The 56,673-nt window shown below is 54.3% G+C and carries 58 protein-coding genes and 2 pseudogenes; 52 read left to right on the top strand and 8 right to left on the bottom strand.

The annotated features are described in order from the left end of the window. The first annotated feature begins 444 nt into the window (after nt 1-444). The 34 genes from HMPREF1144_RS09610 (at nt 445) to HMPREF1144_RS09460 (ending at nt 25,139) form a co-directional block, all read left to right on the top strand. Nucleotides 445-744, top strand: coding sequence for a phage holin family protein (locus HMPREF1144_RS09610; RefSeq protein WP_031280382.1), 300 nt, complete (start codon nt 445-447; stop codon nt 742-744). After that, nucleotides 741-1,283: a glycoside hydrolase family 108 protein gene (locus HMPREF1144_RS09605; protein WP_009652635.1), complete on the top strand. Its 543-nt coding sequence runs from the start codon at nt 741-743 to the stop codon at nt 1,281-1,283. Before HMPREF1144_RS09610 ends, HMPREF1144_RS09605 begins: the two co-directional genes overlap by 4 nt. Then, nucleotides 1,280-1,456 carry a hypothetical protein gene (locus tag HMPREF1144_RS33245; protein ID WP_009652631.1) on the top strand — a complete coding sequence of 59 codons (177 nt, stop codon included), beginning with the start codon at nt 1,280-1,282 and terminating at the stop codon, nt 1,454-1,456. The genes HMPREF1144_RS09605 and HMPREF1144_RS33245 overlap by 4 nt, the downstream gene beginning before the upstream one ends. Before the next feature lie 343 nt (nt 1,457-1,799). Continuing rightward, nucleotides 1,800-2,288 carry a hypothetical protein gene (locus HMPREF1144_RS33240; protein ID WP_009652683.1) on the top strand — a complete coding sequence of 163 codons (489 nt, stop codon included), beginning with the start codon at nt 1,800-1,802 and terminating at the stop codon, nt 2,286-2,288. Continuing rightward, a complete protein-coding gene (locus HMPREF1144_RS09595; protein ID WP_021312714.1) occupies nt 2,239-3,639 on the top strand; it encodes a PBSX family phage terminase large subunit in 1,401 nt (466 codons plus the stop codon). Before HMPREF1144_RS33240 ends, HMPREF1144_RS09595 begins: the two co-directional genes overlap by 50 nt. A 237-nt stretch (nt 3,640-3,876) precedes the next feature. Next, a complete protein-coding gene (locus HMPREF1144_RS09590) occupies nt 3,877-5,328 on the top strand; it encodes a DUF1073 domain-containing protein (protein ID WP_009652679.1) in 1,452 nt (483 codons plus the stop codon). Between the two features lie 55 nt (nt 5,329-5,383). Further along, nucleotides 5,384-5,932, top strand: a complete 549-nt coding sequence (locus HMPREF1144_RS09585) for a phage minor head protein (RefSeq protein ID WP_042927399.1) — start codon at nt 5,384-5,386, stop codon at nt 5,930-5,932. Between the two features lie 255 nt (nt 5,933-6,187). Further along, complete coding sequence (locus HMPREF1144_RS32915; protein ID WP_009652616.1) at nt 6,188-6,403, top strand: hypothetical protein; 216 nt, start codon at nt 6,188-6,190, stop codon at nt 6,401-6,403. 463 nt (nt 6,404-6,866) lie between these two features. After that, nucleotides 6,867-8,072, top strand: coding sequence for a DUF2213 domain-containing protein (locus HMPREF1144_RS09580; RefSeq protein ID WP_042927428.1), 1,206 nt, complete (start codon nt 6,867-6,869; stop codon nt 8,070-8,072). Between the two features lie 11 nt (nt 8,073-8,083). Beyond that, entirely contained in the window at nt 8,084-8,578 is a 495-nt protein-coding gene (locus tag HMPREF1144_RS09575) for a hypothetical protein (protein WP_009652653.1), read from the top strand. Nucleotides 8,579-8,589: 11 nt separating this feature from the next. Continuing rightward, nucleotides 8,590-9,531, top strand: a complete 942-nt coding sequence (locus HMPREF1144_RS09570; RefSeq protein ID WP_009652603.1) for a DUF2184 domain-containing protein — start codon at nt 8,590-8,592, stop codon at nt 9,529-9,531. Between the two features lie 45 nt (nt 9,532-9,576). Then, nucleotides 9,577-9,858, top strand: a complete 282-nt coding sequence (locus HMPREF1144_RS09565) for an STY1053 family phage-associated protein (protein ID WP_009652602.1) — start codon at nt 9,577-9,579, stop codon at nt 9,856-9,858. Beyond that, nucleotides 9,827-10,246: a DUF4054 domain-containing protein gene (locus tag HMPREF1144_RS09560; protein ID WP_009652639.1), complete on the top strand. Its 420-nt coding sequence runs from the start codon at nt 9,827-9,829 to the stop codon at nt 10,244-10,246. The genes HMPREF1144_RS09565 and HMPREF1144_RS09560 overlap by 32 nt, the downstream gene beginning before the upstream one ends. Beyond that, on the top strand, nt 10,243-10,749 hold the full coding sequence (locus HMPREF1144_RS09555; protein WP_009652672.1) for a hypothetical protein: 507 nt from the start codon (nt 10,243-10,245) through the stop codon (nt 10,747-10,749). Before HMPREF1144_RS09560 ends, HMPREF1144_RS09555 begins: the two co-directional genes overlap by 4 nt. Continuing rightward, nucleotides 10,749-11,153, top strand: coding sequence for a hypothetical protein (locus HMPREF1144_RS09550; protein WP_009652660.1), 405 nt, complete (start codon nt 10,749-10,751; stop codon nt 11,151-11,153). Before HMPREF1144_RS09555 ends, HMPREF1144_RS09550 begins: the two co-directional genes overlap by 1 nt. Beyond that, nucleotides 11,146-11,697: an LIC_12616 family protein gene (locus tag HMPREF1144_RS09545; protein ID WP_042927395.1), complete on the top strand. Its 552-nt coding sequence runs from the start codon at nt 11,146-11,148 to the stop codon at nt 11,695-11,697. The genes HMPREF1144_RS09550 and HMPREF1144_RS09545 overlap by 8 nt, the downstream gene beginning before the upstream one ends. Nucleotide 11,698: 1 nt before the next feature. Next, nucleotides 11,699-12,850: a DUF3383 family protein gene (locus tag HMPREF1144_RS09540; RefSeq protein ID WP_009652678.1), complete on the top strand. Its 1,152-nt coding sequence runs from the start codon at nt 11,699-11,701 to the stop codon at nt 12,848-12,850. 10 nt (nt 12,851-12,860) lie between these two features. Then, nucleotides 12,861-13,301 (top strand): DUF3277 family protein, encoded by a 441-nt coding sequence (locus HMPREF1144_RS09535; RefSeq protein ID WP_025269949.1) that lies wholly within the window; start codon nt 12,861-12,863, stop codon nt 13,299-13,301. Between the two features lie 3 nt (nt 13,302-13,304). Then, nucleotides 13,305-13,754, top strand: a complete 450-nt coding sequence (locus HMPREF1144_RS09530; protein WP_000393949.1) for a phage tail assembly chaperone — start codon at nt 13,305-13,307, stop codon at nt 13,752-13,754. Between the two features lie 41 nt (nt 13,755-13,795). Continuing rightward, nucleotides 13,796-13,948 carry a DUF6889 family protein gene (locus tag HMPREF1144_RS09525; RefSeq protein WP_016244729.1) on the top strand — a complete coding sequence of 51 codons (153 nt, stop codon included), beginning with the start codon at nt 13,796-13,798 and terminating at the stop codon, nt 13,946-13,948. Then, the gene (locus HMPREF1144_RS09520) at nt 13,938-15,860 is read left to right on the top strand and encodes a hypothetical protein (protein ID WP_009652619.1); all 1,923 of its coding nucleotides are present in this window, start codon (nt 13,938-13,940) and stop codon (nt 15,858-15,860) included. Before HMPREF1144_RS09525 ends, HMPREF1144_RS09520 begins: the two co-directional genes overlap by 11 nt. Then, nucleotides 15,860-16,435 (top strand): phage baseplate protein, encoded by a 576-nt coding sequence (locus tag HMPREF1144_RS09515; protein ID WP_042927392.1) that lies wholly within the window; start codon nt 15,860-15,862, stop codon nt 16,433-16,435. Before HMPREF1144_RS09520 ends, HMPREF1144_RS09515 begins: the two co-directional genes overlap by 1 nt. Continuing rightward, nucleotides 16,436-16,738, top strand: coding sequence for a phage baseplate plug protein (locus HMPREF1144_RS09510; protein ID WP_042927390.1), 303 nt, complete (start codon nt 16,436-16,438; stop codon nt 16,736-16,738). 2 nt (nt 16,739-16,740) lie between these two features. Then, entirely contained in the window at nt 16,741-17,802 is a 1,062-nt protein-coding gene (locus tag HMPREF1144_RS09505) for a hypothetical protein (RefSeq protein WP_009652604.1), read from the top strand. Between the two features lie 3 nt (nt 17,803-17,805). Next, nucleotides 17,806-18,147, top strand: coding sequence for a hypothetical protein (locus HMPREF1144_RS09500; RefSeq protein WP_042927388.1), 342 nt, complete (start codon nt 17,806-17,808; stop codon nt 18,145-18,147). Between the two features lie 2 nt (nt 18,148-18,149). Continuing rightward, nucleotides 18,150-18,533 (top strand): hypothetical protein, encoded by a 384-nt coding sequence (locus HMPREF1144_RS32910; protein ID WP_009652658.1) that lies wholly within the window; start codon nt 18,150-18,152, stop codon nt 18,531-18,533. Nucleotides 18,534-18,572: 39 nt separating this feature from the next. Continuing rightward, on the top strand, nt 18,573-19,229 hold the full coding sequence (locus tag HMPREF1144_RS09490) for a Gp138 family membrane-puncturing spike protein (protein WP_009652681.1): 657 nt from the start codon (nt 18,573-18,575) through the stop codon (nt 19,227-19,229). Nucleotide 19,230: 1 nt separating this feature from the next. Then, nucleotides 19,231-19,584, top strand: coding sequence for a hypothetical protein (locus tag HMPREF1144_RS09485; RefSeq protein WP_009652669.1), 354 nt, complete (start codon nt 19,231-19,233; stop codon nt 19,582-19,584). Further along, entirely contained in the window at nt 19,584-20,783 is a 1,200-nt protein-coding gene (locus tag HMPREF1144_RS09480) for a baseplate J/gp47 family protein (protein ID WP_009652673.1), read from the top strand. The genes HMPREF1144_RS09485 and HMPREF1144_RS09480 overlap by 1 nt, the downstream gene beginning before the upstream one ends. Then, nucleotides 20,780-21,556 (top strand): DUF2612 domain-containing protein, encoded by a 777-nt coding sequence (locus tag HMPREF1144_RS09475; protein ID WP_042927386.1) that lies wholly within the window; start codon nt 20,780-20,782, stop codon nt 21,554-21,556. Before HMPREF1144_RS09480 ends, HMPREF1144_RS09475 begins: the two co-directional genes overlap by 4 nt. Next, entirely contained in the window at nt 21,556-22,461 is a 906-nt protein-coding gene (locus tag HMPREF1144_RS31220) for a hypothetical protein (RefSeq protein ID WP_009652648.1), read from the top strand. The genes HMPREF1144_RS09475 and HMPREF1144_RS31220 overlap by 1 nt, the downstream gene beginning before the upstream one ends. After that, nucleotides 22,461-22,643, top strand: coding sequence for a hypothetical protein (locus tag HMPREF1144_RS09470; RefSeq protein ID WP_009652666.1), 183 nt, complete (start codon nt 22,461-22,463; stop codon nt 22,641-22,643). Before HMPREF1144_RS31220 ends, HMPREF1144_RS09470 begins: the two co-directional genes overlap by 1 nt. A 29-nt stretch (nt 22,644-22,672) precedes the next feature. Continuing rightward, nucleotides 22,673-24,739 (top strand): hypothetical protein, encoded by a 2,067-nt coding sequence (locus HMPREF1144_RS09465; protein ID WP_157214907.1) that lies wholly within the window; start codon nt 22,673-22,675, stop codon nt 24,737-24,739. Nucleotide 24,740: 1 nt separating this feature from the next. After that, entirely contained in the window at nt 24,741-25,139 is a 399-nt protein-coding gene (locus tag HMPREF1144_RS09460) for a hypothetical protein (protein ID WP_009652659.1), read from the top strand. Nucleotides 25,140-25,509: 370 nt separating this feature from the next. Here the strand turns inward: HMPREF1144_RS09460 and HMPREF1144_RS33550 are convergent. Continuing rightward, a pseudogene (locus HMPREF1144_RS33550) lies at nt 25,510-25,650 on the bottom strand (integrase); the annotation flags it as partial. Between the two features lie 483 nt (nt 25,651-26,133). Here HMPREF1144_RS33550 and HMPREF1144_RS33885 point away from each other — a divergent pair. The 3 genes and pseudogenes from HMPREF1144_RS33885 to HMPREF1144_RS09455 form a co-directional block, all read left to right on the top strand. Continuing rightward, nucleotides 26,134-26,274 (top strand): annotated as a pseudogene (locus HMPREF1144_RS33885) (FMN-binding negative transcriptional regulator); the annotation flags it as partial. Then, nucleotides 26,275-26,454, top strand: coding sequence for a hypothetical protein (locus tag HMPREF1144_RS33880; RefSeq protein ID WP_233934683.1), 180 nt, complete (start codon nt 26,275-26,277; stop codon nt 26,452-26,454). A gap of 344 nt (nt 26,455-26,798) precedes the next feature. After that, nucleotides 26,799-28,004 (top strand): MFS transporter, encoded by a 1,206-nt coding sequence (locus HMPREF1144_RS09455; protein ID WP_042927383.1) that lies wholly within the window; start codon nt 26,799-26,801, stop codon nt 28,002-28,004. 90 nt (nt 28,005-28,094) lie between these two features. On the opposite strand, the gene HMPREF1144_RS09450 is transcribed toward HMPREF1144_RS09455, so the two are convergent. The 3 genes from HMPREF1144_RS09450 to HMPREF1144_RS09440 all read right to left on the bottom strand — a co-directional run bounded on the left by HMPREF1144_RS09450 (nt 28,095) and on the right by HMPREF1144_RS09440 (nt 31,635). Beyond that, the gene (locus tag HMPREF1144_RS09450; RefSeq protein WP_009652608.1) at nt 28,095-30,071 is read right to left on the bottom strand and encodes a glycosyl hydrolase family 28 protein; all 1,977 of its coding nucleotides are present in this window, start codon (nt 30,069-30,071) and stop codon (nt 28,095-28,097) included. A gap of 184 nt (nt 30,072-30,255) precedes the next feature. Beyond that, a complete protein-coding gene (locus tag HMPREF1144_RS09445) occupies nt 30,256-31,083 on the bottom strand; it encodes an MBL fold metallo-hydrolase (RefSeq protein WP_004848479.1) in 828 nt (275 codons plus the stop codon). A gap of 9 nt (nt 31,084-31,092) precedes the next feature. Continuing rightward, nucleotides 31,093-31,635 carry a hypothetical protein gene (locus HMPREF1144_RS09440; protein WP_004848483.1) on the bottom strand — a complete coding sequence of 181 codons (543 nt, stop codon included), beginning with the start codon at nt 31,633-31,635 and terminating at the stop codon, nt 31,093-31,095. Between the two features lie 137 nt (nt 31,636-31,772). Between HMPREF1144_RS09440 and HMPREF1144_RS09435 the strand changes: the two genes are divergently transcribed. Then, nucleotides 31,773-32,648 carry a LysR substrate-binding domain-containing protein gene (locus tag HMPREF1144_RS09435; protein WP_009652615.1) on the top strand — a complete coding sequence of 292 codons (876 nt, stop codon included), beginning with the start codon at nt 31,773-31,775 and terminating at the stop codon, nt 32,646-32,648. A gap of 37 nt (nt 32,649-32,685) precedes the next feature. On the opposite strand, the gene HMPREF1144_RS09430 is transcribed toward HMPREF1144_RS09435, so the two are convergent. Then, nucleotides 32,686-33,552, bottom strand: coding sequence for a GNAT family N-acetyltransferase (locus tag HMPREF1144_RS09430; protein WP_009652622.1), 867 nt, complete (start codon nt 33,550-33,552; stop codon nt 32,686-32,688). Between the two features lie 352 nt (nt 33,553-33,904). Between HMPREF1144_RS09430 and cadC the strand changes: the two genes are divergently transcribed. The 6 genes from cadC (at nt 33,905) to HMPREF1144_RS09400 (ending at nt 43,327) form a co-directional block, all read left to right on the top strand. Next, the gene (gene cadC, locus HMPREF1144_RS09425; RefSeq protein WP_009652628.1) at nt 33,905-35,437 is read left to right on the top strand and encodes a lysine decarboxylation/transport transcriptional activator CadC; all 1,533 of its coding nucleotides are present in this window, start codon (nt 33,905-33,907) and stop codon (nt 35,435-35,437) included. 364 nt (nt 35,438-35,801) lie between these two features. Continuing rightward, nucleotides 35,802-37,139 (top strand): cadaverine/lysine antiporter, encoded by a 1,338-nt coding sequence (cadB, locus tag HMPREF1144_RS09420; RefSeq protein WP_004848490.1) that lies wholly within the window; start codon nt 35,802-35,804, stop codon nt 37,137-37,139. Nucleotides 37,140-37,220: 81 nt separating this feature from the next. Then, entirely contained in the window at nt 37,221-39,368 is a 2,148-nt protein-coding gene (cadA, locus tag HMPREF1144_RS09415) for a lysine decarboxylase CadA (RefSeq protein ID WP_009652676.1), read from the top strand. Nucleotides 39,369-39,427: 59 nt separating this feature from the next. Beyond that, the gene (gene dtpD, locus HMPREF1144_RS09410) at nt 39,428-40,903 is read left to right on the top strand and encodes a dipeptide permease DtpD (RefSeq protein ID WP_009652662.1); all 1,476 of its coding nucleotides are present in this window, start codon (nt 39,428-39,430) and stop codon (nt 40,901-40,903) included. Nucleotides 40,904-41,244: 341 nt separating this feature from the next. Beyond that, nucleotides 41,245-42,762 (top strand): lysine--tRNA ligase, encoded by a 1,518-nt coding sequence (gene lysS, locus HMPREF1144_RS09405; protein ID WP_004848495.1) that lies wholly within the window; start codon nt 41,245-41,247, stop codon nt 42,760-42,762. Nucleotides 42,763-42,913: 151 nt separating this feature from the next. Beyond that, the gene (locus HMPREF1144_RS09400; RefSeq protein ID WP_009652640.1) at nt 42,914-43,327 is read left to right on the top strand and encodes a hypothetical protein; all 414 of its coding nucleotides are present in this window, start codon (nt 42,914-42,916) and stop codon (nt 43,325-43,327) included. 155 nt (nt 43,328-43,482) lie between these two features. Here the strand turns inward: HMPREF1144_RS09400 and HMPREF1144_RS09395 are convergent, their stop codons facing one another. After that, the gene (locus tag HMPREF1144_RS09395) at nt 43,483-44,355 is read right to left on the bottom strand and encodes an extended-spectrum class A beta-lactamase OXY-5-2 (RefSeq protein WP_009652647.1); all 873 of its coding nucleotides are present in this window, start codon (nt 44,353-44,355) and stop codon (nt 43,483-43,485) included. Nucleotides 44,356-44,517: 162 nt separating this feature from the next. Between HMPREF1144_RS09395 and HMPREF1144_RS09390 the strand changes: the two genes are divergently transcribed. Next, nucleotides 44,518-45,549 carry a Gfo/Idh/MocA family protein gene (locus tag HMPREF1144_RS09390; protein WP_009652614.1) on the top strand — a complete coding sequence of 344 codons (1,032 nt, stop codon included), beginning with the start codon at nt 44,518-44,520 and terminating at the stop codon, nt 45,547-45,549. A 39-nt stretch (nt 45,550-45,588) separates the two neighbouring features. On the opposite strand, the gene HMPREF1144_RS09385 is transcribed toward HMPREF1144_RS09390, so the two are convergent. Further along, nucleotides 45,589-46,596: a Gfo/Idh/MocA family oxidoreductase gene (locus HMPREF1144_RS09385; RefSeq protein ID WP_004848503.1), complete on the bottom strand. Its 1,008-nt coding sequence runs from the start codon at nt 46,594-46,596 to the stop codon at nt 45,589-45,591. A gap of 98 nt (nt 46,597-46,694) precedes the next feature. On the opposite strand from HMPREF1144_RS09385, the gene HMPREF1144_RS09380 reads away from it, so the two are divergent. From HMPREF1144_RS09380 to licT, 7 genes are all read left to right on the top strand, one after another. Next, a complete protein-coding gene (locus HMPREF1144_RS09380; protein ID WP_042927422.1) occupies nt 46,695-47,714 on the top strand; it encodes a LacI family DNA-binding transcriptional regulator in 1,020 nt (339 codons plus the stop codon). 448 nt (nt 47,715-48,162) lie between these two features. Continuing rightward, entirely contained in the window at nt 48,163-49,086 is a 924-nt protein-coding gene (locus HMPREF1144_RS09375) for a sugar ABC transporter substrate-binding protein (protein WP_004848507.1), read from the top strand. Between the two features lie 24 nt (nt 49,087-49,110). Continuing rightward, nucleotides 49,111-50,595, top strand: coding sequence for a sugar ABC transporter ATP-binding protein (locus HMPREF1144_RS09370; RefSeq protein ID WP_004848509.1), 1,485 nt, complete (start codon nt 49,111-49,113; stop codon nt 50,593-50,595). A gap of 19 nt (nt 50,596-50,614) precedes the next feature. Continuing rightward, complete coding sequence (locus HMPREF1144_RS09365) at nt 50,615-51,637, top strand: ABC transporter permease (RefSeq protein WP_170873311.1); 1,023 nt, start codon at nt 50,615-50,617, stop codon at nt 51,635-51,637. Between the two features lie 253 nt (nt 51,638-51,890). Next, nucleotides 51,891-53,771, top strand: a complete 1,881-nt coding sequence (locus tag HMPREF1144_RS09360; RefSeq protein WP_009652642.1) for a beta-glucoside-specific PTS transporter subunit IIABC — start codon at nt 51,891-51,893, stop codon at nt 53,769-53,771. Beyond that, the gene (locus tag HMPREF1144_RS09355; RefSeq protein WP_004848515.1) at nt 53,768-55,192 is read left to right on the top strand and encodes a glycoside hydrolase family 1 protein; all 1,425 of its coding nucleotides are present in this window, start codon (nt 53,768-53,770) and stop codon (nt 55,190-55,192) included. Before HMPREF1144_RS09360 ends, HMPREF1144_RS09355 begins: the two co-directional genes overlap by 4 nt. Next, nucleotides 55,189-56,028 (top strand): BglG family transcription antiterminator LicT, encoded by an 840-nt coding sequence (licT, locus tag HMPREF1144_RS09350; protein ID WP_009652630.1) that lies wholly within the window; start codon nt 55,189-55,191, stop codon nt 56,026-56,028. Before HMPREF1144_RS09355 ends, licT begins: the two co-directional genes overlap by 4 nt. 1 nt (nt 56,029) lies before the next feature. Here the strand turns inward: licT and HMPREF1144_RS09345 are convergent. Then, nucleotides 56,030-56,673 (bottom strand): substrate-binding domain-containing protein (locus HMPREF1144_RS09345; protein ID WP_009652663.1); only part of this gene is annotated, 644 nt, incomplete at its 5' end.

Below are 56,673 nucleotides of genomic sequence, written 5' to 3'. Positions count from 1 at the left end.
TTGATCACCTGGTCGTTGCTCCACGAAACGGAGCCCATAACAGATAAGAGCATTGTAAGTAGCATATCTGGGAAATGCGGCTTATGCAGATGCGGTTCGATTCCGCCGCAGTGCTCTTTACGTTGTGGTGAATGCGCAGGCTGATGCGCGACCGTTTACTCATGCGAGGTTGGCACCGTCGACACGGAATCTAGCATGAACGCCAAGCCGGAGATCAGCACCGGCCATCACAGCTATATCCCCTGCCTTGGGACCCTTACGGCTACCGCGCCGTCATTTTTACCCTTGGTATTCCTTCCCGCCTTGTGCGGGTTTTTTATTATCAGGCCCCGCAGGAATCATCATCGACATGCTTCGTTGTTAAATCCAGCCTGACGGGCCTGACCCTTTTCAAACACACAGCTTCCCGATCTTTAATCGGAGGCGGTAACTATGGCTAAACGTATGCAAGACAAAGAGAGCATTGCCGGGATGTCCTGGCTGGTTCTGCTGATCATTGCTTGCTGGGGTGGACTTGTCCGCTACCTGATAGATGTGAAGCAGAGCAAGGCAACATGGAGCTTGATCAATGCTCTTGCCCAAATGGTGGTTTCAGGGTTTACCGGCGTTATTGCTGGTCTGGTGAGCATTGAAAGCGGACTGAGCATTTACATGATACTGGCCACTTCCGGAATTAGCGGGGCAATGGGTTCTGTTGCTTTGACCTATTTCTGGGAGCGCATTACCGGAGTTAAGGCGCCATGACAGCAGATCAGATTATCGAGGGCATCCTCGGTAAAGAAGGGGGTTACGTAAATAACCCGAATGATAAAGGCGGCCCAACGCGCTGGGGTATCACGCAGACTACCGCCCGCGCATATGGTTACGCAGGTGATATGAAGGCGTTACCACGGGAAACCGCCAAAGCCATTTACCTGTCGCAATACTGGACAGAACCGAAGTTTGACCGCATCGCCGAGTTGTCTCCAGCCATTGCGCAGGAGTTATGTGATACCGGCGTGAACATGGGGCCGCGTGTCGCCAGTACATTCCTGCAGCGCTGGTTATCGGCGCTGAATATGCAGAGCAGGCTTTATCCGGACCTGAAGCCGGACGGTGCAATCGGCAACATCACCATCGCCGCCCTGAAAAGTTATCTCGCAGTTCGCGGCAAAGATGGCGAAACCACGCTGCTTAAGGGGCTGAATTGTAGCCAGGGTGCCCACTATCTTGAGCTTGCTGAAGCTCGGGCGGCAAATGAAGATTTTCTCTATGGTTGGGTAAAGGAAAGAGTGGAACTATGAACTATCTCATTAATCGGCTGAAAGAGCCTTCAACCTGGCGCGGCATCATCCTGGTCATTGCTGGCGTATTTGGTTATCAGCTGCCTCCGGGCATTCAGGAAACCGTCATCGCTGGCGGCGTAGCACTGGCTGGGGTTGTTGGCGCGGTGATGCCGGACAGCGTTAAGAAATGACCGCGCGATAGGCATTACAGAGCCACTTCAAGAGGTGGCTCGATAATGTCAAGGCGAGGACCAAATTATGGCAACACCGGACTGGGAGGCCATCGAATCGGCATACCGGGCCGGAGTCCTTAGTCTCCGTGATATAGGCGATAAATACGGCGTTACTGAAGGTGCTATCAGGAAGAGAGCGAAGAAGTTTGAGTGGGTACGCAAGGCCGGTACGCAGGTACGCAAAAGTGGTACGCAAAAGAATAAGGCGCGTACCAGCGAAAAGCCCGCCAGAGCTGGCCGTACGCAAAAAAGTACGCAACCAAAAGCAGAACCTCCACCAGATACGAAACCGATACGCGGGGTGCGTACCGATCCGCCGACTAACCCATTTCAACCCGGTAACCAGCAGGCGTTAAAGCATGGTGGTTACGCCCGTCGCCTTCTGCTCAAAGATGAGGTCATTGAAGACGCGAAAGCGTTGACACTCGAAGACGAATTATTTCGCCTTCGGGCTAACAACCTTGTCGCTGCAGAGAATATTGGCCGGTGGTTGACCAAGTTGGAAGATGCTGAAGGGGACCAGGAAAGAAAGGTGTTGATGGAAAATATCAGCGCCGCCGAGAAGGCGATGATGCGCAATACCGTTCGTATTGAGTCGATCGTCGGCACGCTGGCGACAGTAGGCAAAATATTTGCTGATACAGACTATCGCAAGGCTGCTACTGATAAGGTGTCGCTGGAGGCCGATCGTCTTCGCCGTGATGCAGGTATTGATGATGGCAACGGAGAGCGTGACCTCAATGACTTCTACTCTGACATCCAAACCGACACTGAATCCGGTTCTGCGTAGCTTCTGGACTACGCAGGCGCGTAACAAAGTGCTTTATGGTGGCCGGTCATCGTCAAAATCATGGGATGCCGCTGGCATTGCCATATTTCTGTCGAATAAATACAGCCTGCGCTTTTGCTGTGCGCGTCAGATTCAGAACAAAATTGAAGAGTCGGTGTACACCCTGCTCAAGATTCAGATAGACCGCTTTGGCCTGCGGCATCGTTTCCGCATTCTGAACAACAAAATCATTAACCGTGTGACCGGGTCTGAATTCGTGTTCTATGGGCTCTGGCGCAACATTGAAGAGATTAAGTCTCTGGAAGGTATCAGCGTTCTGTGGCTTGAAGAGGCCCACGCGCTGACGGAATACCAGTGGAAGATACTGGAGCCAACCATCCGTAAAGAGGGCTCAGAGTGCTGGTTTATCTTTAACCCCGGACTAGTGACTGATTTCGTGTGGCGTAACTTTGTGGTCGATCCGCCAGAGGATACGCTGATACGCAAAATCAACTACGATGAAAACCCGTTTTTATCCGACACCATGCTGAAGGTTATCGAAGCCGCCAAACGTCGGGATCCGGATGGGTTTAAGCACGTCTACGAAGGCGTGCCAGAGTCAGATGATGATGCGGCCATTATCAAGCTGTCATGGATTGAGGCAGCTGTGGACGCCCACAAAGTCCTTAATTTCGAACCGAGCGGGCGTAAGCGCATTGGTTTCGACGTTGCCGATAGCGGCGCCGATAAGTGCGCTAACGTCTATCGTCACGGCTCCGTTGTGTACTGGGCGGATGAGTGGAAAGCGAAAGAAGACGAATTACTGAAAAGCTGCCAGCGTACGTATCAGGCGGCGCTGGAGCGCGATGCTGATATCGTCTACGACTCAATCGGCGTTGGAGCATCTGCTGGCGCTAAATTCTCTGAAATTAATGAGGATCGTAAGCGCGAAAACATGAACGCATCCCGTATCAACTATCAGCGGTTCAATGCTGGCGCTGGTGTGAATGAGCCGGACTACGAATACATTGGCATCCCGAACAAGGATTTTTTCGCCAACCTCAAAGCGCAAGCCTGGTGGCTGGTAGCGGATCGCTTCCGTAATACCTTCAACGCGGTAAAGAACGGTGAGCAGTACCCGGTAGATGAGCTGATAAGCATCGACTCATCCTGTCCACTACTGGAAAAACTCAAGCTGGAGCTTACCACTCCGCACCGTGACTTTGACAAAAACGGGCGCGTGATGGTGGAAAGCAAGAAAGACCTCGCCAAGCGCGATGTGCCATCGCCGAACGTGGCCGATGCGTTCATCATGGCGTTTGCTCCAACCGATACGGCAATGGATATCTGGGAAGCGCTGGGAAACAGCTAAATACCCGGAAATAAGCGTTTCACGCAAAATTACCGCTATTCATTTTTTGACCCTGTTTATGCATGTTTTATTCACGCGCTTTTAGCCACTTATCCCGGATAAATAAGCCTTTGGCGGACATTTCATCATGGGAGGGATCCGGCTGGTGCGGGTAACAGTCATTATGTTAAATCGGGTCGTTTTTTAACAAATTATCCTATCCGCCACGAGTATCGAAATAGCCGGAGAATAGTCACCATGGCGAAGAAAACAGGACGAGTCGCCACGGCGGATTCGTACGATAACTTTGTTGCCCGTGTCGGTATGCAGCAGCCTAACCAGCATGCCGCATCGACCTACAGGGCGAACTATACCAGCCGCAACCGCCTGCTCATCGAGTGGGCTTATCGTTCCTCATGGATTATTGGTGCCGCTGTCGATTCGAAAGCGGACGATATGACCAAAAAGGGCGTACGGATCACCAGTGAAATTGACCCGAAACGTCGTGGCATTCTGGAATCGCGGTTCGATGAGCTTCAGCTTTGGGATTGCATCAACGAGACGCTGAAATGGTCCCGGCTGTATGGCGGGGCGGTGGCGCTGATTCTGATTGAAGGTCAGGCACCTCTGACGCCGCTGGTGCTGGATAAGGTTGGCAAGGGCAGCTTTAAAGGTCTAGCTGTACTTGACCGCTGGATGATTAACCCACAGCTCACCAGGCGCATAAAAGCGCTTGGGCCTAACCTCGGCAAGCCTGAATTCTACGACATAGTGACGACGGCGCAGGGGCTTCCTGCATGGACGGTTCACCACAGCCGCCTGATTCGTATGGATGGTGTGAAACTGCCTTACCAGCAGAAAGTCACCGAGAACGAGTGGGGTATGTCCATAGTCGAGCGTATTTTTGACCGACTGACCTCCTACGACAGTACCAGTGTTGGCGCTGCCCAGTTGGCATACAAAGCGCACCTGCGAACGGCAAAGATTAAAAAATTGCGGGAGATTATAGCCGTAGGCGGTAAGCCATATGAAGCGCTGATCAAAAACATGGAGATGGTCCGCCAGTTCCAGACGAACGAAGGCATGTCCCTGTTTGATTCGGAGGATGAATTTGAAACCCATTCTTATTCTTTCGCGGGCCTGTCTGACCTGCTTAGCGAGTTTAAAGAGGATATCGCGGGTGCTGTTGGCATTCCTCTTGTCCGCCTGTTCCGCCAGTCACCGAAGGGTTTTTCAACCGGTGACGCTGACCTCGCGAACTACTATGACGACGTGGGAACGCTTCAGGAGCGAGATTTACGGCCTCACATCCGCCTGTTATTCGATGTACTGCATCGCTCAGAGTTTGGCGAGCCGTTGCCGGAAGATTTCACCTTTGAGTTTAACCCCCTGTGGCAGATGAGCGACACCGATCGCTCCACGGTGGCGACCAACACAACTACCGCTCTGGCAACCGCGGTTCGTGATTTGGGCATGTCCCCGGCTGCTGCGCTGACCGATTTGCGCGAGCTGTCTGACGTTACCGGCATCGGTGCTTCAATTAGCGATGAGGATATCCAGAATGCGGCGAAACAGTGGCAGGAGACTGAATCTGAAACCAGCCCTCCGCCGCCGATCGGAGGTCCAGTATCAGAAAAGCCTACTGGCGATAGTCGACCAGATAAATCAAATCGTCACGGGTTCCTACGATGGTTCACAGGCAAGCGCTGAGAGCATTGCTAAATCGCTTGTTGACTACTCCGGGGTGATCGACGACTGGGCCGAAATGGTCGGTCGAAAGATGTTTGCCCAGGTGGAGCGAGAAGAGTGGAATCAGTGGCGCTCTGTTTCGGAAGAAATATCCGCTGGTCTGCGTGACGTGATTGGTAACACTCCTGTCGGCATGGTGGCGCAAGACATCGTTTACCGACAGATTCGCTACATGAAGTCTCTGCCATTAGAGGCGGCCGGACGTGTCAGGGAAATTCAGGAGCGTGCGATACAGGCTGTCATCCATGGTGAGCGCCCCGATCAGCTTTACGAGATGATCATGCAATCCGGTGACGTGGCGGCCAGCAGGGCGCGGATGATAGCCCGTACCGAGATAGGCCGCGCCACTACCGCATTAACTCAGGCTCGGGCGCTGTCAGTTGGCTCTGAGGGGTACTGGTGGCGCATCAAGGGGACTGGTACCAGGCCATCGCACCGAGGAATGAAAGATAAATTTGTGCGCTGGGATAACCCGCCGACGCTTGACGGTATGACCGGCCACGCCGGATGCCTGCCGAACTGCGATTGCTGGCCAGAAGTGCAAATACCTGAACCGAGAAAGTGAAAAACACGGCTTATCCCTGCCAATCTGGCTGAACTATCAGACCCGCAAAATGTTATCAAAATGTTGTGATGCAAAAGAGGCCGAAATCGCCCACTAAATCGGGACTTTTGCGGCCTTGTCAGGACATTTTAATTCAGTCCATTTTCGTTGGTGCGGGTAAGAACCATTATGTTAAATAGCCCGCTATTTTGAACAATTAACCCTTAACCGAAGGTCGCCTCTGAGCGGCCTTTTTTGTTGCCCGAAGAGGTGAGAATGAAAAAGGTCCATATCGAATCAAAACGAGCCGGTGACCGCCAGGTTATCGAAATATCGATGGGTGGCATCACCGCTCGTTATCGCGCTATTGGCGAGCTCTCAGAGTTAAAAGCCACAGGTCGCGGTAACGTACGTCAGGTTAAATCGCTGCTTCGTGAGTTCCTTCGTAATCAACTCTTGGGTGACAGCAATGGTGCGCATCAATTTCGTTGACGAGGACAGGTGGATCACCGTCCACCCCGGCGGCGGGACGGGGACGCCGGTTTTGATTGGCGAGGATGGGGTTATCAAGGCTGGTATGGGCGGGAAATTTAACGGACAAAGTATATCCGAGACAAAGAAGCCCGACGTTAAGTCAGAAAAATCAACGCCAGTACCTGAATTGACAAAGCAGAAACCAGAGTTTGAGGGTAAGTACAAGATTAGCCTCAACGAAAAACAGAGCGTTGCTTACCGAAGTTGGAAGGCTGAGCTGGAAAAAACACCTAAAAACGACAGTGACGCCAGATTCAACGCCGAGATCCGCCAGCTTTTCAGTGAAGCCCCACACGACAAGGAGGCAAGAGCTTTGTTGCTGAGATTTCTGAGCAACAACCCAAGAGCATTTTTGGAGATGTCTCGTAGATATCGACACAAAGCAGGGGGAACTGGCGATGCCGATATGGGACGACACACAATGAAATATTTCTTCAAAACCCGCCTGGGAAATACGCGATTCCAGCTCGCTGATGGGTCAGTCCTGTTTAAGGACGTCCCGATCGCAAGGACTGGTGAGCAGGTATATGGCGCTGAGGAGCTGCCTGACCTGCAGCCTGATAGCCACGGACTCATAACCGTACAGCGCACGCCTGAAGAAGTTTTCAGAGAGCGCACTATCGCATCGTTTGAGGGTATGGCCGTCACGATAGGCCACCCCAAAGACTTCAGCGGAAACATCATCTTCGTCACGCCAGAAAACTGGCGGCAACTCTCTAACGGGCACATCCAGAACGTTCGCCGAGGCGCGGGTGATAAATCAGACCTGCTGCTGGCGGACGTCATTGCCAAAACGCCTGAGGCCATTCAGGCAGTGGAGAACGGCGACGAAGAGGTGAGTTGCGGTTATGACGCTGACTACCGACAAATCTCGCCGGGCATCGCAGAGCAGTACGCGATAACCGGTAATCATCTGGCCTTTGTCCCTAACGGGCGGGCTGGTTCACGTTGTGCATTGGGAGACGCTATGCCGAGCACTACTAAAAACTGGTTTACCCGGCTGTTGAAGGCCCGTAAAACCAACGATGCCGCCGAAATGGCGAATCTTATCGACAACCCGCCTGATGATGTCACGGGCGATAACGATGTATCGACCTCTATGACACCCGGCGGAGTGATCATTAACCTTGCGCCGCAAAATCCGCTTCCCGGCCCGGCATTGCCTGGTACCGGCGATGGCGAGGAAGAAATTCCTGCATGGGGTAAGGCGCTGATTGAGGCGGTTGCCAAGCTTACGCCTGCGGCAACCGCTCCTGGCACCGGCGATGCCGAGGACGAAGAGGAGAAAAAGGAAGAAGAGGGTAAAGTTACCGGCGACGCCGCTTACCGTGCCGATCTGATTCAGCCAGGCATCCAGTTGCCAGAGAAGGCGAAGCCGACAGCATTCAAGCGCCAGGTGCTCGCCTCTGCCGATCAATCTCTGGTGCACTCTATTGTCGGTGATGCCGATATCAGCAAACTGAAAAAAGCGACCGTTGATATGGCATTCAATGCCGTGTCTGAAGTGGCGAAAAACCGCAATACCGCAGCCAAGACCGTTGACGGTTTCCGCAACATCAATTCCAACACAACCAAAACCATCGCGGAGATTAACGCTGCCGCGAAGGAACTCTGGACTAAACGCTAACGAGGCAACCAATGGACAACACATTTCTCTACCGGATGCCTGCAGGCATCGCCGGTGCAATCTCTCGTCCGCAGGATCTGACGGTTGAACCTCAGACACTGGACAGCGCGAAGGCATTCGCCGCATACGGCCTCGCCGGGAAGTTCTCCGCAGGTAAGTTTGTGCCGATTGAAGCGGCTGACACGGATGCTGTTGTTGTGGGCATCTATGTTCGCCCGTACCCGACAGCCTCCCAGCCTGACAAAGTGCGTCAGATTGGTACCGGGTTTAACTTTGCCGGTGACTGCATGAAGCGTGGCTATGTGACAGTGAATATCGGTGTTGATGCCAGCTCTGTGGCACTTGGCGGTGCTGTGTTTATGCGTGTAGCAACGCCGACCGCATCCAGCCCGTTAGGTGCCTTCCTGGCTGCCGAAGACGGCGCGAACACTGTGCAGATCACCAATGCTTACTTCAATGGCCCCGGCGACACGAACGGCAACATTGAACTGGCCTTTAACATTTAAGGAAATCGCAAATGCCAATGACATTTGACCAGGCAACAGTCGACAGTTCTGGTACCTTTCTCATTCACGAGCTGGAACGCCTCGATCAAACGCTGAACCTGCCGCTGACCTCCCAGACGTGGAGCCGTGATATTCAGCTGCGTGAAGACGTTTCTATCGCTGACGAAATCAGCTCCTTCACCAACACCACCTTTGCCGCTGCCGGTACACCTAACGCCAACGGTAAAAACTGGATCAGCCCGCTGGCAACAGCAATTGCCGGTATCAACGTTGATATCGAGAAGAAAGGCTTCCCGCTTGAGTTATGGGGCATGGAGCTTGGCTGGACCGTTATTGAGTTGAATGCTGCGGCACAGGTCGGGCGTCCTATCGATACCCAGAAGTACGATGGCATGCAGCTTAAGTGGAACATGGATACCGATGAGCAGGTTTATATCGGTGATGCGGCGAAAGGCGCTAAAGGGCTGCTTAACCTGTCTCAGGTGACGCCGACCAACGCGACCAAAACGTGGGCGACCTCCACCGCCGACGAAATCCGCGCCAGCATTAACCAGGTACTGAGCAATGCATGGGCTCGCTCCGCTTACTCCAAAGTGCCGGAAGATTTGCTGATCCCGCCTGAGCAGTATTCGTTCATTGCGAGCACCATCGTTTCCAGCGCCGGTAACCAGTCTCTGCTGACCTATCTGGAGACGAACACCATCGCCTACCACCAGAACGGCAAGCCGCTGAACATTCGTCCGGTTAAATGGATGAAAGGTCGCGGTGTGGGCGGTACTGATCGCATGGTGGCATATACCAACGATAAGAAGTTTGTGCGCTTCCCGATGGTCCCGCTGCAGAGCGTCCCGATCCAGTATCGCGGTCTGTATCAGTTGGTGACCTACTACGGCAAGCTGGGCGCGGTTGAGCCGGTTTACCCGGAAACCCTGAACTACATGGATGGCATTTAATCCAGATACAGCCCCTTCACAGGGGCTTCTTTCTAAGGAATTCCGATGAAGAAAATCTATGTACTGACCGCGTTCAATTTCAACGACGGTGCGAAAATCACCCCCTTCTCTGCAGGCTTCCATGAAGTAGATGACGCAGTGGCAGAGCACTGGTTTGTAAAAGCGCATTGCTCGCCAGATGGCGAAGCGCCAGCGGTGGTTGATGATCCGCGCATCGCTGAACTGGAAGCGCAGATTGTTGAGAAAGATGCGCGCATCGCTGAACTGGAAGCGCAGTTGCCGGAGACCGCAGCCAATGGCAAGAAATCAAAGTCTGCCGACGCCTGAGCAGTTCAGAGCAGCATTTCCGCAGTTCGCTGACGAAGCAAAGTACCCCACCCCCATGATTCAAGCGAGGCTTGCTCTCGCTGATGCCCTGTTGAGTGAATCGCGCTTTGGCGTGGATATCTTTCCCTACATCGTCGGGCTGTATGTTGCTCACTACATGTACCTTTACGCCGCTGATATGCGTGGCGTTGCTGTTGGTACTGCTGGTGGGGTAAATAGCGGCATACAGACTTCGAAATCAGTGGATAAGGTTTCTGCCAGTTATGACGCCAGCGCAACCCTGGACCCAAACGCCGGTTTCTGGAACAACTCCCGTTACGGATCAGAGTTCTGGGAATACCTGATGATGTTTGGTGCCGGAGCGGTTCAACTGGGGATGCCGGAATGAAAAGCGGGCTCACAATACGGGAAGACAATTACAGCAGCGTTCTGGATGCGCTGAAGCAGTTATCGGGCACTGATGTGCTGGTTGGTATCCCTGCTGGCCCTCCGCGCGACGATGCGCCGCTGAGCAATGCTGAGCTGGGGTATCTCCAGTCCACCGGGGCAACCGTAGAGATAGACGGGGAGACCGTTACTCTGCCGCCAAGGCCATTTCTGGACATGGGTATTGAGGATTCGCGGGATAAAACGACCGAGCGTTTAAAGCTGGCCGCTCAGTCTGCGCTTGAAGGTAAGGCAGATGTGGCGTCGATGCATCTTGAAGCCGCAGGCCAGATTGCGCGTGATGCCTCAAAGGCTGTCATTGAGGCAGGCGATCGTCTGACCCCGCTATCTGAAAAGACCATCAAGAAGCGCAGAGAAATGAAACCGCCTATCCCTGGCGATAAGCCGTTGCGTGCCCGCGGATTCCTTTTCAGAGCGATTCAGTATGTCGTGAGGAAAAAATAATGCCGTTTCTCGATGTGACTGATGTTCTGCTTGATCCGGACTTTGTCGACCTGTCGCTGGTGTGTTATCGACAGGTGCAGACAGTGGACGAAGATAATTTTCCGACCAATACCGCGCAGGCTATTCCGTTCTCTGGCGTCGTAACCGTCGACCGCTCGCTTGAAGCTAAGCGAATGGCCGCCGGACAAAACATCAATGGCGCCATCCTCATTGTTACCCAGTTCAGGCTAACTCAGGGGATGCCTGCCAGTGACTCAACGCCAGAACTCGACGCTGATATCGTTTTATACAGCGGCAGACGGTACCGCGTGACCTTTGTCGATCCTTACACCCGATACGGGGCCGGGTTCGTTCAGGCCCATTGCGAGCTGCTGGAGTTTAACGGAGGGATTCCCGTTGAGTAACGACAGCACAGAGCCTGGGTATCTAACCCCCGTCGGGGATGCTCCTGATTACGATAAGGAACTGGAAAAGCAACTGAGTCGCTGGGTAAGAGGCGTGACGGGAATATCAGTTAACCTGGTATTGCCCCGGTTTACCGATCCCCAGTCAAAAATACCGCCGAACGGAGAGACATGGTGCGGCTTTAACTTCTCCACGCTCTCACGTCCCGGCACACCTGCAAATGTCCAGTTAAGCGAAGAGCAGAGCGAACAATGGTCATGGGAGAGCATCCAGGTGCTTTTCTGTTTCTATGGCCCCGGCGGTTCCGGGATGGCCACGCGGTTTCGCGATGGAATATTTGTAGATCAAAATGCAGATACGTTGCGACGAATCGCAGGTTTGTCGCTGGTGGGCGCTGATGATATACGAAACCTCCCCGAATTGATCAACAACCAGTGGGTGCGCCGGTATGACCTTGCCGTGACCCTTTCCCGCAAAAACACCCGTACCTACAACGTTAAATCTGTCGTTGACCCTAACGTCACGATAGTTACCGGAGACTAAAATGGAAAAAGGGCTTCCCCTTAACCGTATCACTAACGTGACGGTGACGCTTTCCGCACGGGCCGCGCAGGGGCGCAATTTTGGCTCGATGCTCATCCTGGGCGACTCAACTGTTATTCCGATTTCTGAGCGGTTGCGCCTTTACTCCAGCGCTGATGATGTCGGCGATGACTTTGGTGTAGACAGCCAGGAATATGCAGCGGCTGTTATCTGGTTCTCCCAGCAACCGCAGCCGACTCTTGTGTATGTCGGTCGCTGGGCAAAAACGCTGGCCACTGGCGAAACAGGCAGCGCAGAAAGCCTCCTGCAGGCGGTTAACGCTTTGCTGGACTGGAATTCATGGTATGGCCTTCATCTTGCCGTGCCGGTAGCTGATTATCCTTCCGACACCGACATTATCAGTGTGGCTGCTGCTATCGAAGCTGCGAGCGTATCGCGCATCTTTGGCGTTACCTCTGCTGATTCAACGATTCTTGAATCGGCCACCACGACGGATCTGGCTTCTAAGCTGAAAGCAGCGAAATACAGCCGTACCTTTATCCAGTACTCGACCAGCAGCCGCTATGCTGCGCTGTCCTCGTTTGCGCGTGCGTTCACTGTTGACTTCACTGGAAGCAACACGACGATCACCCTCAAGTTTAAACAGTTGCCGGGCGTTACCTACGAAACCCTGGGTACCTCGCAGGCTAATAACCTGGAAGCGAAGAACTGCAACGTTTACGTGTACTACGAAAACGATACAGCGATTCTTGAACAAGGCGTTATGGCAAACGGCGATTTCTTCGACGAGCGCCATGGCCTCGACTGGTTGCAGAACGCCGTGCAGACAGCTGACTACAACACGCTCTATACGAGCACAACCAAAATCCCCCAGACCGACGCCGGTACCACAACCCGTATCGCCAACATTGAGCTGGTGCTTGATAAGGCTTTGCAAAACGGTCTCTTTGCGCCGGGTAAATGGACTGGTGGCCCGATTGGCCAGCTCAATACCGGCGATATGCTGACGAAAGGCTATTACACCTGGGCTGAAAACGTTGATGACCAGCTTCAGGTCGATCGCGAAGCGCGGAAAGGTGTGCCAATTCAGGTTGCCGGGAAACTGGCCGGAGCCGTTCATTACGGCACCGTCGCAATCACGGTCGTGCGCTAAGGAGCCATAGATGTCTACGTATTCGTTTCTTGATGTTTCGGCCTCTCTCGCAGGGCCTACAGGGTTAGTTGAGCTTGGCTACGGCTCAGCGAACGCAGAAGAGGGCATTACTGTCACAATGACAGAGGCCAAAAACACCATGACCATCGGCGCCGATGGCGAGGTGATGCACAGCCTGCACGCCGGAAAGAGCGGCACTATCACGGTAACTTTGCTGAAAACCTCCCCGGTAAACAAAAAGCTCTCGCTGATGTACAACGCACAGAGCCTGTCCTCGGCGACGTGGGGCAATAACGTCATAGTCATTCGCAACAAAGTATCAGGTGATACCACTACAGCGCGTTCTTGTGCTTTCCAGAAGCAACCCGATCACGCTAACGCCAAAGTCGGCAATACGGTTTCCTGGGTCTTTGACTGCGGCAAGATTGATCAGCTGCTTGGGGAGTTTTAACAGATGGAATTTGAAATCAAAGGCGTTAAATACCGCACCGCAAAGCTCGATGTTTTCCAGCAGTTGAAGGTTAGCCGCAAACTGCTCCCGGTGCTGGCCGGGTTGGTTTCTGACTTTGGCACGCTGAAATCCATGATGGTCAGAGACAGTGAGGGTAAGCTGGTTTTCGGTGAGAAAAGGGCGTTCGACGCTCTGGATATCGTTTTGCCGAAGATTGCCGATACGCTGGCGGCGCTGCCGGAAGAGGACGTTAACGCGGTTATTCATCCGTGCCTCGGCGTTGTTATGCGCCAGCATGAAAAAGGGTGGGTGAAAATTTTCGATCAGGGCGCGCTGATGTTCGACGATATCGACCTGTTCACGATGCTACAGCTGGTGGCGCGGGTGGTCGCCGACAGCTTGGGAAATTTTTTGAAAGAACTCCCCGGCAGCGGGACGCCTACCCAGCCATAGGTCCCGTCCTGGAATCCATGCCAGAAGGTGAGGATTTCCTGATGCGCCCGGTGGATGCCGGGCTCATCCCTTACACCGCCCTGAAAGATGGGTCAGTCGATCTGGCTGATATTGCCCGTATGAATGACTGGCTGGACCTGAAAGCCGATAACGAAAACCGTATAGCGAAATGGAGAGAGGCTAATGAACGCTGAAACGCTCAAGGACTTTCTGATCTCGCTTGGGTTCAAAGTTGATGAGGCTGGCGCCAGAAAATTCGATGCCGTCGTTGCCGGGACAACGCTTAAAGCGATTGAGCTGGGCGTCAAAGTTGAGGCGGCGGCGCTTTCCGTCGTTGCATTCACCGCGAAAATTGCCAGCGGTCTCGACGACCTGTACTGGGCCTCTCAGCGCACAGGCGCGACGGTGGAGGGCATTAAGCAGATTGGGTATGCGGTTAGTCAGGTTGGCGGCAGTGTCGACGGTGCCCGCGGCTCTCTCGAAAATCTTGCCCGGTTCATGCGTAACAATCCCGGCGCTGAGGGTTTCCTGAACCGGCTGGGGGTTCAAACGCGTGATGCCAGCGGCAACATGCGGGATATGGCGACGATCTTTACCGGCGTCGGCCAGCGTCTTAGCAGCATGCCGTATTACCGCGCGAACCAGTACGCTCAGATGCTGGGTCTGGATGAAAACATCCTGATGGCAATGCGTCGCGGTATCGGCCAGTTTAGCGGCGAATACACTGCGATGGCGAAGGCGATCGGCTATAACGCCGATTCGGCCGCCGTCAGCTCTAATAAATTCATGACCTCGCTGCGCTCCTTTGGGCTGATGGCAGGCATGGCGCGGGATAAAATCGGCTCCAGTCTCGCTGATGGACTTGCTGGCTCTCTGGACAGGCTGCGTCGACAAATTCTGGAAAACTTCCCGAAAATTGAAGGCGCGATAACCGGTACCGTGAAAGGCATTCTCTGGGCTGGCGAGATGGTAGGCAGGGTAATTTACCGCCTCATCCAATTGGGTCAGAGTATCAGCGACTGGTGGGACTCTCTTGATAAGCAGTCGCAGCAGCTGATCGAACTAATTGGAGCGCTAACCGCAGCGTGGTGGATGCTCAACCGCGCTATGCTCGCATCGCCGATTACGTGGGTTCTCGGTCTAGCCGCTGCCATCGCTTTGCTATGGGAGGATTACCAGACCTGGAAGGAGGGCGGTAAGAGCCTCATTGACTGGGGGAAATGGAAGCCTGAAGTAGACGCAGCACTGAAAATGGTCGGTGACCTGAAACAGACTGTCCTCGATCTCGGAAAAGCGCTGGCAAAGCTGCTCAATATCGACCCTAAATCCTGGTCTTTAAAATGGGATTTCAGCAACTTCATTACCCAGATGGGTGAGTTTAGCAAGATGCTGAGTATGATCGGCGACCTGCTTAACGCTATCAAAGACGGTCGCTGGTCGGATGCTGCAAGTATTGGCAAGGCTCTTCTCAAGCAAGGCAGCGATCAACCTGACGCCCTTCCTGGTGTAACCAGTAGCGCAGTCAATGCGCGAGGTAAAGTTCTGGGATTTTGGGAGGAGGTTAAATCCCGCTTCAGTGATGGCGGCTGGTATCAGCATGAGCAGAACACGCTTGCAGATCGCAACAATAACCCCGGCAATATTCGGCCCGTAGGCGGTGGTGGCTTTCGTGCGTTTGGTTCTGCGCTGGAAGGCTGGGAGGCCATGAAAAACCAGCTCATGCGGTACTTTACGGGTAAAACGACCGGGCGCCGTCTACAGACTATCATGGATATCGTCAGCACTTGGGCACCTGCGGCCGATAACAACGATCCTGCCAAATATGCCCGTGATGTTGCTGGCTGGATGGGTGTATCGCCGACGGCAGCATTAAACCTGTCCGACCCCAATACGATGGCTATGCTCATGCAGTCTATGGCCCGCAAAGAGGGATATTCGAACTGGAATAGCCCACTTGCCCATCAGGCTGCTGGAGCGCAGGTGAATCAGCAAAACACCTACAACATCTATGGCGGTAATGCTCAGGAAATTGGGCAGGAAGTCAGTCGCCGCCAGCTTGATGCTAATGCCAGGGTGCTGAGAAATAACCAAACTGGAGCAGGATGATGGATATTCTTTCTACTCTCTTTCAGCAGCAGAGCAGGCGGATCGGGCTGATAGTCCCCAGTGTTGTTATTTCAGAAAAGCACGATGACTCTCTTGAAATAACCGAGCATCCCGTAGAGGTCGGCGCAGCAATTTCCGACCATGCATTTCGGCGTCCTTCGGAAGTGGTAATGCAGGTTGGTTTTTCTGGTGGCGGTTCCTTACTTGACTTCGTAGATACATCTTCTCTCGGGGTGAGCGTAGGTATTGGCCCGAAGGAGACGTATCAGGAGCTGTTAAATCTGCAGAGCAGCAGGGTGCCTTTAGATGTGGTGACCGGTAAGCGGATTTACACCAATATGCTGATCCGTGCGCTTGAGGTCACTACCGACAGGACGTCGGAAAATATTCTCTCTGCTGTGCTGACGCTCCGGGAAGTGATTATCACAAGCATAACCACCACGCAGGTGGCTCCAAAGTCCAATATGAAGTTAGGGGCGAACACCTCAGCCGTACAAAACTCCGGGGTGAAAACGCCAGTGCAAAAAAATGAATCAATATTGAGCCGGTTAAGTGGCTTTGTAGCGGGAGGGTAAATGACGATCAGCGAAATCCCTCTTTCCCCGGAAAACCAGCGATTCTCCATATCCGTGGCAGGTCAAAATCTACAAATGGCTGTGACCTGGCGTGCTGCTTTCTGGTGTCTGGATATTATGGATAGCAGCGGTACGGACCTGATAAAGGGGATCCCGCTTATCACCGGCGCCGACCTGCTGGCGCAGTATCGCTATCTCGGGCTTGGCTTTTCCCTTTATGTGGGCTGTGACAACCAGTCCAGCGAAAATCCCACTGAGGCCGATTTGGGGATTTACAGCCATCTTTATGCGGTAACGGAGTAAAAATGTCTCAGAACTGGATGCGGCACTTCGAATTGCAGTTAGTTGATTCGAAGGGGAACGCTACTGATTTTGGTGGCTTCAAGGTCACTTTTACTATCGACTGGTTTAACCTCAGCAGCGAAACGCGAGTAGGTACTTTCAAAATCTACAATCTTTCAGCTGATACCGTAAATCGGATCGTCGGTGAGGAATTCTCCCGGATTAGGGTTATTGCTGGTTACGATGGTATTGCAACTGATGTTCCCGCCAGCCAGGTTGGTGTCGTCAGAACGGTAAACCCTGATGAAGTCGGGCAAATGGATGGTCGGAATTACGGGCTGATTTTCGACGGGGAAATCCGGTACACCATCACAGGGAAAGATAACCCCGTTGATAGCTTTGTCCTCATTCAGGCGGCTGATTCTGATCGGGCATTCGCTACCTCGATCACTGCGCAGACGCTGGCGGCTGGCTATACGGTCTCTGACGTCAATGCAGTGCTAATGAAGGACTTCAACGCTAACGGGGCCACAGAAGGGAATACCCCTTCCATGCCTGCAACGGTGTTTCCTCGCGGCAGGGTGCTTTTTGGTATGACCAGGCATCTGATGGATAACGTCGCCGAGCAATGCAAGGCTGACTGGATGTTTGTCGACGGTAAGCGGGAAATGGTGGCGAAAAATGAGGTTGTTCACGAAGCCATTAAGCTGAATAGCGCCACTGGCCTTGTGGGTATGCCTCAGCAGACCATTGGTAGCGGTGTTAACGTCCGTTGCCTGATTAACCCTAACATCCGCGTTAATGGCCTGATCGAGCTGAATCAGGCTTCTGTGTTCCGTACCGTGCTGGGGAATAACGATATCGCCATGACCCAAGGGCGTATCACTGATCAGAACAACAACGGAAACATCACCATTGAAGGCACGACTGCGCAGCCTGCCAGTATTGCGACTGACGGCGTTTATATTGTCCGTGGCATTATGTACACTGGCGACACAAGGGGCCAGCCGTGGTACATGGATATGATGTGTGAAGCGCGTGGGTCCACGGATCTTTACTCCCAAGGCGCACTTAATCGGGGATAAAAAGTGAAAATCTTCACCATCGTTTTTATCGCATTCGCATCCTTTGGGGCTACCGCCGGTGGCTTCACATCATATTGTGGACCTTACACTTTAGTAGCAAGGGAAGGTGATGTAAGCATTATCAATGGAGAGCGAGTCACCTCTCAGAAAATAAAATTATTGGGGGAGGACGGCATCAAGATAGACATGGGGCTGATGCCTGCCAAAGACGGCAACAACTACGGCTTTCAGTACATCCACCGTCCTGGTAGTGAATCTCGCTTTCTGAACGTCCAGCTTCTGCAAAACAGTATGGATGCCCCGAAAATCATCGGGTCGTTCCCCTGCAGAAAGGTGCCCAGCTAATTATGTATCACGTTAAATTGTTAACTACTTTGCTTTTATGCTCTCCCCTTTTTGCTTTTGCTTCTGGGGCGTCCGGCCCGCCAATAAATATAATTTGCGGTAAAGATAATTACATATTATATGAGAGTGTAAATTATCAGCACGCAGCAATTAAAAATGGCGTATTGATGAGCGATACCAAAGGGTTTTCAAATCCCTATGAAGATGACGAAAACGCCATTATTTTTGAGTTTGATGAATGGGGGCAGAATGGAGGCATTCACGTGCATCATTTTCTCGTATTCAATACCATTCATAAAACGATGACGCTGCAAAAGCGTACTCTTGATGCCGATAATCTACCAAGAGGTGACGGCACCACTGAAAAATGCAAGCTTAAAAAATAACCCGCTCCGGCGGGTTTTTTAATGCCCGGAGTAAAGCAAATGGCGGTATCCGATAAAACCCGCAGTGGGGCGCTTGCGGAGGTTCTGGCGTCAGAGAGAAGGACGCTCAACGAACAACTTCGCGTTGCAATGCCCGGCATCATCCAGTCTTTCGATCCTGACGCAGTGACCGCCGTAGTGCAGCCGGCGATCCGCTACATCGAGCGCGATAACGACGGCAACAAATTAACTAATGATTATCCACTGCTGGTGGACGTTCCTGTCGTTTTCCCTCGAGGTGGAGGCTGCACGCTGACTTTTCCTGTTAAGGCTGGTGATGAATGCCTTGTTATCTTTGCAGACCGCTGTATTGATTTCTGGTGGCAAAGCGGAGGTATTCAGGAGCCGGTAGACGAGCGAATGCATGATTTATCCGATGCCTTCTGCATTGTCGGTCCGCAGTCGCAGGCGAAGAAAATCGGCGGTATCAGCACCAGTGCGGTAGAGCTGCGCAGTGATGACGGGGAAACAAAGTTGAGCCTTAATCCTGCCAGTGGAGCTATCAACGGCACGGCGCCGGGAGGTTTTAACCTGAACGGGCTTAAAATTCTCTCGGACGGCCGCCTGCAACTGGTGGATGGCTCAATCGTCGATAAGCATACGCATAGTGGTGTTGAGCATGGTGGAAGTGATACCGATCCGCTTGGGGGAGTGTGATATGCGATACCGTCGAGAAGATGGTGATGGAGACTACACCTTCGGCCAGGGCGATGATAACTGGCTTGTTAACTCTCCCGAGGCCGTCGCGCAGGCCATTAAAACGCGCTTCCTGCTCTGGTACGGTCAGTGGTTCCTCGATACCACAGCGGGCACGCCGTGGATTCAGTCAGTACTTGGCAAGCAAAACCCAGACACCTACAACCTCGCTATCCGCAAGCGGATCCTCGAAACGCAGGGAGTTAGCTCTATCACTGCATTTAATACCACCGTTGATGGCACTACGCGCCGTGTAACGTTCACAGCAACGGTGGAAACCATCTACGGGACAACCACAGTAACATCGGAGGCGTAATGTCTTTGGACCTCGACACACTCGGCTTATCGGCAACGGTAACCGCTGAGGGGATAAGTGCGCCCGATTATCAAACGGTACTGGATACCATAACGGGATATTTTCAGCAGATTTACGGCAGTGATTCTTATCTCGACCCCGACAGCAAAGACGGACAGATGGTGGCGCTGGTGGCTCTGGCCATTCACGATGCCAATAACACCGCCATAACAGTTTACCGCTCATTTTCCCCGTCGACGGCACTGAATGACGCACTGACGAGCAACGTCAAAATTAACGGTATATCTCGCCGGGCTGCGACAAATTCTACAGTCGATGAATTGCTGGTGGGCGAGCCAGGAACGATCATCACAAACGGTTCCGTTAAAGATACTAACGGTATCATCTGGAACTTTCCTGCACAGGTGGTGATCGGTATTGATGGGACGGCGATTGCTACAGCTACTTGCGGCACTTCGGGAGCAGTTGCTGCGTTGGCGGGTTCAGTTAATAAAATTAATACCCCGACGCGAGGATGGGTGTCAGCGACTAACCCACTGGCGGCCACTGTAGGTGTCGCTGCTGAAACTAATGCTGAACTACGTGTACGACAATCTCAGAGCATTGCCTTGCCATCTGTCACGCCATTTGAAGCTGTTGACGGAGCGATAGCAAACATTAAGGGCGTAACGCGTCACAAGCTGTATGAGAACGATCAGGACACACCTGATGCTAATGGCCTCCCTCCACACTCGATAGCCGCTATTGTCGAAGGAGGTGACGCAACAGTCATTGCTAACACTCTTCGCGGCGTTAAAGGTCAGGGATCCACACCATTTGGTAGTACGGTAATTATCGTTCCAGATAAGTACGGGAGCCCTCACCCTGTCGGATTCTCACGACCAGTTGATGTTCCTGTTTTTGTGAAAATTACCATCAGTCCACTGACGGGATACACCTCGCAGGTAGGGGACGAGATAAAAGCAGCCGTGGCTGCGTATATCAACTCGCTGGCCATTGGCGCCAGTGTCCTGCTGAGCCGCATTTACTCTCCGGCAAACCTGGGCGTAGTTAGCGGCGGAAATTCCAGATACTACGACATTACCGAATTGCTGATTGGTACTTCTTCGGCAGGGGTGGCAGCGACCAATATCGTAATAGATTTCGATCACTCCGCATCCTGCAGGGTTGCGGACATTAATCTGGAAGTGTCTGTATGAGTAAATACACTGACAGGATAACGAACTATCACGCAGGGAAACCTAAGTTTTTTGCACACATTGACCTCTCAACGCGACCGTTAATCGACGTTTCAGCTGCAATGACAGGCATGATTCAGGATTTTGACATTGATACCGCCATCGGCCAGCAGCTGGATATTTTGGGTGAATGGATAGGCCGCAAGCGCAGGGTCAGGACGCCTATCTCTGGCGTGTATTTCTCGTGGGATACAGAAAAACTTGGCTGGGACCAGGGCGTATGGCAGGGACCTTTCGATCCTGATGATGGGTTTCTTGACCTGAGTGACGAAGTTTATCGACTGGTGCTAAAAGTCAAAATTGCTATTAATAACTGGAACGGGCAGAACGACACATTGCCTGAGATTCTCGACAATGCCCTGACAGGATCGGGTATTCGTATGGCAATTGTCGATAATCAGGATATGTCCATTTCTATATGGATACTTCCTGACCCTACGGTTGTTATCAGTGAAATTGACAGGATGATTCTCGATAGTGCAGTTAATAAGGGGCCATTCATCGCATTACCTCCCGGTTACATTCCATCTCGTTATGACCTGAATCCCATCGATCAGGTTAATGCTGAACTGTGGTGGGCTATCCAAAACGGATATATGACCGTTAAAGCTGCGGGTGTAAAAGTGAGAGAAATACAGATGCCGTCAAATGGTGGTTATTCTTTTTTTGGTTTTGATGTAGATAACGAATATATATCCGGATTTGACTCTGGAAACTGGGGAGAAGATTTATAATGCCTACCAATGATTTTAAAGCTTTTGCAAATGGAAACAGCGCAAACGTAATTTCTCAGGCTGATTATTTAGCCCTTGCTGCGTTAGTTAGCGGATTTTCATCTGGTAAGGCTTCTTCAGCACAGGTGAATAAAGCTCTCAGGCAGGCTACGGTAATGGCTAACGTCCTTGCTCAATTTATCGCAGACTCAGCAAATGTAGATGTGCTGGATAACGGTAATACAGCAGCAATTCTTTCTAACCTTAAAAATAGTATGCCAGGTCGCCTTCTGGGTGTGCAAGTTGTCACCAGTAGCGCGCTAATTACTAAATCAGCCGGTGCAAAAAGATGGCGCATCAGAGCTCTGGGAGCGGGGGCTGGAAGTTCTGCTGCTCCGGCTACCGCCGCTGGGCAGGTTTCGATAAGTAATGGCGGCGGGGCTGGCGCATATGCTGAGGGCATCTACGATGTATCCGCATTATCATCGGCCACGGTGACGATTGGCAGCGGTGGCGTGGGTGGCACAGCAATTTCACCAAACGGAGGGGATGGTGGGACAACATCCGTAGGCACTCTTATCTCAGTGCCTGGAGGCAAGGCTGGATTGCCAGCAGGACCGGCCAACCCTCCATTCCAGCCTGTGGCAAATACAAACTCAAATAGCCCGACAGGGTGGAATATTATAGGTACTTCTGGATCTGGTTCTGAGGCAGCTGTTGCTGTATCCACCAGTTACGCTGCCGGATCTCGAGGTGCAAATAGCCAATTAGGGGTTGGCGGTTCTGTTCCGGCGATTAATACGCCTGCAAATACTGGTGGCGGTTACGGTTCTGGTGCGTCTGGCTGTTCTAATGGCGTATCACAACCTTTGAATCCCGGAGCATCAGGACGTGATGGAGTTGTTATTATTGAGGAGTATGCATAATGGATAATAATGCATGGGCAGTTATTGATAGTGATGGAATTGTCGTAAATATTATTGTCTGGGATGGGGCGGAGGAATGGATGTCGCCAGAGGGGATGACCGTAATAAAATGTGGTGATAAGCCATTTAGCATCGGAGGTTCATATAAAAATGGTGGCTTTACGCCTCAAACAGCAAATTAAAATCACTTTATAATATCCCCGGTGAAACTATGACCAGATATAATACGGGTTACCCTGTCCCATCTCCCGCTATGCCGGATGTGTGGGATAATAATGAAACGATAGATAGTTTTGTAAATTCACCTGAGAGCAGCGTCACCACCAGAACTGGAATAGTTCGTGACACCATGTTCGGAATGCAAAAAAAAGCAGACGAACAACGAATCGCCGCTTCGGTAGCATTGGCTGAACAAATGGATTCGCAGGAGTCAGCATTTAATGCGGCTCAAACTGACAAAGAGGATCGTTTCCAGGGATTTCTTAACAGTTCTGGTTATGTCTTTCTTGGTAACTATGAAAACGGTCCGTTCCAGTTCAGCGCACGCAATCAGTACATCCGTTATAACAACCAGTATTACCGCCTGAATGCTGCTACTGACATCGGATTTACTACAACTGGAACCGATGCAAACAGCTTCGCGAACGACGTTACCCACTTTGTTTTGATGGATGGTGACACGCTTCGCCAAAACCTGGGTTCAGGCGAAGTGGGTGTGGTTTATGTTGATTACGTTCATCTCATTAACGGTCCTTCCGTTACGATGGAGTATTTCATCGCAACCAGTGAGACAATGAATGATGCGTTTATCGCTGCCTGTGCGTCGGGTAAGTCGGTGTTGCTGCGCTCGGATGTGACCTATCAGGTTTCACGGAATGATTTTCCCGTAGCCAGAGGAACCAACCTGATAGCCACTGGCGGGAGTTACGCGACCATTGAGGCGCTCAGCCCGTTCGGTGACTACGGTCTGTTTGATATGAGTACGGAGAATGGTCTGAATGGCGGGCGATACAATATTTTTTACGGCCTGAAATTCCGCTATCCAAATCAGGTTAAAGCTATTGATGGCACGGTGATAACCAATCCTGTGGAATATCCACCTGTATTTCACGGCGGTGCATTTGAATCCCGGTTTATCAATCTGGATATGGGGAATGCCTATATGGCATTTCGCCTCGGCGGTGCCATGAATGGCCGGGATTTAGGCTCTGCGTCTCGTGTAGTTATTGACAACATTATCGGTTCGCCGATTTATCGCGGACTCAGCCTTGAGCAGGTGCGTGATTTGCCGGTGATTCAAAATATCCGCTGGAACTATAATTATCTTGCGGGAACGCAGTACGAATATGATCAGACACTGAAACAGTGGATGCATGATAATACGTGGCCGTATATATTTGGTCGTATCGACTGGGCAATCATTAAAAATATCTTCTCCTATGGATGCTTACGAGGGATTACAACCCTGTCCTCTCGCTACACAGGGTCAGCAGACAGGCTTAAGTTTATCGGGTGTCACTTCGATCACACAGTGTTTCCCCTTTACCTGCAAAACTTCTCAAGCAGAATAGATTTCTCGCTGTGCCATTTTGTTGGTGACAAGGATTCTAAATTTTCGCGTATTGCCCCCAATGTCTGTTATATCAATAACGTCGGTGATAGCAGTGCAGTAGTTGGCTTCGACACATGCACGTTTTACAACTTTACCTCCACCGTGTTACGAACAGATGGAACCAGAATTGAATTACGTGGTGGCAGTATTTCCAAATTCGGTTTTGATTCACAGGCTGACAGGGTTCGAAATGGCATAGAGCTGCTTTCCCCGACGACGATTAAAATCGTTGGAACCCGTATTGATGCCTCTTCCGGGACGCATACCCGCTGCGTGTTTGATGGTGAACAGGGGAATTCAACGCTGTATATCGGTGATGGTTCAGAGCTTACTGGTGCAACCTATGAATCCTATCGCTGGAATGGTGGTGTCACAGGAGGCAATAAAGAATACATCTCACGTGAAGCCGTCATCGAAGGTGCAACAACGGCGGTTAACGCTCGCGGCGTTCATTCGTTTTATCAGCAGAAATACGTTTACCCCAGCACCTCCATGCCAACTACCGGCTCATTCAAGGCCGGTGATGAAGTTACCAATATGTTTAAGCAAATACAGGGCGTAGCCGGTTCCCGTTACGTGATTACGAGCTGGCTACGCGTAACCACGGGCAGTTCACACGTCCTGAACGTTGACTGGGTCGCGCAGAAAGTTCCGACAGGGGATTAAAATGAGCATCACCGTTAAGCAGACAATAGTGCAACAGGTCTCAGCACCGTCTCTGGGTATTATTATTTCTGAGTCAGAAATATCAGTCAATATTACCTATACAGCAAAATCAGTCATGTTTCTTTCCGGGAATATGGCGACAGTGGAGTTTGAAACCTCCGTCGAGGGAGGTTTACAGACGGGGAGTCGGGTTATTGACTGCGCCTATTCCGGCAACGGAAATCCACTGGATGAAGCTGAGGCCGGACTAAAGGCGAAGATTGAAGCGCAGGAAGCCGCCAGAGACGCTGCCGCTAAGGAGGGCGCTGAAAATGAAAAAATCATCAGCGAACAAATGGCGCTCGCTGAGGAAATGGCTAAAGCGACTGAAGAAGCGCTGAAAAACCAGGTGCCTGAGTAATATATCCCGCCAGGAATGGCGGGATAATCATCATTTCAAAATCACAACCGGTAGGTATCCCCGTAAACCATACAACCAAATCACCAGACAGGGATATATGTTGACCAGAGTGTTTCGTTATGGTTATGGGTGATGTACACAATTGTTTGAGTCGGGATGAGAGCTCTGTCTGATGTGTCGAATTTGTGGCGCAACAAGAATGCACGATAAATGCATGTAGGCATCAAAACGACACGAAAAGACACAAAACCGGATGCGAACGCGGAAAATATGTGTGTTTACAGTGTGTTATTTAACGCTCTACTTTCTTCTAAGCCGTAGGTCACAGGTTCGAACCCTGTAGGGCGTACCATTTAAACTCAAAGAGTTATCAACTTCCTCCTCTCGCTGATTTTTTCTCATGTGACACATTTGGGACATCTTCTGCAAAGACCGAGTCAATTTGCCTTGCGTGTTCCGTTAAATGGGGAGGCGCCAGCTGGGCATAACGACGTACCATTTCGATGCTTTCCCCGTACATCAAAAAACACAATAGTCTGGCAAGAGATCAATTATGTAGATAATACGAACACAGAATGTGTATATTTATGTAATATTCTTATATTCAATTAGTTAAAAAGGAGTTGGTAATTAATGTCATTAAAAACACATGATAACATTACACAACTCTAACCAGAACGATTAAAACAACAAAAAATATTATCAACCAGTGTAATAAGGGGAAACGAAGTGAATGGCACACCCTGGCGCTAACGCTTTGATATACTAAATCATTGCTTAATAAAAAGAGGAAGTTATCTTTTTCAAAGAAACTACAGGCGGATCAATATTATAAGGTAAAAATGTACACACCTGATGCAATGAAGCTATCAGATAAAAAACATATTTTTGATTTTATTGACGCTTATAGCTTTAGATTAGTCGTTTCGCCTTCCCTCAATGCCAGTCATCTTCCTTTTATCCTCGATCGTAGCTCTTCATCGCAGGGAAGAGGGTGCTCGCCATATTTCAAGGGCCCTATAGTTATGTTTCCCCTACCTGGTATCAAACCGCTCCCGCGGTTCCCACATGGAACTATACTTCCGTTCACTGCTATGGCAACGTAAGCCTTTTATCTGTCGATGAATTACGCATTGTGATGGAAGCGTTGGTCCATAAATTTGAACCGGCGCTTCAGGTCAAAGAAAAGCTTGGGCAGCATCGTTCTCAGGCCGATCAGCGAGGAACGCTACAGGGGTTAATCAACAGCCAATCCTCAGAGTCCGTTGCGCTGGCTGACTATATGCTTAAGGTGAAGAAAGGCATTGGCGCTTGAAATTTAGCTCTCCGATATCATATTTATGTCTGAAGACGTGCTGTACGCCTGAAGCAAAGGAAATGATATTGCTTCATCAATGAGCCCTAAAATAACATAAGCAACACCGTCAGCTTTAACAGTACCAAAATAATCAAATAAAATAATCCTTAGAGATTGATAAAGATCGCTTTTAAATTTATAAACAATGGTGTTGATGGAACGGTGCCCCTTTATCGGGGCGTTTTAACCAATTCCTTAACGGAGAGAAAATCGATAGCCCTGAGTGATGCCCTTTGCGGGGAAGATTTTGTTTTTACAGGCGACCGGATCAAGTGGGTTAAGGATGTATTAGGGTGAAAAGTATGTCTCTTCGTTCATTGCAGGCGCTATGCCTGACCAGCTTTTTTATTGCCGACGTTCGCGATGGGCTCGGGCCTTTTCTGGGGATTTTCCTGACGCAACATCACTGGCGACCGGATGACATCGGTCTGTTGATGACCGCGGGCGGCGTTGCCGGATTGCTGGCGACGCTTCCCGCAGGGTTCATCACCGATGCTTCGCGGAACAAGCGTCTTATGCTCGCGATACTGTGCATCATGATTACCGGGACGACGCTGCTGCTCTGGTTCAGCCAGGGCAGCAGCGTCGTCGCCATCTCGCAAATCGTCAGCGGCATATGTGCGGCATTTATTGGCCCGCTTATTACCGGGATCACTCTGGGGCTGACGGGGCAAGACGGCTTTAGTACCCAGATGGGTAAAAATGAGGCTTTCAACCATGCGGGTAATTTTACGACTGCATTGATTGCGGGCGGGATCGCCTGGCGCTGGGGTATTGGCGGTATTTTCATCCTGATGGCCTCGACCATGTTGCTCACGCTCTTTGCCCTGACGGCTATTCGTCGTGATGATATCGACAACGCGCGGGCGCGCGGGCTTGAAACGACGGACTCCCCCCAGATACCTGACTTCTCGGTGCTGACCAAAAACAGGGCGCTTTTAATTACTGGGTTGACGCTGCTGCTTTTTCATTTAGCCAATGCCGCGTTGCTGCCCATGCTCAGCATGCGGATCGCTGCGGCACCAGGCGCGATCAATCCCGGCCTGTATGCCGCGGCGACGGTGATTATTTCCCAGTTGGTGATGATCCCGGTGGCCATCTGGACCGTAGGTCGAATCGATAAATATGGGTACTGGCGACTGATTATGCTGGCTCTGCTGATCATGCCAGTCAGGGCTGCGCTGGCGGCAAGCACGGCGGCACCGTGGATGATGGTGCCGGTGCAAATACAGGACGGCTGCGCCGCAGGGGTACTGGGCGTAGTGGTGCCGAGCTTTATTGTGGCGCTGCTGCGCGGCAGCGGGCACGTCAATGCTGGCCAAAGCGTGGTAATGCTGATGCAGGGTGCCGGCGCGGCGATGAGTCCGGCATTGACGGGAATGATTGCCGGTTATTACTCGTTCGCGACGGCGTTCAGCGTGCTGAGCGTTATCGCTCTGGCGGCGCTGCTTATCTGGTGGCGCAGCGCGCCGACGCTCTCTGCGCCGGCTTTTATGGCGACGAAATAATCGACTAAAGTAAGGCTTAAAGAGGGCTTTAATCTTAATAGATATCAGCCGATTTTAAGCCTGTGATAAACCCCGCCGCCGGAAACGGCATTACTTCGTTGCGCCCTCAAGAATAATCTTGTCATTCTCCTCACGGGTAATGCTCTGCTGATGAAGGCTGTCAGCGAGCGTCACGTCATTGACGGCGAAAAACGCCCAGGCCTGCGGCGTATTGGCGAACGTCACCTCGTCGAACTGACTGTCGTGCAGGAAAGAGATATTGGTCGCTTTGGTGTTGCGGAAGCTGACGTTGGAGAAACGCAGATTCTGGTGATAGGCATCGCGAGAATAGGTAACACCAAACGACTCCGCCATTTCGGCTACCGTCATGCCGTCAATCAGGATGCTGTGCTTAGCCGAAGTACCATCGACAGTCACGTCCTGCACCTGAACGTCGCGGAACTGCGCGGGTTCGTCGGCAGGGGTTGTATCATTCACGTCGGCGCTGTATTTGATAGTAAAAACAAACGGCTCTTTGGCGATATCTTTCATCGCGTTATGACGGAACAGTACATCCCGCACGCCGCCGCCGTAGTAGGGGCGGCTCTTCATACGCAGACCAACGTCGGTCATATACATGACGTTATCTTCGGCGCGAACGTTTTCGATCCACGCGCCGGTATGGCTACCCGTCACCACGGCGCCGTGGCCTTTACGGAAATAGTTATTAAAAATCCACGCCCCGCTTTGCGGCTGCTGATGAAAAGTTTCCGCGCCTTTACCAAACCCGGCGGCAAAATTAACGCAATCATCTCCAGTATCGAAGAAGTTATTGAAGACCAGCGCGTTTTTACTATTGCCGAACTCGACGCCGTCGGCGTTATTGCCGTCAAAGGTCTGATGCACAAGCCCATTCAGGGTAATATTTTCTGACTCCAGCACCATCACCCCGTGAAATGCGGGGTTGCGGATCGTCAGCCCGGCAAGGTAGAGGTTTTGCACGCCGCGCAGGGTCATCAGGCTGGAGCGGCGGTTCTTATAGGCGCTATTGCTTTCAATCCCTTCAGCAATGGCCGCTTCGGTCTGGTGCTTTGCCAGAATACCGTCCGCGCCGACTTTTTTGGCATTGCTGGCCCGGTACTGCGGCAGCGCGTTCCCCATTTCGTCGATGATGGTGGCCTCGCCGCCGCTTTTGACGCGCCGGGTCCAGCCGTTGCCGTCAATCGTGCCTTGACCGACGATGCGAATATTGCGAAACGTTCCGGCCGGAGACTCGCCCTTATCGGCCGCTTCCAGCACGTTAATTAATGACGGCGGGCGGCGGGGCTGCGGATGATCGCTGTAGGGATAGAGGTAATAGCCTTTATCAAGCGGATAGTGGGCCGGATCGTCCGAACCCAGCAGGGTGGCGCCAGCGGCAATCTCCAGGGTCATATCGCTATGCAGGAAGAGCGCGCCGGTTTTGAATTCGCCTCCGGAAATCAGTACCTTGCAGCCCTGAGGATAGTGCGCGACGGTACAGCTATCGATGGCCTGCTGCAGCGCCTGAGTATTCAGCGTGGTGCCGTCACCCTTCGCGCCGAATGTGCTGGCTTCGATGATGTGCGGCGTTTTGCTGGTCCGCGCTTTAATCACCGCGCTATCCGGGGACTCTTTGCCATCGGCATAGACTGCGCGGACCGTAAAGGCATACTCCGTATCCGGCTGCAGGTTGGTGGCCGTAAAGCTGCGCAGATCGATTTTCTGCTGCCAGCCGTCGCTGGCGACCCGCTGATAGAAGTTATCAATATAGGGCTTTGCCGGGGAGAAATGGTTTTGATTTTCACGCGCCTGACCCAGCCGCTGGCCTTGACGATAGACGGCGTAGTCCACCACCTGCTCGGTTTCCGACTCCGGTTTTTCCCAGACCAGCACCAGGCTGTTTTCATCGGCAGAAAGCGCGGGAACGAAGACATTCTGCGGCGCGGAGGCGGGCGCATCCTGCTGATTGTCGCGGGGGCCACCGCTGTCATTACAGCCGCCCGCGAGGCCAGCCAGCGCGATAGCCAGCGCCAGCATACTGCGTGAAGGTCCAAAGGTATTGCGCATAAATTTCCCTTAATGTCATATCGCCTGTAAAAAACGAAATACAAATTCATTTAAAATAAAATGACATTTTATATCTATGGCAAAAAATAAACGCGAGTCAGTTCAATCTTTCAGCAGGTGAAAAATAAAGCGTTGTTGGATAAGAAAAGGCGGCCAGGGCGTTAACCTCCGGCCTGCTTTCTCTTTACGGCGCGGAATATTGAATACGATAGCCGTGCGAGGTCGGTACGATATGGGCAAACCCCGACCCGCCAAGATGCATACCGGCAATCAGCAGGTTTTCGCTGGCGGCCTGGGCAAGAATGGCTTCCCGCGTCGCTCTGGCCTGTACGGGATCGCAATCAAAAGCGATAGCGGCGGCGGGCCGCGCGGCCTGAATATGCGGAAAGTGGACGATATCGCCCCAAATCAGCAGGCTTTGCCCGGCGGCGTCAATGCGAAACCCGCTATGGCCCGGCGTATGTCCGGGTAACCAGACCGGATGGATACCCGTGACGACTTCACGATCCTCCAGAAAACCGAGGCTGCGGGAATAGGCGTCCAGGGTGCGGCGGGCGAGAGCGAAGTTGCGCTGCCCCCGCGCATTGGCCCGGTTTAGCATGGCGTCGTCCTGCCAGTATTCGGCTTCCAGAGTGTGCAGATAAAGACGGGCATTGCGATAGCGCGGCGCGCCGTTGGCATCCAGCAGGCCGCCAATATGATCCGGATGAGCATGGGTCAGCAGGACGGTATCAACGTCGTCTGGCGCACTCCCCGCCGCCCGCAGACTGGTTTCCAGCACTCCGCCTCCCGTACCCGCGTCGACCAGAATCGTTCTTCCCCGACCGCGAATAAGATAGCCACTAATGTCGATATTGCCGGGGTCGATGACGCCCGCGTTGCGCTGAATGTCTGCAGCATCGTCAATATTAATACCGGACAGCAGCGCCAGGCCAGCGGCCATGCTGCCGTCGCTGAGGGGCGCCACCTGAAAATCGCCAATCTGGCGGGAGAGAAAAGCGGGTTTGTGCATATCAACCTCTTAGCGTGATGGGGGCTGTATTTCAGTCGGGCTTTGTAGCTGACCGGCCATGGGCTCATAAATCGAGACGTTCTCCCGTCCCGCAAGCAGCATGGCTTCCCGGCGCGGCAGAACGTACGCCACGCGCTGCGGCGGGTTGTTATCCAGCCCGGCGGCCGAAAGTTTTGTCGGCGGATATCCCAGTTCCGACTCAACGACGTCCAGCGGCTCCGGGCTCAGCAGCAAAACATACCCCTCAGCGACGGCAGGAAAGACGCCGCCGTAGCGATACAGGTTTCGCCGCCAGTCGCGAATATGCGCCTGCCAGCGGGAAAAGCTGCCGCCGCCTTTCTGGCGATACGCTTCACTGGCGAGCGTATCGCCATGCTCTATGGTATGAATAGCAAGATAGACCGGGCAGCCGGAGGAGAGCGCCCTGAAGCGCTGCGAGGCGCGGAATCCGCTGACGGACACCAGCGCAGGCAGCTTGTCCTCGCTGTAAAACCGGTTCCAGCCGGCTTCGCTTTCTGGGTCGGCGTAGCTGCACTCAACGATATATAACATGGGCTGATCTCTGCATGATGGAATGAAGTTATTGACGTTTGCTCATGCTACGTTGGGCATTAAGCGCTATAAAACGATATTATTTCACCACTCAATGACATTTCGTCATTGATAAACCTTCAGCAGAGGCGGCGTTCGTGCGAAAAAAACTCCCCAGCAGTACCTCGCTGCAGGCCTTTGAGGCTGCCGCCAGGCACGGTAACTTTGCCCGCGCGGCGGAAGAGCTGTCGCTTACCGAAGGCGCGATCAGCCGGCAAATCGCCCGCCTGGAATCGCTGTTAAACTGCAAGCTGTTTGAGCGGACGGGGAGTCGGGTGCGGCTGAACCCCAACGGCGCGCGCTATGCGCACCATGTCCGCGAGACGCTGGAGCGTCTTGAGCGAGATACGCAGTATCTGATGGGGGCTGCGGACGGCAGCCGAAGCCTGGAAATCGCCGCGCCGCCGACCTTTGCCAGCCGCTGGCTCATTCCCCGACTGGGGGATTTTCAGCGCCGGAATCCGGATATCACGCTGAATATCGCGGTCAGAACCGACCCGTTTATCCTCGCCGGCAGCGGTTTTGACGCGGCGGTTCATTTCGAGCATCCCGCATGGGCAGGAATGCGCTTGCGGTTTCTGTTTGAAGAGAGACTGGTGCCGGTATGCCACGCCGGGCTACTTACGGGAGAAGATCTCGCCAGCCAGCTGAACGCGCTGCCGCGTATTCATCGACGGCAGAATCCTGACGCCTGGCCGCGCTATGCTGAAGAGTGCGGGATTGCGCTGGATAATCCGGTGCAGGGGGTGCGCTACGATCTGCATGAGATGGCGATAGCCGCCGCGCTGGCCGGGCAGGGCGTTGCGCTGGTACCGCACGTGTACGTTGAAAAAGCGCTCGAAGACGGGTCTCTGGCTGCGCCCTGGCCGCCGGCCCGCAGCCTGAGCAAGCGCTTTTGCCTGGTGAAGCCGCTGGAAAACGGCGTCAACGAATCGGCGCTACAGGCGTTTGAACAGTGGTTACTGGCGCAATAAGGCCCGGTCGCGGGCCGCAGACGCGTTAAGCGTAGCCTCAGGCGTGGGATAAAAGCGGGAACATCAGCTTATTCTCTTTGAAGATATTTTCTTTTTGTCCGTAGATAAACAGAATATCTTCGCCTTCGATTTTTTCATACTCGCCGGTCCGATTCTCTTTGGGGGTGAAGCCGAGGATAGCCTGGTACGTATTTTCATCGGCGAGCTCGTTAATAATGGCCGACAGGGAGCGTCCGCTGTCGCAGAAAATATCAAAACAGATCAGCGCCGGACCGTTTTGCATCGCAATCGCGATGGCCTGGTTTTTGTCGGAATAATAGACGAAGTGCTTCATAAAGGCGGAGCAGTAGAACATCAATAAACCGAAGTTATCCTGTACCCGCAGCTGTGAAAACGGATTCGATTTTTGATAGTACCGCTGTAATCGCGCAACCTCTTCCGGCTGGTCCATATCGAGCTTGCGGAAGTCGCCCGCTGCCGGTACCACCGGCATAATATATTGATGCTCGGCGGTGCGCTCGAAGCCAAATTTCGGATAAAAATCAACGGTCGTCGGGTTAGCAAACAGGAAAAAGGCGTCTGCCTTATCCTGCCAGTCCTTCAGAATCTCCCTGACGAGCTGCCCGGCCAGGCCCTTATCACGATGATCGATATCGGTCATCACGGTGCCGATTTGAATATAGCGGCGGGGTTCGCCCTGCCAGATCAGATCGATAATATTGGCGGAGGCGTTAGCAATCACTTTATTGTTGCTCACCAGGGCGTAGGGAATATAGGCGTCGGTCCAGTACCCTTTGCGGTACCACTCTTTAAAGGAGAGATCGAAGGTTTTAATCGCCAGGTCAATGAAGCTATTTCTTAACACGTCATTGTGCACAATTTGCTTATCTAATTTGTAGTTCATCGTCGACATTCCTTACGCTGCGGGTGAGGCACTGTTTTCGGCCATCTGTTCGGCGGTCCGATCTCTGTCGGGCGAGCTAAAAATAGCATATCCCCACGGATGGGCGATGATTGTCGCGCCTAAGCTTTGCTCAGGTCACACATTCGGGGAAAATAGGGCTAAAAATGGCGCGCTTTTGTCGCCTCAGGGAACATCGCCCTCAGGCAAAAGACGCCTTTAGCAAATGAAAGTTTGCCAGTTATCAAAAACGAAGAGGAATATATTGCGTTCATGGTCATGACCCCTATCATTAATAGGTAGGGTAAATGTGGTATCATCGCGCCTTTCCCTTTTCGTCCTGGGGCTCTTTTTTATGCAACAACCTGTTGTTCGCGTTGGAGAATGGCTGGTTACTCCCTCAGTTAACCAAATTAGCCGCAAGGGGCGTCAGCTAACTCTCGAACCGCGCTTAATCGATCTTCTGGTTTTCTTTGCCCGTCATCCCGGCGAAGTACTCAGTCGGGATGAGCTCATCGATAATGTCTGGACCCGCAACGTTGTCACCAGCCACGTCGTCACGCAAAGTGTTTCCGAGCTACGTAAGTCGCTGAAAGATGGCGACGATGGCAGCCTTGAATATATCGCTACCGTACCCAAACGCGGCTATAAGCTGACGGTGCCGGTGATCTGGTGTACCGAAGAGGGGGAGGAGCCGACGCCGGTTATTCCCGCAGAAACGCAGACGGTCGGGTTTGACGCGCCGTTGACCTCCCCGCAGCCCGATGCGGCTGCGCCAGACGGCACAGCGGTGGCGAAGCCGGAAAAACGCAAGCGGCTGAGCACGTTTATCGTCTGGGGTCTGTTCCTGCTGGCCCTCGCGAGCTGCGTGGCGCTGGTGGCCCTGTCAACCCTGCAGTCGCGCCCGCCGGTCACGAAAACCCGGCTGCTGCTTAACCCGCGTGATGTCGATATTCACCTGCTCAGCGGCAACACCTGCAACAACTGGTCATCGCAGCACTCCTATGCCATCGGTCTGGGGAGCCTGATTACCACCTCGCTGAACACCTTCTCCACCTTTATGGTGCACGACAAAACCAACTACAACATCAATGAGCCGAGCAGTTCCGGTAAAACCCTGACCATTGAGTTCGTCAACCAGCGGCACTATCGCGCACAGCAGTGCTTCATGTCGGTGAAGGTGGTGGATAACGCCGACGGCTCGACCATGATGGATAAGCGTTACTTTGTCACCAGCGACAACCAACTGTCGATTCAAAACGACCTGCTGAGCAGCCTCTCTGAGGCGCTGAAGCAGCCGTGGCCGGCGCGGATGCAGGAGATGTTAAAGCAGTATCAGCCGTCGCAAAGTATCGCGCTTACCCATTTCTATCAGGCGCATCAGCTATTAATGAACGGAGACGTGGATTCGCTCGGCAAAGCCAGTAGCCTGCTTGCCGACGTGAATAAGCAGTCGCCTGACTTCACCTATGCGTGGGCGGAAAAGGCGCTGGTTGACGTATTGCGCCATTCTCAGCAGCCGCTGGATGATAAACAGCTTGCCGATCTTTACAGCGAAATAACCCGGGTGGGTAATATGCCGGGGATTAAAGACATGGCAATATTTTATCAGATTAAAACGGTGGATATGCTGGGTAAAGGGAACGTCGATGAAGCCTACAGCGCGATTAATAGCGGCATTGATCTGGAAATGTCGTGGATGAATTATGTGCTGCTGGGGAAGGTCTACGAAATGAAAGGGCAGAACCGGGAAGCTGCCGATGCTTACCTGACGGCGTTTAATTTACGCCCGGGTGAGAATACATTTTACTGGATTGAAAATGCGGTATTCCAGACCTCCGTGACCCGCGTGGTTCCGTATCTCGATAACTTCCTCGCTTCAGAATAAGTAAACCCTCATCATGGTCATGGTTTTGGCCGTGATGAGGTTAAAATTATGTTTCTCATGAGCGTCTCTGTTGTTATATTTTATATCCTTTCCCTGCTTGTTTTTAACACATCTTCAACACGAAATTGTGTTGTTAACTTCATGTAATTTATTAATATTTATCTTTTCCTGACCTCAATATGTCATCCTGATATGTTGCGTGAAAAAGGTCAAAATATCATTTGTCTGATGTTTGCAGTTATTTCACTTTATCTTTAGGACTTATCTCGTACTAATCCGTAATCTTGTTGGCAGTTGGTCGGGTCAATAAAAGGTTCATCATCATGATCTGTACCTCCCAAATAAACTTAGGAGAAAAGCAAACATGAGTTCTGCCAAGAAGATCGGGCTATTTGCCTGTACCGGCGTAGTCGCCGGTAATATGATGGGGAGCGGTATTGCATTATTACCTGCAAACCTCGCTAGCATCGGTGGTATTGCCATCTGGGGTTGGGTGATTTCTATTATTGGCGCGATGTCTCTGGCTTATGTTTATGCCCGGCTGGCGACCAAGAATCCGCAGCAGGGTGGCCCAATTGCCTACGCCGGTGAAATATCCCCTGCGTTCGGTTTCCAGACCGGCGTGCTTTATTATCATGCCAACTGGATCGGTAACCTGGCAATCGGTATTACCGCCGTCTCTTATTTATCAACATTCTTCCCAATTTTAAATAACCCGGTGCCTGCAGGTATTGCCTGTATCGCCATCGTATGGATATTCACCTTCGTGAATATGCTCGGCGGGACCTGGGTGAGCCGCCTGACAACAATTGGCCTGGTACTGGTACTTATTCCGGTGGTCATGACCGCGGTGGTCGGCTGGCACTGGTTTGATGCCGCAACCTATCAGGCAAACTGGAACACCTCCAGCACCACTGACAGCCACGCGGTAATCAAAAGTATCCTGCTCTGCCTGTGGGCCTTTGTTGGGGTAGAATCTGCCGCCGTAAGTACCGGAATGGTGAAAAACCCGAAACGCACCGTGCCGCTGGCCACCATGCTGGGCACCGCGATGGCCGGTATCGTCTACATCGCCGCGACCCAGGTGATTGCGGGTATGTATCCTGCCTCTCAGATGGCCGCATCCGGTGCGCCGTTTGCAGTGAGCGCCTCCACCATTCTCGGCGGCTGGGCTGCGCCGATGGTTTCCGCCTTCACCGCCTTTGCCTGCCTGACTTCGCTGGGTTCGTGGATGATGCTGGTGGGTCAGGCTGGCGTACGTGCCGCCAATGACGGTAACTTCCCGAAAGTGTATGGCGAACTCGACAGCAACGGTATTCCGAAAAAAGGCCTGCTGCTGGCCGCGGTGAAAATGACCGCGCTGATGGTGCTGATTACCCTGATGAACTCTACCGGCGGCAAAGCGTCTGACCTGTTCGGTGAGCTGACCGGTATCGCGGTACTGCTGACCATGCTGCCTTACTTCTACTCTTGCGTTGACCTGATTCGCTTCGAAGGCATCAATGTACGCAACTTCGTCAGCCTGATTTGCTCCGTACTCGGCTGCGCGTTCTGCTTCATCGCCCTGATGGGGGCAAGCTCCTTCGAACTGGCCGGTACCTTTATCGTCAGCCTGATTATCCTGATGTTCTACGGTCGCAAAATGCACCAGCGCCAGAACAACGACAACTCCGCTGATAGCAGTACCGCCAGCGCGCATTAATCAGCAACCCTATTCCTGAGGCTCCTTCCATCACCTGTCACGACGTGGCGGGAGGGGCTTTCTTTATCTGGAGATTTGACTATGAACGTTATCGCAATCATGAATCACATGGGTGTCTACTTCAAAGAAGAACCCATCCGTGAACTGCATCGCGCCCTCGAACGCCTGGACTTCCGTATTGTCTACCCGAACGACCGTGAAGACTTATTAAAACTTATCGAAAACAATGCGCGTCTGTGCGGCGTGATCTTCGACTGGGATAAATACAATCTCGAACTGTGCGAAGACATCAGCAAAATGAACGAATACATGCCGCTGTACGCCTTTGCGAACACTTACTCAACGCTGGACGTGAGCCTCAACGATCTGCGCATGCAGGTTCGCTTCTTCGAATATGCGCTGGGCGCAGCGGAAGATATTGCCAACAAAATCAAACAGAATACCGACGAGTATATCGACACCATTCTGCCGCCGCTGACCAAAGCGCTGTTTAAATACGTGCGCGAAGGCAAATACACCTTCTGTACCCCAGGCCACATGGGTGGTACCGCGTTCCAGAAAAGCCCGGTCGGCAGCATCTTCTACGATTTCTTTGGTTCCAATACCATGAAATCCGATATCTCGATTTCGGTTTCTGAGCTCGGTTCTCTGCTGGACCACAGCGGCCCGCACAAAGAAGCAGAAGAGTACATCGCCCGCGTCTTCAACGCGGAACGCAGCTACATGGTGACCAACGGGACCTCTACCGCCAACAAAATTGTCGGCATGTATTCCGCCCCGGCGGGTAGCACCGTGCTGATTGACCGTAACTGCCATAAATCGCTGACCCATCTGATGATGATGAGCGACATTACGCCAATCTACTTCCGCCCGACCCGCAACGCCTACGGTATCCTCGGCGGTATCCCGCAGAGTGAATTCCAGCATGCGACCATCGCGAAGCGCGTGAAAGAAACCCCGAACGCGACCTGGCCGGTGCACGCGGTTATCACCAACTCCACCTATGACGGTCTGCTGTACAACACGGACTACATCAAGAAAACCCTGGATGTGAAATCCATCCACTTTGACTCCGCGTGGGTGCCTTACACCAACTTCTCGCCGATTTATGAAGGCAAATGCGGGATGAGCGGCGGCCGCGTCGAAGGGAAAGTGATTTACGAAACCCAGTCCACCCACAAACTGCTGGCGGCGTTCTCTCAGGCCTCGATGATTCACGTTAAAGGCGACGTGAACGAAGAAACCTTTAACGAAGCCTACATGATGCACACCACCACTTCTCCGCACTACGGCGTGGTGGCCTCGACGGAAACCGCGGCGGCGATGATGAAAGGCAACGCCGGTAAGCGCCTGATTGACGGCTCTATCGAACGTTCAATCAAGTTCCGTAAAGAGATTAAACGCCTGAAAGGCGAGTCCGACGGCTGGTTCTTCGACGTCTGGCAGCCGGAACATATCGATGGTCCTGAATGCTGGCCGCTGCGCTCCGACAGCGCGTGGCACGGTTTCAAAAACATCGATAACGAGCACATGTACCTCGACCCGATTAAAGTCACGCTGCTGACTCCGGGGATGAAGAAAGACGGCACCATGGATGAGTTCGGTATTCCGGCGAGCATTGTGGCGAAGTATCTTGACGAGCACGGTATCGTGGTCGAAAAAACCGGTCCGTACAACCTGCTGTTCCTGTTCAGTATCGGTATCGACAAAACCAAAGCGCTGAGCCTGCTGCGTGCGCTGACCGATTTCAAACGCGCGTTCGACCTGAACCTGCGGGTGAAAAACATGCTGCCGTCGCTGTATCGTGAAGATCCGGAATTCTACGAAAACATGCGCGTTCAGGAACTGGCGCAGAACATTCATAAACTGATTGAGCACCACAACCTGCCGGACCTGATGTTCCGCGCGTTCGAAGTGCTGCCGACCATGATGATCACGCCGTACGCCGCGTTCCAGAAAGAGCTGCACGGTCAGACCGAAGAGGTGTATCTCGAAGAGATGGTGGGCCGCGTCAACGCCAATATGATCCTGCCGTATCCTCCGGGAGTGCCTCTGGTCATGCCGGGTGAAATGATCACCGAAGAGAGCCGTCCGGTGCTGGAATTCCTGCAGATGCTGTGCGAAATCGGCGCCCACTATCCGGGCTTCGAAACCGATATCCACGGCGCCTATCGTCAGGCGGATGGTCGTTACACCGTTAAAGTGCTGAAAGAAGAAAATAACAAATAATCGATGCACAACAGGGAAGTGGCTTGCCACTTCCCTTTTTCACGCTGCAAGGAGAACACATGAAAACACCCTCACAGCCGCGCGCGATTTATTACATCGTTGCGATCCAAATCTGGGAATATTTCAGCTTTTACGGCATGCGTGCCTTACTCATCCTCTATCTCACCCATCAGCTCGGCTTTGATGACAGCCACGCTATCAGCCTGTTCAGCGCCTACGCCTCCCTGGTGTACGTCACTCCTATTCTCGGCGGCTGGCTTGCCGACCGCCTGCTCGGCAACCGTACGGCGGTGATTGCCGGCGCGCTGTTAATGACGCTTGGCCACGTGGTGCTGGGCGTCGAATCCGATTCCACCTGGAGCCTGTACCTCGCGCTGGCGATCATTATCTGCGGCTACGGCCTGTTCAAATCCAACATCAGCTGCCTGCTGGGCGAGCTCTACGCCGTTGACGACCCTCGCCGCGACGGCGGTTTTTCGCTGCTGTACGCCGCCGGTAACGTTGGCTCCATCGCCGCGCCTATCGCCTGCGGGCTGGCGGCGCAGTGGTACGGCTGGCATATCGGCTTTGCGCTGGCGGGAATCGGCATGTTTGTCGGCCTGATGATTTTCCTCAGCGGTAGCCGCTACTTCCGCCACGCGCGCGGCGTCGATAAACAGGCGCTGCGGGCGGTAAAGTTTGCGCTGCCGACCTGGGGCTGGCTGGTGGTGATGCTCTGCGTTGCGCCGGTGTTTTTCACGCTGCTGCTGGAGAATAACTGGTCCGGCTACCTGCTGGCGATCGTGTGCGTGTTCGCCGCCCAGATGGTGGCGCGCATTATGGTCAAATCGCCGGAACATCGCCGCGCGCTGTGGCAAATCGTTCTGCTGATGCTGACCGGGACTCTGTTCTGGGTTCTGGCGCAGCAGGGCGGGAGTTCGATCAGCCTGTTCATCGACCACTTTGTTAACCGTCGCCTGCTGAATATTGAGGTGCCAACCGCGCTGTTCCAGTCGGTTAACGCCGTGGCGGTGATGGCGGCGGGCGTCGTGCTGGCGTGGCTGATGCGGCCGGAAGGCGCGACCCGCTCGGCGCTGCGCGTGTGGCTGAAGTTCGCCTTTGGCCTGGTGCTGATGGGCTGCGGCTTTATGCTGCTGGCGCTTAATGCGCGCCACGGCGCGGCGGAAGGGCAGGCATCAATGGGCATGATGGTGGCCGGCCTGGCGCTGATGGGTTTTGCCGAACTGTTTATCGACCCGGTAGCGATGGCGCAGATCACCCGCCTCAATATGCCCGGCGTCACCGGGGTACTGACCGGGATTTATATGCTGGCGACCGGCGCGGTAGCCAACTGGCTGGCGGGCGTGGTGGCGCAGCAGACCACCGAGTCGCAGATCAGCGATACGGCGATTGCCGCGTATCAGCACTTCTTTGCCCAGATGGGCGAATGGACGCTGGGCTGCGTGGCGGTGATTGTCGTCGTCGCCTTCGCCGCCGCGTTTAGCGTCGGCAAACGCCGCGCGGCCGCCGGTGAACTTCCCGGCGGCGGCGCCTAGCCCCGTCTGGCGTCAGGTCCGGCTTACCGGGGCTACAAAATCGTGCTGGCTGGTAGTCCGGCTAAGGCGTTGACGCCGCGAGCCGGGGATCGGTAACCCCAACAGTGGAGCGACAAGCCGCTCCTTGCACCGTTTACTGAACAGGAGGAGGATATTCTGGCAGGCGCGGAAGCCGAAGATAAAAAACTGTTACTGAAGCGATGGCTGAGCGAAATCAGCCGGAATTGAAGCCAGGCTCCTTAAGATTGTTCTTTGGCGTCGACGCCGGAACAGGCCGCGCTGGAGAGTGACCTGGTTCAATTATCGAAGCAAGTTTGCAAGCAGGGTTATGAGGAACCAACATGTCTGAACAACAAGCACAAGGTGCCGATGAGGCAATTGACCTTAATAATGAACTGAAAACCCGTCGTGAAAAACTGGCCGCGCTGCGCGAGCAGGGCGTGGCGTTCCCGAACGATTTTCGCCGTGACCACACTTCTGACCAGCTCCATGCGGAATTTGATGGTAAGGAAAACGACGAGCTCACCTCTCTGAACGTCGAGGTCGCCGTGGCTGGCCGCATGATGACCCGCCGGATTATGGGGAAAGCCTCTTTCGTCACCTTACAGGACGTCGGCGGCCGCATTCAGCTGTACGTCGCGCGCGACGATCTGGCGGAAGGCGTCTACAACGAACAGTTTAAGAAATGGGATCTTGGCGACATCATCGCCGCCCGCGGTAAGCTGTTTAAAACCCAGACCGGCGAACTCTCCATTCACTGCACCGAGCTGCGCCTGCTGACCAAGGCATTGCGCCCGCTGCCGGACAAGTTTCACGGCCTGCAGGATCAGGAGGCGCGCTATCGTCAGCGCTATCTGGATCTGATCTCCAACGAAGAGTCGCGCCACACCTTCAAGGTGCGTTCGCAGATCCTCGCCACCATGCGTCAGTTCATGGTCGCGCGCGGCTTTATGGAAGTCGAAACTCCGATGATGCAGGTGATCCCCGGCGGCGCCTCCGCGCGTCCGTTTATCACCCATCACAACGCGCTCGATCTGGATATGTATCTGCGCATCGCGCCGGAGCTGTATCTGAAACGGCTGGTGGTCGGCGGCTTTGAACGGGTGTTCGAAATCAACCGTAACTTCCGTAACGAAGGCATCTCCGTGCGCCACAACCCTGAGTTCACCATGATGGAACTCTATATGGCGTATGCGGATTACAAAGATCTGATCGAACTGACCGAATCTCTGTTCCGCACGCTGGCGCAGACCGTGCTGGGGAAAACCGAAGTCCCGTACGGCGACCAGGTGTTCGACTTCGGCAAGCCGTTTGAAAAACTGACCATGCGCGAAGCGATCAAAAAATACCGTCCGGAAACCGAGATGGCGGATCTGGATAACTTTGAGGCGGCAAAAGCGCTGGCGGAATCCATCGGTATTCACGTTGAGAAGAGCTGGGGGCTGGGGCGTATCGTCACCGAGATTTTCGACGAAGTAGCGGAAGCCCATCTGATCCAGCCAACCTTTATCACCGAGTATCCGGCGGAGGTTTCGCCGCTGGCGCGCCGTAACGACGTGAACCCGGAAATCACCGATCGCTTCGAGTTCTTTATCGGCGGGCGTGAAATCGGCAACGGCTTTAGCGAGCTGAACGACGCGGAAGACCAGGCCCAGCGTTTCCAGGATCAGGTCAACGCCAAAGCGGCGGGGGATGATGAAGCGATGTTCTACGACGAAGACTACGTCACCGCGCTGGAATATGGCCTGCCGCCGACGGCCGGCCTGGGCATCGGTATCGACCGCATGGTGATGCTGTTTACCAACAGCCATACCATTCGCGACGTGATTCTGTTCCCGGCAATGCGTCCGCAGAAGTAAATCCCGCTAAAACCAGGTCCCTCGTTTCTCTGAACCGGGGGGCCTTTATTTCGACGTGTTTAATTCCGACGAGTAATAATTGCGAATCAGCTTACTCCGGACACCTTATGTGCTATAACAGCGCGCATAAAAAACATAAGGTGTTAATTAAATGAAAAAAATAAAATTAATTGTTGGTGGCGTGATCTGTGCAAGTTATTTATTTACGTCAGTGTTATCAATGGCAAGTGATAATATCAACAACCATAGCGTTCATTTTGATAAAGGCAGCAACGGCACGATAATAAAAAGCACCGTGACCGGTGACGGTGTTAACGACTATACGCTGGAGGCGAAAGCGGGCCAGATGATGCATATCAATATGAACAGCCAGCGGCCGCATCCTTATTTCAATGTTATCGCTCCTGATAATAATTCGATTTTTAACGGTTCTCTGAGCGGTGATACCTTTGAGCAACGTCTGATGAGCAGCGGTAAATATACGGTGCGGGTTTATCAGATGGGCGGCGCGCGCGATGAAAGGAAAACCAGCGCTTACGCGCTGAAGTTTAAAATTACCGACTAATATTTGGCGGCTGTCTATTCAGGCTGTCCCGGAGGCGGCGCGCTGAGCCTGTCCGGGCTACCGGCCCGCAGACGGCGGGGAACCCGTAGCCCGGTCAGCGCAGCGCCACCGGGGAAACAAAGCGCAGAGTGTTGCAGAACGGGCCTGTTCCCGGGTTAAAGCCCTTCGGTGACGATTTTTGCCGCCGCGGCTAACACCTCTTTGCGGCTTTTCGCATCCTGCTGCGGCTGGGTAAAATAGGTCACCAGCACCAGCGGGGCATGATTTTCCGGCCAGATCACCGCGATATCGTTGGTGGTGCCGTAATCTCCGGCGCCGGTTTTATCCCCGACCGCCCAGCTTGCGGGCAGGCCTGCGCGAATGCTTTGCCCGCCGGTGGTATTGCCTTTTAGCCACGTCACTAACTGGGCGCGCTGCTGTTCGCCCAGCGCATTGCCCAGCGTCAGCTTGCGCAGGCTTTCGGCCATCGCCAACGGGGTGGTGGTATCGCGCTTATCGCCGGGAATCGCGCTGTTCAGCGCCGGCTCCATGCGATCGAGACGAAAAGTAACGTCACCGATACTCAGGGCGAATGCGGTGACTTTTTCCGGCCCGCCAAGGTAACCGATAATCTTATTCATCGCGGTATTGTCGCTGTACTGCAGCGCCGCCGCGCTGAGTTCCGCCAGGGTCATTCCGCTTTGCAGATGTTTTTCGGTAATCGGGCTCCAGACTACTAAATCCGCTTTTTTAATCTCCAGCCTTTTATTCACTACCTCTGGATTGCTTTCGCTCTGTTTTAACACCGCGGCGGCGGCCATCACTTTACCGGTGCTGCACATGGCAAACCGTTCATCGCCGCGATAGAGGGTTTGCGAATCATCTGCCGTGTTAATCAGCGCTACGCCCAGCCGACCGCCGGAACGTTTTTCTAAATCAGCCAGCTTTTGCTGGATAGCATCGGCACTGGCCCATAATGAACCGCTCGCCAGCAGCAGCGGAACGGCGGCGGCCATCAGGGCGGTTTTACGCCACGAACTTTTCAACATTTCAGACTCCTTGATAGTGATGAGCTGCCCGGACTATCCGCGACTCCCGCGCTTTTGACAAGCACTATGTCGATGATGGAATTCCATCATAAATTCGTTATTCGTCCTCCTCTGCGCCTGCTTATAGTGTCCCTCCCCGGCAAAATAAAATCAGGAGCCGCTATGTTCCCGTCACAGTTACCAAAACCGCGCCATCCCGCCGCCTCGGCGATCCCCTCGCTGCGTTGGGCCATTATTGGCCCCGGCTGGATTGCCGAGCGCTTTGTGAAATCGTTAAAAGAGTTCAGCCGCCAGCAGGTGGTTGCCGTCTCCTCGCGCACGCAGCAAAAAGCCGACGATTTCGCCGCCCGCTGGGGGATCCCGCAGGCTTATGATCAGGTGGATGAGATGCTGGCGCGAGCGGATATTGATGCGGTTTACGTTGCCACGCCGCATAACCACCACTTTCCCGACGGGCTGCGGGTGCTGCAGGCGGGCAAACATGCGCTGATTGAAAAGCCGTTTGCGCTGAACCGGCGGGAAGGCGCGGCGCTGAAAGCGGAGGCCATGAAGCAGGGGACGCTGGCGATGGAAGCGATGTGGTGCGACTACGCACCGAAGTATGACGTGATTCGCCAGCTGCTGGAGGACGGCGTGCTGGGCGATCTGCACACGCTGCTCGCCGATCACGGCGAGTTCTTTACTCCGGATCATCGCATTTTTAATGCCGATCTCGCCGGCGGGCCGATGATGGATCTCGGCAGCTATCTGACCTCATTCTGCGTGATGGTCGGCGGCGTGCCGCAGGACATTATCGCCCGCGGGCGTCCCGCCCAAAGAGGCGTCAACGGGCAGATTTCGATGCTGTTTAACTGGGAAAACGGCTTACAGGGATTGCTCAATACCACCCTGTTCAGCAACACGCCGGGCGGCGCGGTGGTGGCGGGGCGCGATGCGACCCTTACCCTCGACGGGCAGTTCTACGCGCCGGGGAATTTTACCCTCGCCGCCAGCCAGGGCGGGCAGATGCTGCGCTGGGAGGAGCCGCGAAACCGCTACGACCAGCTGTTTTATCAGGCCGAGCATTTTGCCTGGTGCGTCGGTCAGGGGCTGACGGACTCGCCGATCCGCCCGCTGGCCAGGGTACTGGAAAACCTGAGCGTGATGGATGAAGTGCGGCGGCAGATTGGCGTGGTATTTAACGAAGAGCGCTAAGTGAAGTGGCCCCGTATGCCGACCGCATACGGGGCTTTTTTACGCCAGCGTTTCGACGCTGACAAATTGTCCCTGCTGCAGCGAGAGCACAGCGGCTTCGGCGATGGCCTGCGCCCGCAGGCCGTCCAGCAGCCCCGGCAGGTCCGCCACCTCTTCTCCGCCTAGCGAGCGGACAAAAGCATCCAGATGCGCGTAGTACGACCCCTCGACGCGGCTGAACCAGTCCGGGTAGAGGCCGGGCTGAATGCGGCGCTCTCCCTGCCACAGCGTGACGCCGCGCGTTGTCTGGCTGCCGGACTCCAGTACGCCATCCGGGCCAAGCAGGCTAATGCGCTCATCGTAGCCGTGGCCGGTGCGCCGGGTGTTGTCCAGCTGCGCAAGCGCGCCGCCGCGCATCCGCAGCATCAGAATGGAAGTATCGACATCGTCGAATTCAGCAATTTCCGCCAGCGCCAGCGCATCCCCCATGGCGGCGACGGTTGTCACTTCATCGCCGGTAAGAAAACGCAGCAGATCGAAAAAGTGGATCGCCTGGTCGCGCATCTGGCCGCCGGAGCTGCGCAGATATTCCAGCGGCGGCATAATCGATGCCCGACACACCATCTGCACCAGTTCGATTTTGCCAATCACCCTGGCCTCGACCTGGCGGCGCAGCTGCTGGTGGCTGGCGTCAAAGCGGCGGTTAAAGCCAACGGTCACAGGTACCCCTAGCGGCAGTACTTTCTCGACGACCTCGCGGGCGCGGGCGAGCGAAAGATCGATTGGCTTTTCGCAGTAGATCGCTTTCCCGGCGCGGGCGGCGGCCTCCAGCAGCGCTGCGTGTGAAGGGGTCGAGCTGGCGATCAGTACCGCGTCAATGGCGTCGCTGTTGATGGCCTCGGCGACGGTTACCGCCCGCGCGCCGTAGCGGGAAGCCAGCGCTTTCGCCCGCTCGGGGTCGGCGTCAGCCACCATGGACAGAACGGTTCGCTCATGGCGAGCGAGGCTGGCGGCGTGAACCTGGCCGATAAAACCGCTGCCCAACAAGGCAAAACGAATGCAGGTCATTTTTTCTCCAGAAAGAGGGATTCAGCGTTGCCAAAGTAATCCGTTTGCTACACTGACCGACACAGGCGTTTTGATGGATTTCCATCATGGGGGAAACGATGAAAAGCATGTCGCTGGAGGCGCTGGCTAAACGGATTGGCGTGGGGGTAGCAACCGTTGACCGGGTGCTTAACGAACGCGGCGGCGTGTCGCCGGAAACCACGCGCAGGGTGCTGCAGGCCGCGCGGGAAGCCGGGCTGAAGCGCATTCTGCCGGAAGAGCGCCGTCTCCCGTGGCAAATAGAAGTGTTTCTCAGCGGTAACGATTCGCGCTTTTTCACCCGCCTGACGCAGGATTTCGCCGACGTGGCGGATAGCCTTGGCTATCGCCGACTGACGCTGCACCGTACGCTGGTGGCGGAGTCCGCGCCGGAAAAGCTGGCGAAAAACCTTATCCGTAGCAGCAAAAAGCGCCATGCGCTGATTGTCTTTGGCAACGAACATCCGCTGGTCTACGAGGCTTTGCGCCAGTGCCGCGAGGCGAACGTGCCGGTGATTACGCTGGTTACCGATCTGCCCGACGCGCAAAGGCTCTGCCACGTCGGCATCGATCAGCAGCAGGCCGGCCGCACCGCGGGCAGGATGATGGGGTTAATGGCGCACCGGGCTGGAGAAGTGCTGATGCTCAGCGGACGCCAGGACTTCAGCGCTCATCGCTTGCGTATTCAGGGATTCCGCGAGGTGATAACCCAGCGCTTTCCGCATCTGCAGCTGGGCGAGGTGCTGGCGGGGGAGGACAACCGGCAGCGGATCGACCGCGTGCTGGAAGAGGCCCTGCGCCGCAACCGCGACGTGGTGGGCATCTACAATACCGGGCTGGGCAACACGCAGGTGGCGCAGGCGCTGGCTCGCCACCGCCGCTACGGCGAGTGCTGCTGGATGACCCATGAGCGCTACAGCACCACCCGTGAACAGCTGGCCCTGGGGGGAATGACGCTGACGATCGATCAAAACCCGCGCCAGCATGCCCGTCTGGCGGTGGAGCTGGCCCTGCGCCATCTGGAAACCGGCTATCAGCCGCATCTCTTCAGCGACGGCAAGGTTGAATTTATCCTTTACAGCGCTGAAAACGTCGACTGAGCGCCGCCGTCTGCGGAGCGACATCCCCTTTTACAGCGTATCTCCTGTCTCGTTTTAAACCGCTGCCGCTATCGGCGCGCCGCGCGGCAAACCGTCGCCTGCCTCTCATTTTTTGCGCATTTATGCGTCAATGTTAGATGTGTGTCAAAGTTCTGTTAACACGCAGTTTTAAAATTTTCATTTCAGTTATTTACTTATAAAAGTTTCATATGTGTTGTTAATGAAATAAATGGTCTGGAATTTTTCTTCCGCTATAAATGGACTAATGTTTCAAAAAACCATTTTAAAACAACTGAATTTTGTGATTTCGATCAACAACAAAAAATGCACCAGCGCGCGGGCTGTTTTTTCAAAAAGCTGGAAAAGCAGGCGCTTAACGCACAATTAATGAAACTATTTTTTCATTTTACCTTACCTAACCGATGTACCTGAAAATAAAGGATCAACGATGAATATTAAGAAAACGGTTGTTGCCTCTTTGATAGCCTGCATGCTGCCAGCGGTCGTGATGGCGAAAGATATTTCGGTCGGTGTTTCCATGGCGCTATTCGATGACAACTTCCTGACGATTCTGCGCACCGCAATGCAAAAAGAGATGCAAAAAGATGGCGTTAAGGCGCAGGTGGAAGATGCCAAAGGCGACGTCTCCCAGCAGCTACAGCAGGTACAGAACTTTATTGGCCAGGGCGTCGACGCGATTATCGTCAACCCGGTCGACACCAACGCGGTCAAACCGATTATGGACCAGGCGACCAAAGCGGGCATTCCGCTGATCTTTGTTAACCGCCGCCCGCAGGCGCAGCTGACCGACAAAATGGCCTACGTTGGCTCCGACTCGGTGCTGGCGGGGCGCTTACAGATGGAAGCGTTAGCCAAAGCGATGAACGGCAAAGGGAACGTCGCCATTCTGCTCGGCGACCTGGCGAATGAATCGACCCGTGACCGCACCAAAGGCGTCGAAGAGGTGGTGGCGAAGTACCCGGATATCAAAATCGTGCAGAAGCAGACCGCGAAATTTACCCGCAACGATGCCGTTGACGTGGTCAGCAACTGGATGACCAGCGGCGAAGACATTCAGGCCATCGCCTCCAACAACGATGAAATGGCCATCGGCGCGCTGCAGGCGCTGGGTAAAAACCCGAACCATATCCTGATTGCCGGGGTGGACGGGACGCCCGATGCCCTGCAAATGCTCAAAAACGGCAAGATGATCGCCACAATTTTCCAGGATGCCAAGGGGCAGGGCGAAGGTGCGGTGGATGCCGCCATTAAGCTGGCCAACGGCGAGAAAGTAGAAAAGATCATCGATGTCCCTTACCAGCTGATCACCAAAGACAACATGGCTGAGTTCGTCAATCGCAACCAGAAATAGTCGCTCAGGGTACGGAGGTGAAGTATGAACGCTTTTGCACTTGAAGCCGAAGGGATCAGCAAATTCTTCCCCGGCGTGAAGGCGCTCGACAACGTCTCATTACGCGTGCGCCCGGGGACGGTGCACGCGCTGATGGGCGAAAACGGCGCCGGAAAGTCCACGCTGATGAAATGCCTTATCGGGATCTACCGTCCCGATAAGGGCGCGATCCGCGTTAAAGGGGAGCCGGTCCAGTTTCAGGATACGATGGACGCGCTGCGCGCCGGGATCTCGATGATCCACCAGGAGCTGAATCTGGTGCCGCATATGACGGTGGCGGAAAATATCTGGCTCGGCCGCGAGCCGATGAAATACGGTTTTGTCGATCATCGCCAGCTTGCCCGCCAGACTCAGGATCTGCTGGATAAACTCAATATCCGGCTATCCGCCGACCGGCTGGTGGGGGAGTTAAGTATCGCCTCCCAGCAGATGGTGGAAATTGCCAAAGCGGTTTCGTGGAACGCGGATATTGTGATTATGGATGAGCCGACCTCGGCGTTAACCGAAAGCGAAGTGGCGCATCTGTTTACCATTATTCGCGATTTACGCCAGCAGGGAAAAGCCATTATTTATATCAGCCATAAAATGGATGAGATTTTCGCGATTACCGATGAGATCAGCGTATTTCGCGATGGCACCTGGGTCGGCAGTAAACATACCACCGAGTTTACCCGTCAGTCGCTGATCACCCAGATGGTCGGCAGGGAGCTTACCCAGCTCTTTCCCAAGTTCAATAACGCCATTGGCGAAGAGGTGCTGACCGTCCGCAATCTGTCGCGCAAGGGGGTCTTTCACGATATCAACTTTAGCGTACGCCGCGGCGAAATCCTCGGCGTGGCGGGGCTGGTGGGGGCCGGGCGCAGCGAAGTGATGGAGAGCCTGTTCGGCATGGATAAAGCCGATAGCGGCGAAGTGCTGATTGAGGGAGTGCCGGTCACGATTGACTCGCCTTCGACGGCGATTGAAAAAGGGATGGCGCTGCTGACGGAAGACCGCAAAAAGTCCGGACTGTTTCTCGTGCTGTCGGTGCTGGAGAATATGAGCATCGTCAAAATGCCGGAATATATCGGTAAAACCGGCTTTGTTCAGCACCTCAAAATGGCCGAAGACTGCATGGAGCAGATCCGCCGCCTGAATATTAAAACCCCCACCATGGATCAGATTATTAATAACCTCAGCGGCGGTAATCAGCAGAAGGTACTGATTGCCCGCTGGCTGCTGGCCCAGCCGAAAATACTGATTCTCGATGAGCCGACGCGCGGAATCGACGTCGGGGCGAAAGCGGAAATTTACCATCTGATCAGCGAGCTGGCCAACCGCGGCGTGGCGGTGATTATGGTCTCTTCAGAATTGCCTGAGATTCTCGGGATGAGCGATCGGGTGATGGTCATGCATGAAGGGCGTATTACCGGCATCCTCAATAAAGAGGACGCCGACCAGGAAACCATTTTGTCGTTGGCATCCCATTGAGGCACAGAGAATGAGCAATATGAAAATAACGGCGACCCCGATCACTGAGAAACCCTCTTTCTTTGGGCAATTACGCCACCGGCTGCCGAAAGATACCGGGATATTTATCGTCATGCTGGTGATTGCCCTGACGTTTGAAATTGCCGGCTGGTACGTCCGCGACCAGTCCTTTTTATTAAACACCAATCGCCTGATATTAATTGTTTTGCAGGTAGCGATTATCGGTATTATCGCCGTCGGGGTCACCCAGGTCATTATTACCACCGGCATTGACCTCTCCTCCGGCTCAGTGATCGCTCTCGCCGCCGTGGTGGCGGCAAGCCTCGCGCAAACCTCCGATAGCCTGTCGCCGATGTTCCCGTCGCTGGTCAATATGCCGGCGATTATCCCGATTGGCGCCGGCATCGGCGTCGGTCTCCTGTGCGGCTTAACCAACGGCTTTCTGGTGACCCGCACCGGTATCCCGCCGTTTATCGCGACGCTTGGAATGATGGTGTCGGCGCGCGGTCTGGCGCAGTACTACACCCAGGGCAACCCAATCAGCTTCTTATCCGACAGCTTTACCGCCATCGGCCAGGGGGCGATGCCGGTGATTATTTTCTTCGTCGTCGCCGCGGTCTTCCATATCGCCCTGAAGCATACCCGCTACGGTAAATACGTTTACGCTATCGGCGGTAACATGACGTCGGCCAAGGTCTCCGGTATCAACGTGAATAAATACCTGGTGATCGTCTATGCCATCGCCGGGGCGCTCTCCGGCCTCGCGGGCGTGGTGCTGGCGGCGCGCGTCAGCAGCGGGCAGTCGAGCATGGGCATGTCCTACGAACTGGATGCTATCGCCGCGGCGGTTATCGGCGGCAGCAGCCTGATGGGCGGGGTGGGGCGTATCACCGGGACCTTAATCGGCGCGATGATCCTCGGCCTGATTAAAAGCGGGTTTACCTTTGTCGGCGTTGACGCCTACGTGCAGGATATTATCAAAGGCATCATTATCGTCGCGGCAGTGACTATCGATATGCGCCGCAACCGCAAAAAGCATTAATTTTTTATGGCCTGCAGCCGCTATCGCTCTGGGCCATAAATTATTTTAAATAAGAATTTACTTAATCCAGTTCACACTTTTGTTCGGTCGCCATTGTCATTACGCAGGGGCGCTTAGATAATCCGCCGAAATAACCCATTTTTATGATGGCGTGCTACTGCGAAAGCAGGCAAGACCAAAATAGGAATGCTCTCCCGCCAAGGGGAGCGTCTCTGTTTTGGTCTTTTTTTTTGCCCCAACACCAGGGAACACTATGAACTATAACGAAACAGCAGACAAAATCCTCCACGCGGTGGGCGGTGCGGAAAATATCCGCATGCTTACCCATTGCGCGACCCGGCTGCGCATGGAGTTCAACGACCGCGCAAAGGTTAACGATGCGCAGATTGGCTCCCTCCCCGGCGTGATCAGCGTGGTGGAGAAGGGCGGCCAGTTCCAGATTGTGATCGGCAACGAGGTACAGCAGGTTTACCGGCGGCTCAATAAGGCGCTGCCGGAGAAAAAAGGCCCGGCAGGCGGCGATAAAAACGCGAAGCCGGCCGGCATCGTCGCCCGGATTATCAGCGTCATTTCGACCACCTTTACCCCGGTGATCCCGGCGATTACCGGTGCGGGGATGATTAAAGCGCTGTTGGCCATTCTCAAGCTCACGGGGGTGATTAGCGAAACCAGCTCGACGTATCAGCTGCTGAATATTATTGCCGACGCCGCCTTCTTCTTCCTGCCGGTGCTGCTGGCCTACGGCGCGTCGCTGAAGTTTGAATGCAATCCGATTCTGGCGATGACCCTCGCGGGCGTGCTGCTGCATCCGGGCATCGGCCAGATGCTGGCGGCCGGTAAAGCGGTCGATTTTGTCGGCATCAACGTCCTGCTTTCCGATTACGCCGGTTCGGTGCTGCCGATTATTCTGACCGTGTGGCTGATGTCGTGGGTGGAGCGCTTCGCCGAAAAAGTGTCGCCATCGATTATCAAGTTTTTCGTTAAGCCGATGCTGATTCTGCTGATCACCGCGCCGCTGGCGCTGGTGGTGGTCGGCCCGGCGGGCATTTTGCTTAACGATCTGGTCGCCGCCGGGGCGGGCGCTATCGACCGCCACGCCAGCTGGTTAATCCCGATGCTGATGGGCACCCTGCAGCCCTTCCTGATCATCACCGGCACCGCCTGGGCGATGACGCCGATCGCCACCGGTCAGCTGAGTAAAAGCGGTTACGAGATGATTAACGGCCCGGGGATGCTGGCATCAAACGTGGCGATGGGAGCGGCGACGCTGTGCGTGGCGCTGAAAACCAAAAATAGCAACCTGCGCCAGCTGGCCTCTTCGTCGGGCTTTACCGCGCTGCTGGGGATCACCGAACCAGCGCTGTACGGGGTGCTGCTCAAGTTCCGCCGGGTGCTGATTGCCGCGATGATCGGCGGCGGCTGCGCCGGGGTCTACGCCGGGGTGAGCGGGCTGGTGCGCTATGCGTTTGTCTCGCCAGGCCTCGCGGCGCTGCCGGCGTTTATCGGTGAAAACCCGATGAACATCGTCCACGCGCTGGTGACCTGCGCGATTTCCATCGTGGTGACCTTTACATTGACCTGGTTTATCGCTTTTAAAGACGTTCCTGAGGAACAAGACGCGGTGAGCGAGACGCCGCAGCCTGCGGTCAGCCCGACAAGCGATGGGGAGACGGAAGTCTTCAGCCCGCTGCGCGGCCAGGTGGTGGCGCTCAGCGACGTCAACGACGACGTCTTTTCCGACGGCCTGCTGGGCGAGGGGCTGGCGATTCGTCCCGAAGAAGGGGTACTGCGCGCGCCGTTTAGCGGCACGGTAATGATGTTTCTGCCCTCCTGCCACGCCGTTGGCCTGCAGAGCGACAGCGGTCTTGAGCTACTGATCCATATCGGTATCGACACCGTCAATCTTAACGGCCAGCATTTTAGCTCTACGCTGAAGGTGGGTGATAGGGTGGAAGCGGGACAGGCGCTGATCCGCTTTGATATTCCCGCCATCGAACAGGCCGGATACGACCTGATTACCCCGGTGATTGTGGTCAACGGCGACGCGCAGCGCGCTTTGCGCCTCACCGCCGCCGCGCAGGTGGATTACGGCGAACCCCTGATGGTGCAATCCGCTAAGGAGGCGCAGGTATGATTTATCAACAGCAGGCCCGGTTCCCGGACGGTTTTCTGTGGGGCGCGTCCACCTCGGCCTATCAGGTCGAGGGCGCGTGGAATGAAGAGGGTAAAGGCCCCTCGGTGGTCGATATGCTCAGCCATCCGCCGGGAACGGCGGACTTCCGTATCGCCAGCGACCACTATCACCGGGTGGAGGAAGACGTTGCGCTGATGGCGCAGATGGGGCTGAAGGCCTACCGCTTTTCGGTGGCCTGGTCGCGGGTGATACCGGACGGCGACGGCGCGGTGAATCCGCGCGGGCTGGCCTTTTATCACCGCCTGATCGACGCCCTGACGCGCCACGGGATTACCCCCATCGTGACGCTCTACCACTTCGACCTGCCGTGGGCGCTGGAGCGAAAAGGCGGCTGGCTGAACCGCAAAACCGGGGAGGCGTTCGTGCGCTATGCCCGGCTGCTGTTCAGCGAATTTGCCGCCAAAGTTCCGCTCTGGCTGACCATTAACGAACAGAACACCATGATCCTGCATCCCGGCGCGATTGGCGTTCCCGCCGATTGCGAACTGCCGGACAAGAAAGCGCTGTACCAGCAGAATCACCAGATGATGCTGGCCCAGGCGCAGATCTTCGCCCTGTGCCACCGCGAGTTCCCCGGGCTGCGCATCGGCCCGGCGATAAACACCACGTCGATGTACGCCGAAAGCTGTAAACCGGAGGACGCCATCGCCGCGCATAACTGGGAGACGCTGCGCTGCTGGAGCTTTTTGGATGTTGCGGTGCATGGGCGCTACAACGCCCTGGCGTGGGCATATTTACAGGATCGCGGCCTTGCGCCGGAGGTGCAGCCGGAAGATGCGTTGATTTTGCAGCAGGGGAGGCCGGACTTTATTGCTATTAACTACTACTCCACCGCCACCATTGCCGCCAGCCGGGGCGACGGCGGCGACGTTGCGCCCCGCGCCGGGGACCAGCAAATTATGCTGGGCGAAGAGGGGGTTTATCGTCCGGCGGAAAATCCGTGGGTTGGCAAAACCCCCTACGGCTGGGTGGTTGACCCGGTGGGGCTGCGCCTGACGCTGCGTAAAGTGTGCGAACGCTACGGCCTGCCGATCCTGATTAGCGAAAACGGGATGGGCGCGCCGGACAAGCTGGAGCATGACGGGACGGTAAATGACGACTATCGCATCGCCTTCTTACAGGCGCATATCGAGCAAATGCGGCTGGCGATAGCCGACGGCGTCGAGCTGATGGGCTACTGCCCGTGGGCGGCAATTGACGTGGTCAGCACTCACCAGGGATACGCCAAGCGCTACGGTTTTATTTATGTCGATCGCGGCGAGGATGACCTGAAGCGCCTGCAAAGGATCCGCAAACGCAGCTTCTGGTGGTATAAGGATGTCATCGCGCAGAACGGCAACCACGACGAGTCGCAGAGATGATTGTTCAGAAAGTGCTCAATAATAGCCTCGTGCTCTCTACGGATGACGATAACAGGGAGGTTATCGTCATGGGGAAAGGCATTGGTTTCAACAGCAGACCCGGGGACGAGATCGCCCCGGAGAAGATTGAGAAGCTGTTCGTGACCCAGACGCTCGGCGCGCGCAGCGGCTATCTTGAAGCGCTCTCCGCCATTCCGGATGAGGTCATCGAAATGGCGGCGATGATTATTTCCCGCGCCAATCTGCAGCTCGCCGGCAAGGTTCGCGAGCAGATTTTCTTTACCCTCGCCGACCACCTGACCTTTGCCATCGAGCGCAGCCGTAAAGGGATCGCTATTCAAAATCGCCTGCTGCCGGAAGTCAGGCGTTTTTATCCGCAGCAGTTCCGCGTCGCCAGCGAGGCGGTGACGATTATTCGCCAGCAGTACGGGATTGAACTACCGGAGGAGGAAGCCGGGAATATCGCCTTTCATCTGGTAAACGGCCAGAGCGAGGGCGACGACGTGGCGCAGACCATGCAGTCGGTGAAAATGCTGAAGGATATTTTTAATCTCGTGCAGTACCACTTTAAGCAGCAGATAGACACCGAATCGATAAACTACTCGCGCTTTCTGGTCCATATGCAGTTTTTCCTCCAGCGTTTACAAGAGGGAGAACTGGACGACGGGCGGGACAGTTTTCTGCTGGTGCAGGTGATTAAGGCGTATCCGGACGCATACCGCTGCGCGCTGCTAATCCGCGACTACGTCAAAGCCCAGCTCGATATCACCCTCGGCGGTAACGAGCTGCTGTGGCTCACCGTTCATCTGGTACGGATCGCGGGACTGGATGCGTGAATCACCGATGCCGAAACTGCAGCGTCGCCGGCAGGTAGCGCTGTAGCGGCTCGGGCGTATTGCCGTCAATCAGCTGGCTGATTAAATCGTAGCAGTGCCAGGCCAGCTGGCGGTTGTCCTGCTGGACGGTATCAATACGCAGCGACAGCGAATCGTAGAGATAGTGATCGTCAAAACTTGCCAGGTGGATGTCTGAATCCAGCAAATGGTGCTGGCTCATATAGCGCAGCACCCCTTCCAGCAGACCACAGGCGGCGGTAAACAGCGCCTTTGGCGGCCGGCCCAGGCGCGCGCAGAGGGCGGCGAACATCTCATAGCCGGAGCTGGGGTGATAGTTGCCGTTGATGACCCACTCCGGGCGCAGCGCAATGCCCGCCTGAGTCAGACCCTGCGTAAACCCGGCCAGGCGATCGCGAGAGGGCGACAGACGCGGCTGGCCGCCTAAAAACCAGAACTCATCGTGATGCTGAGGCGCGATGCGGGAAATCAGCTCCGCCGTCGGGGTAATCGAATCGGTCATCACCAGCGGCAGCGCGCTTTCAGTAGGACAGCGGTCAAACAGCACCACCGGCAGCTGTTCGCTGAGCTTCAGATAGTCGGCATCGTTGTGCATACAAGAGGCGACGATCAGGCCGTCAACCTGGC

It is taken from the genome of Klebsiella sp. OBRC7 (assembly GCF_000293135.1).
Lineage (GTDB): Bacteria > Pseudomonadota > Gammaproteobacteria > Enterobacterales > Enterobacteriaceae > Klebsiella > Klebsiella michiganensis.
Note: the sequence above shows the minus strand (reverse complement) of the source record. Positions and strands in the feature narration are given on the sequence as shown.

Bases quoted from the DNA above. Each gene is read 5' to 3' on its own strand.
- HMPREF1144_RS09610 (WP_031280382.1), top strand. From the start codon at position 445: ATGCAAGACAAAGAGAGCATTGCCGGGATGTCCTGGCTGGTTCTGCTG.
- HMPREF1144_RS09605 (WP_009652635.1), top strand. From the start codon at position 741: ATGACAGCAGATCAGATTATCGAGGGCATCCTCGGTAAAGAAGGGGGT.
- HMPREF1144_RS33245 (WP_009652631.1), top strand. From the start codon at position 1,280: ATGAACTATCTCATTAATCGGCTGAAAGAGCCTTCAACCTGGCGCGGC.
- HMPREF1144_RS09595 (WP_021312714.1), top strand. From the start codon at position 2,239: ATGACTTCTACTCTGACATCCAAACCGACACTGAATCCGGTTCTGCGT.
- HMPREF1144_RS09590 (WP_009652679.1), top strand. From the start codon at position 3,877: ATGGCGAAGAAAACAGGACGAGTCGCCACGGCGGATTCGTACGATAAC.
- HMPREF1144_RS09585 (WP_042927399.1), top strand. From the start codon at position 5,384: ATGGTCGGTCGAAAGATGTTTGCCCAGGTGGAGCGAGAAGAGTGGAAT.
- HMPREF1144_RS32915 (WP_009652616.1), top strand. From the start codon at position 6,188: ATGAAAAAGGTCCATATCGAATCAAAACGAGCCGGTGACCGCCAGGTT.
- HMPREF1144_RS09580 (WP_042927428.1), top strand. From the start codon at position 6,867: ATGAAATATTTCTTCAAAACCCGCCTGGGAAATACGCGATTCCAGCTC.
- HMPREF1144_RS09575 (WP_009652653.1), top strand. From the start codon at position 8,084: ATGGACAACACATTTCTCTACCGGATGCCTGCAGGCATCGCCGGTGCA.
- HMPREF1144_RS09570 (WP_009652603.1), top strand. From the start codon at position 8,590: ATGCCAATGACATTTGACCAGGCAACAGTCGACAGTTCTGGTACCTTT.
- HMPREF1144_RS09565 (WP_009652602.1), top strand. From the start codon at position 9,577: ATGAAGAAAATCTATGTACTGACCGCGTTCAATTTCAACGACGGTGCG.
- HMPREF1144_RS09560 (WP_009652639.1), top strand. From the start codon at position 9,827: ATGGCAAGAAATCAAAGTCTGCCGACGCCTGAGCAGTTCAGAGCAGCA.
- HMPREF1144_RS09555 (WP_009652672.1), top strand. From the start codon at position 10,243: ATGAAAAGCGGGCTCACAATACGGGAAGACAATTACAGCAGCGTTCTG.
- HMPREF1144_RS09550 (WP_009652660.1), top strand. From the start codon at position 10,749: ATGCCGTTTCTCGATGTGACTGATGTTCTGCTTGATCCGGACTTTGTC.
- HMPREF1144_RS09540 (WP_009652678.1), top strand. From the start codon at position 11,699: ATGGAAAAAGGGCTTCCCCTTAACCGTATCACTAACGTGACGGTGACG.
- HMPREF1144_RS09535 (WP_025269949.1), top strand. From the start codon at position 12,861: ATGTCTACGTATTCGTTTCTTGATGTTTCGGCCTCTCTCGCAGGGCCT.
- HMPREF1144_RS09530 (WP_000393949.1), top strand. From the start codon at position 13,305: ATGGAATTTGAAATCAAAGGCGTTAAATACCGCACCGCAAAGCTCGAT.
- HMPREF1144_RS09525 (WP_016244729.1), top strand. From the start codon at position 13,796: ATGCGCCCGGTGGATGCCGGGCTCATCCCTTACACCGCCCTGAAAGAT.
- HMPREF1144_RS09520 (WP_009652619.1), top strand. From the start codon at position 13,938: ATGAACGCTGAAACGCTCAAGGACTTTCTGATCTCGCTTGGGTTCAAA.
- HMPREF1144_RS09515 (WP_042927392.1), top strand. From the start codon at position 15,860: ATGGATATTCTTTCTACTCTCTTTCAGCAGCAGAGCAGGCGGATCGGG.
- HMPREF1144_RS09510 (WP_042927390.1), top strand. From the start codon at position 16,436: ATGACGATCAGCGAAATCCCTCTTTCCCCGGAAAACCAGCGATTCTCC.
- HMPREF1144_RS09505 (WP_009652604.1), top strand. From the start codon at position 16,741: ATGTCTCAGAACTGGATGCGGCACTTCGAATTGCAGTTAGTTGATTCG.
- HMPREF1144_RS32910 (WP_009652658.1), top strand. From the start codon at position 18,150: ATGTATCACGTTAAATTGTTAACTACTTTGCTTTTATGCTCTCCCCTT.
- HMPREF1144_RS09490 (WP_009652681.1), top strand. From the start codon at position 18,573: ATGGCGGTATCCGATAAAACCCGCAGTGGGGCGCTTGCGGAGGTTCTG.
- HMPREF1144_RS09485 (WP_009652669.1), top strand. From the start codon at position 19,231: ATGCGATACCGTCGAGAAGATGGTGATGGAGACTACACCTTCGGCCAG.
- HMPREF1144_RS09480 (WP_009652673.1), top strand. From the start codon at position 19,584: ATGTCTTTGGACCTCGACACACTCGGCTTATCGGCAACGGTAACCGCT.
- HMPREF1144_RS09475 (WP_042927386.1), top strand. From the start codon at position 20,780: ATGAGTAAATACACTGACAGGATAACGAACTATCACGCAGGGAAACCT.
- HMPREF1144_RS31220 (WP_009652648.1), top strand. From the start codon at position 21,556: ATGCCTACCAATGATTTTAAAGCTTTTGCAAATGGAAACAGCGCAAAC.
- HMPREF1144_RS09470 (WP_009652666.1), top strand. From the start codon at position 22,461: ATGGATAATAATGCATGGGCAGTTATTGATAGTGATGGAATTGTCGTA.
- HMPREF1144_RS09465 (WP_157214907.1), top strand. From the start codon at position 22,673: ATGACCAGATATAATACGGGTTACCCTGTCCCATCTCCCGCTATGCCG.
- HMPREF1144_RS09460 (WP_009652659.1), top strand. From the start codon at position 24,741: ATGAGCATCACCGTTAAGCAGACAATAGTGCAACAGGTCTCAGCACCG.
- HMPREF1144_RS09455 (WP_042927383.1), top strand. From the start codon at position 26,799: ATGTCTCTTCGTTCATTGCAGGCGCTATGCCTGACCAGCTTTTTTATT.
- HMPREF1144_RS09450 (WP_009652608.1), bottom strand. From the start codon at position 30,071: ATGCGCAATACCTTTGGACCTTCACGCAGTATGCTGGCGCTGGCTATC.
- HMPREF1144_RS09445 (WP_004848479.1), bottom strand. From the start codon at position 31,083: ATGCACAAACCCGCTTTTCTCTCCCGCCAGATTGGCGATTTTCAGGTG.
- HMPREF1144_RS09440 (WP_004848483.1), bottom strand. From the start codon at position 31,635: ATGTTATATATCGTTGAGTGCAGCTACGCCGACCCAGAAAGCGAAGCC.
- HMPREF1144_RS09430 (WP_009652622.1), bottom strand. From the start codon at position 33,552: ATGAACTACAAATTAGATAAGCAAATTGTGCACAATGACGTGTTAAGA.
- cadC (WP_009652628.1), top strand. From the start codon at position 33,905: ATGCAACAACCTGTTGTTCGCGTTGGAGAATGGCTGGTTACTCCCTCA.
- cadB (WP_004848490.1), top strand. From the start codon at position 35,802: ATGAGTTCTGCCAAGAAGATCGGGCTATTTGCCTGTACCGGCGTAGTC.
- cadA (WP_009652676.1), top strand. From the start codon at position 37,221: ATGAACGTTATCGCAATCATGAATCACATGGGTGTCTACTTCAAAGAA.
- dtpD (WP_009652662.1), top strand. From the start codon at position 39,428: ATGAAAACACCCTCACAGCCGCGCGCGATTTATTACATCGTTGCGATC.
- lysS (WP_004848495.1), top strand. From the start codon at position 41,245: ATGTCTGAACAACAAGCACAAGGTGCCGATGAGGCAATTGACCTTAAT.
- HMPREF1144_RS09400 (WP_009652640.1), top strand. From the start codon at position 42,914: ATGAAAAAAATAAAATTAATTGTTGGTGGCGTGATCTGTGCAAGTTAT.
- HMPREF1144_RS09395 (WP_009652647.1), bottom strand. From the start codon at position 44,355: ATGTTGAAAAGTTCGTGGCGTAAAACCGCCCTGATGGCCGCCGCCGTT.
- HMPREF1144_RS09390 (WP_009652614.1), top strand. From the start codon at position 44,518: ATGTTCCCGTCACAGTTACCAAAACCGCGCCATCCCGCCGCCTCGGCG.
- HMPREF1144_RS09385 (WP_004848503.1), bottom strand. From the start codon at position 46,596: ATGACCTGCATTCGTTTTGCCTTGTTGGGCAGCGGTTTTATCGGCCAG.
- HMPREF1144_RS09380 (WP_042927422.1), top strand. From the start codon at position 46,695: ATGAAAAGCATGTCGCTGGAGGCGCTGGCTAAACGGATTGGCGTGGGG.
- HMPREF1144_RS09375 (WP_004848507.1), top strand. From the start codon at position 48,163: ATGAATATTAAGAAAACGGTTGTTGCCTCTTTGATAGCCTGCATGCTG.
- HMPREF1144_RS09370 (WP_004848509.1), top strand. From the start codon at position 49,111: ATGAACGCTTTTGCACTTGAAGCCGAAGGGATCAGCAAATTCTTCCCC.
- HMPREF1144_RS09365 (WP_170873311.1), top strand. From the start codon at position 50,615: ATGAAAATAACGGCGACCCCGATCACTGAGAAACCCTCTTTCTTTGGG.
- HMPREF1144_RS09360 (WP_009652642.1), top strand. From the start codon at position 51,891: ATGAACTATAACGAAACAGCAGACAAAATCCTCCACGCGGTGGGCGGT.
- HMPREF1144_RS09355 (WP_004848515.1), top strand. From the start codon at position 53,768: ATGATTTATCAACAGCAGGCCCGGTTCCCGGACGGTTTTCTGTGGGGC.
- licT (WP_009652630.1), top strand. From the start codon at position 55,189: ATGATTGTTCAGAAAGTGCTCAATAATAGCCTCGTGCTCTCTACGGAT.